We start from the raw sequence: 57,671 nt of genomic DNA, 5'->3' as shown, positions 1-57,671 counted from the left end.
CGAGGTCGCCGAGTTTCGAACCACGGGAACCGGTGAAGCTGAAGAACGGCACCGGCACTGGAATCGGGATGTTGATGCCGACCTGGCCGACGTCGATTTCACTCTGGAATTTGCGCGCTGCCGCACCGCTCTGGGTGAACAGGCCCGTGCCGTTGCCGAACGGGTTGGCGTTGACCAGCGCGATGGCCTGGTCGAGGGTGTCGACTTCCAGCACTACCAGCACCGGGCCGAAGATTTCCTGGGTGTAGATCTGCATATCGGTGGTCACGCCCGAGAACAGGGTCGGGCCGACGAAGTTGCCCTGCTCATAACCCGGCACCTTGATGTCGCGACCATCGAGTTCAAGCTTGGCGCCTTCCTTGATGCCGCTTTCGATCAGATCGAGAATCCGCGCCTTGGCTTTCTTCGAGATCACCGGGCCGACATCGGTGCCTGGCTCACTGCCGGCGTTGACCTTGAGTTTCTGCGCCAGCGCTTTCAGATCCGGCAGCCACTGCTTCGCCGCACCAACCAGCACCACCACCGAGGTGGCCATGCAACGTTGACCGGCCGCACCGAAACCGGCGCCGACCAGGGCGTTCAGCGCTTGCTCGCGATTGGCGTCCGGCAGCACCACGGCGTGGTTCTTCGCGCCCATCATCGACTGCACGCGTTTGCCGTGCTTGCCGGCCAGGTCGTAAACGTGGGTACCGACCGCCGTCGAACCGACGAACGACACCGCTTTGATGTCCTTGTGGGTGCACAGGCCATCCACCACGTCCTTTCCACCGTGCACCACGTTGAGCACGCCGGCCGGAACGCCGGCCTCGATCGCCAGTTCCACCAGGAGCATGGTCGACAGCGGATCCTGTTCCGACGGTTTGAGTACGAAGGTGTTGCCGCAGGCAATGGCCATCGGGAACATCCACAGCGGAATCATCGCCGGGAAATTGAACGGGGTGATGCCGGCGCACACGCCGATCGGCTGACGCAGGGTGTAGGTATCGACGCCACCGGCCACGTTTTCGGCGAATTCACCCATTTGCAGGGTACCGATGGAGCAGGCGTGCTCGACCACTTCCAGGCCACGGAAAATGTCGCCCTCGGCGTCGGCAATGGTCTTGCCCTGCTCGGCGCTGAGCACCACGGCGATGCGTTTGGAGTGCTCGCGGATCAGTGCCTGCAGCTTGAGCATGATGCGCATGCGCGCGCCGATCGGGGTCAGTTTCCAGGTCTGGAATGCGCGGTGCGCGGCACTGATGGCAGCATCGACTTCAGCGGCGGTGGCGAACGGAACCTTGGCCAGCACTTGCTGGGTCGCCGGGTTGACGATGTCGTGCCATTCGGTGGTCTGCGATTCGACCCACTCGCCATCGATCAGCAGCTTGACCTTCTGGACCGTGGTTTCGTTGGGCGTAAGCGATGCGTTCATGCTGGTCTCCGAAACTTGTTTTTATCGTAGGAGCCAAGGCGAAAGGGTTCGCCTTGAGATGAGGCGTGTGTCACGAATTGGTTGTCGGACTGTTTTTGGAGTATAGATGTGCAAACTTCTAATAAGAACGCACATATAAGCCCGTCCATCATGCAAAAAAACATCACCTCCCTGGGGTCGCTTAACTGGGACGACCTGAAGTTTTTCCTCGAAGTCGCCCGCACCCGCAAGGCCAGCACCGCGGCCAAACGCCTGGCGGTGGACTACACCACCGTGTCGCGGCGCATCAGTTCGCTGGAAGCGGCGTTGGGTACATTGCTGTTCGAAAAATCGCGCACCAGCGGTTTTGTCCTGACCACTGAAGGCCAGCGTTTGCTGGGCTATGCCGAGTCGATTGAAAGCACGTTGCACATGGCTTGCGAGCAAGTCTCGGGGTCCGGCGTGGCACTGTCCGGGCATGTACGCATGGGCTGCACCGAAGGTTTCGGCAGTTTTTTCATCACCCCGCAGCTGAGCCACTTCGTCGACGCCTACCCGGCGATTTCGGTGGACATCCTGCCGCTGCCGCACTTCATCAGCCTGTCCAAGCGCGAGGCCGATATCGTCATCGCTTTGGAACGCCCGGAGCACGGCCCGTACGTGTGCTGCAAACTCTGCGACTACCGCTTGCAGCTGTACGCAACCCAGGACTACCTCGATCAACACCCACCGATCCGCCGCCCGGCCGATTTGGGCAAGCATCAATTCATCAGTTATGTGGATGACCTGGCGTTCAGCTCGGAGCTGCTGTACCTGGCGAACGTGCTGCCCGGCGCCAGCGCAAACCTGCGCAGCACCAGCGTCATCGCGCAGTTCGTCGCGGCGCAGCAGGGGCGTTCACTGGCGATTCTGCCGTGCTTCCTCGCCGCGCAGGATCCGCGCCTGCTGCCGGTGCTGCCCGAGGAAATCGACATCACCCGGCAGTTCTGGATGTACTGCCGGGAGGACTTGCGGAAGTTGAAGCGAATCACCCTGTTGTGGGATTACATCCGTGAGGTGACCGAGCGTAATCAGGGTCTGCTGATGGGGCAGACCCGCGAGATGCGGTTTGCCGATTAATCGGCGCTGACCACAATCGACACCCGGCGATTCTCGGTGCGTCCGGCGGCAGTGTTGTTCGACGCCACCGGTTCGCTGCTGCCCAGTCCGCGCAGCTGGATGTTCTCTTCCTTCATGCCGACGGTGGTCAGCACTTTGGCCACACTCTTGGCACGGCGCAGTGACAATTGCTGGTTGTAGGCCTCTTTGCCCGAGGCGTCGGTATGACCGTCGACGCGCACTCGCTCAATGCCGATACCCACCAGCGCCTTGCCGATACGTTCGACGATCTCGGTGCTCTGCGCGTTCAGGCTTTCGATATCGCTGCCAAACAGCACTTTGCCCGACAGGCCGAATGCCCAACCCTCATCGGTCGGCTCGAAGCCCTGTTGTTTGAGTACAGCGATCTGCGCCGGGGTCAGGCCTATTTGCGGTGCGGTCTGGCACCCGGTCAGCGCCAGTACGGCGATCATCAGCAAGGCGGAAAACAGTCGAGCGGGAAATGTGAACACGGAATCAGCTCCTGGTTTGAAGATTGACGACCGGACTCTCCGTCCCGGCAGTGGATTGAGCGCCACGCGACAGGCGCTTGGCCTGATACATCGCCGCGTCGGCAGCATTGAGCAAGGCACCTGGCGTGGCACCATGATCGGGGAAAACGGCAATGCCGATACTGAGCGACGTCACCACACTGGTGTCACCCGGCAGCGCGATGGGCATGTCCATGCTGGCGAGAATCTTGTCGGCAATGCGTTCGGCGTCTTCGATCTTGTGCAATGGCGCGAGCAGCACGGCGAATTCATCGCCCCCCAGCCGCGCCACCAGATCCTCTTCACGCAGTTGTGCGCGCACCCGATTGGCCACCGCCACCAGCACGGCATCGCCAGCGGCGTGGCCGAAGTTATCGTTGATGCCTTTGAAGCGGTCGCTGTCGAGAAACAGCACCGCCGCCCGCTCGTTGTGCTTGCCGGCATTGCGCAAGGCGCGAATCAACCGGCCTTCGAAAAACGCCCGGTTCGGCAGGCCGGTGAGGCTGTCGTGGCTGGCCTGGTGGGCGAGGGTTTCGTTCTCGCTTTGCAGGTGGGTTTGCCAGGATTCGAGTTCATCGAGCAGGGCATTGAAGTCGTTGCCGAGGTTGTCGAGCTCGGCGATCTGCGCCGGCGGTACCCGTCGATCCAGCGCACGCTCGCTGCGGGCAGCGTGGGCCACCGCCGCGAGGCTGCGAAGAGGACCGGTAATGCTGCGTAGTTGTCGGCGCGCCAGATACAGCGCGACCCAGGCACTGATCGCAGTACAGAGGATGATTCCCGCCAGACCGCTGAGCAAAAAGCGCATGAGGCTGCCGCCGTGACCAATCAGCAGAATGCGCCCGATTTCACGATCCTGATGCAGGATCGGCAGGCTGATGGGCTTTTCCAGAATAGTGCGGGCGGCCTGCATTTCCAGTTCGGAGAACAAGCCGTTCTCGGGCCGCTGCCAGCGTGCCAGCAACTGGCCCTGCGCATCGAAAACCTGAGCATCCGCCACTTCCTCGGTGGACGCGATCAACGCCAGCGCTTCGGTAGCGGCAGCCTTGTCGTTGAACACTACCGCCGCTTCCACGGTGTAGCTGATCGAGCGCGCAATCAGGTGCAGGTTGTGATCGGCGTAGACCCGCAGCGCGAGAACGCCCAACAGGGTCAGCGACACACTGGCCATGGTCACGGCCACCAGCGCGACAATCAAATGTCCACGGCCGATGACCGAGCCCAGTGTCGGACGGGTTCTGGAACGGAACAGCTTCATGGCGCCGCCGATTTGCGACGCGACAGCTGCAGTACGCTCGGGTGGATGCGTACGCCGCTGCGGGCTACGGAGTCGAGATTGACCTCGAAGGACACCTGCTCATCGCCGACGCGCAGGCAGAACAGGCTGCCAACCGTGCACTGATCACCACCTTCGCTGATGCTCAGCACCGGATGACCGATCAATGACGTGAACAGCCGACTGCGTTCATCTGCGGTGAGTTTGCCGATATACACCGCATCGCATTCGCTGACGATGGCCGGGTTGTCGGCCAGCAGTCGACGCACGGTGACCGGCCGGCCAGTGGCTTGTGTGGTGCCTTTGAGCAGATCGTCGGTGTACTCGGTAGGGCCGACGATACACAGGCGCAACTGCGCTGGCTCGACCGGCCAACGGGCGTAGCTGAGGATGCCAAGCACGACTTGCGTCACTGACTGGGCGCGTTGTTCGGCCATGCTTGCGGGCGTCTGTGGCTGCGCAACAGCAACGCCCGTCAGCAAACAGAGCAGACCGACAAGCAATGCGTGCTTGCAGCGAACCACGCGCTCTGTCGCCCAGACTGCCACCTTCATGCAGGGATTCTCTTGGATCGTACCGAAATGATGCCGCAACGATAGCACAGCGGAGTAACACCAGCGAGACAGCGCCTTCTGACCCGCTGGTCAGTAACCGCCGCCAATCGCCAGATCTTTCATTCCCGAGCCTCGCCACCCTCCTCCAGTTCCAGCATCAATCCGCTCAGGCGTTTGACCTTGCGTTGCACGGCCTCTTCGAACACGCCTGCGCGAGGTTCGATCAGGGTGAACCAGTTTTTCGCGCGAGTGATCCCGGTGTAGATCAGTTCCTTGGTCAGCACCGGATTCAGGGCATCCGGCAGGATCAGTGCGGTGTGCGCGAACTCCGAACCCTGGGATTTGTGCACGGTCATGGCATACACCGTTTCAACGTCGTTAAGCCGACTCGGCAGCACGAAGCGCACGCCGCCCTGGCCGTCGTTACGCGGAAAGGCCACGCGCAATACCGGTTTACCGGCGTCCGGCCCTTCACGCTCGGGCAGCTTGAGCGCAATGCCGATGTCGCCGTTCATCAGGCCCAGGCCATAGTCGTTGCGGGTCATCAACACCGGACGGCCTTCGTACCATTGCTGGTCATGTTCGATCAGGCGCGCTTTGAGCAAGGCTTCGGTAATCCGCAGATTCAGCCCTTCGACACCCCAAGGGCCCTTGCGCACGGCGCACAACAACTGGAACGCGTCGAATGCCTGCAGTACGTCCCGTGCCCAGTTGATCCAGTCTGGATGCTCCAGCGGTCTGCCCGCCGGAGGGCGTTGATTGCGCAGCACGCTCAGATAGTGGCGGTAGCCCTGTGGCCCGTCGCCATGGCCTTCGAGCAACAGCCGCTCCAGCTTGTGATCATGTTCGCCCCTGAGCGGCAGGGAAAACACATCGTCGTAGTGTCCGGCCGCCAGCAACTGGCGCGCCTCATCCGGCAACTGCTGATTGACCCGCCGCGCCAGTTGACCGATGCCGCTGCCTTCACCGAAACGCCGGGAGTGGCGCAGCATCACCAGTTGCTGCGCCAGGGGATGCGAACCGTCGTTGTCTTCGTGCAAACCGCTGTTCTGCAATGACTCACCACTGACCGACTCCAGCCATTGCCGGGTCTGCGAGTTGTACCAGCCAGCCTCGGCATCGCGGCACAGATCGCCGAGCACCGCACCCGCCTCCACGGAGGCGAGCTGATCCTTGTCGCCAAGCAACACCAGACGCGCATGCGCCGGCAAGGCATCGAGCAGATTGGCCATCATTTCCAGGTCGATCATCGACGCTTCGTCGACCACCAGCACATCCAGCGGCAAGCGGTTGCCGGCATGATGACGAAAGTGTCGGGTACCGGGACGACTGCCGAGCAGACGGTGCACGGTGGTCACGTCGCAGGGGATTTTCTCGCGAACGGCTTCGGCGACCTTCAGCGACTGCACCTGCTGGCTGATGGACTCGGTCAAGCGCGCAGCGGCTTTACCGGTGGGTGCTGCCAGGCGAATCCGCAGCGGCTGACCGGCCTCCACGGCGGGTGCCTGGAGCAACGCCAACAGGCGCACCACCGTGGTGGTCTTGCCGGTACCCGGGCCACCCGTGATGATGCTGAAGGCTCCACGGGTCGCAAGGGCGCAGGCGAGTTTCTGCCAGTCGACCACCGCATCCGGCCTGACGGGGCCGAACAACTCATCAAGTCGCTGGGGCAGGTCATCGGGCGGCGTTTCACCTTGAGCCAGGCGTGTGCGCAACGCCCGGTCAATACGGCGCTCATAGGCCCAGTAGCGCCGCAGATACAGACGCTTGCCGGACAACACCAAAGGTCGCTGCTGCGCGGCCTCGCTGGTGTCCGCCGCCAGCGCAACCAGAGAACTGCTCGCCAACGCCTTGCACCAATGGCGGCCGTCCAGTGTTTCGAGCAACTGTGAAGGCAGCAGCAATACGCCACTCTGCACATCGCCTTCGGGTGGCAGCGACAGCGCGAAATCCGGGGCCTTGAGGGTTTCGAACAGATCCAGACACACATGCCCGTGCCCCAACTGATGGCTGGTCAGCGCGGCGGCGAGCAACACCAGCGGATCAGACTCGGGCGCGAGCTCGTGCAGAAAGGCCACGAAGGCCTTGTCCAGCGACCGCAGCCAGCCTCGCTCGACCCAGCGATCCAGCAACAGCAGTAGATCTGCAGCACTCGTCAGCGGCGCCAGGCTCGACGCGTGGTCGATACCCGATGACAGATCGGCGAATGTACGATTCATAGCAGGACTCCCTGTTCCCATGCGGGCTCGGCCTTGGGTTCCGGCTTGCCCTGGAACAGACGATCCAGCCGCTCGATCAGTTCACGCGGCGGGCGCGCGAAATACACGCCGCGACTGTCAGCCCGGGTTCCCCGCAGGAACACATACAACGCACCGCCGACATGTCGGTCGTAATCGTAGTCGGGCAGCCGCGCCTTCAATTGCCGATGCAATGCCAACAGGTACAGCACGTATTGCAGGTCGTAACGGTTGTCGAGGATCGACCGTTCCATGGCTTGCTCGGTATAGGCCGCATCGTCGACGCCCAGCCAGTTGGATTTGTAGTCAGCGACGTAATAGCGCCCCTCGTGTTCGAAAGTCAGGTCGATGAAGCCCTTGAACATGCCGTTGAGTTGTACCGGCTCGGCGGCCACCCGGGCCACACCGTTGTGGGTGTACTGGCGCACCCACTCATCGAGCTTGAGAACATCGACCTTGTGGCTGGCGAACCAGAACTCCATCTCGACGCGGTACTGTTTCAGTTGCTCAAGCACGACCGGAGGCTGTCCGCTACCAGTCGGCAACGGGGACTTGAGCAGGTGATGCAGCCAGTCACTCAGAGTGGTGATCCAGCCTTCCCAGCCGCGCAGGTTGCAGCGTCGGCCAATCGCATCCTTGATCGACTCGTAGGGAACGGCAAAACCTTCATCGCCAGCCCACTCCAGCAAACCGTGAAGAAAGGTGCCCGGGTTGGGTCCACGGGGGAACCGATGGATATCGGCGCCGCCGGCCACGATATCTCGCGGCGCATCTGGATCGAGACGCTCATCATCAAACAGTTTTTGCGCTTGCGGACTGTCTGGCGCCTCATCACTGCCGACACTCAACACATCACTGATGCGCAAGGCACTGTAGGAGGCAATCCACCAGTTCTCGCTGGCCTTGCGCTTCGGTACCAATGTGGTACTGAGGACCGCTTCATTGCGCTCGGGACGATAAGTTTCCTGCCTGGCCTGCGGCATTTCACCCAGGTTTATTGCCGGACAGTCTTGCTGCAGATCCAGCAACCAACGGCTCAAGCCGGTTGATTCATCCAGCCTTGCACCGCCACCCAGCAGATAGCCAAGCGCCGAAAGATGAAGCACCGAACTGTTGTTATTACCGCGTTTGAGGTCCGTTACACCCAGCCAGCATGCATGTTGTGCGCGAGTCAGGGCGACGTAGAGCAGTCGCAGATCTTCGGCCAGACGCTCATCGTCTGCCAGGGCGATCAACTCGGCAGTCGGTTTCAGCGTCACCTGAGCCTTGCCCGAGGCATCGTGGTAATGCAACGGCAAGCGACTGCCATCCACCGGTTTTGCCGAGCAGATGAAGGGCAGGAAAACCAATGGATACTCAAGCCCTTTCGATTTGTGGATGGTCACTACCTTGACCAGTTGCTCGTCGCTCTCCAAACGTAATATCTGCTCTTCACCGGCCTGACCTGACAACGCCAGAAGTTCGGCCAGATGACGAATCAGCGCTTGCTCGCCATCGAGCTCCGCTGCGGCCTGCTGCATCAGCTCCGACAGGTGCAAGAGATTGGTCAGCACCCGCTCGCCATCACTGCGTGCAATCAGGGTCTGCGGCAAGTGAAAGTCGTGCAGCAGACGCCGCAACATCGGCAACACGCCTTGCTTGCGCCACAGCTCGCGATAACCACGGAACTGCATGACCCGGGCTTCCCAGACCAACTCGTCCTGATTCAGTCGCTCCAGTTCAGCCAGAGGCAGATTGAGCGTGATGCAGGCCAGCGCGGCCTTCAGTGAACGCTCGACATCCGGCTCGGCGCAGGCCTTGAGCCAGGACAGCAGATCGTGCGCCTCCTGGGCGGCGAAGACCGAGTCCTTGTCAGACAGATAAACGCTGCGCACCCCACGGGCAGCAAGCTCTGCGCGTACCGCCTGAGCCTCTTTGCCGTCGCGCACCAGAATCGCGATATCGGAAGGCCGCAAGCCCCGGAAGACCTTACCTTCCTGAACGAATCCCGCGGCACCGGTTTGCCCGCCATTGAGCAACGCCGTGATCTCACTGGCACAGGCCGCCGCCAACTGCTGGCGATAGACCGCGCCGGACAGGGGCTGAACGGTGGACAACTGCCAGACATTCAGCGCTGCGACATCTAGCCCGGCGATCTGCAATCGCTCTTTGCGTCCCTGAGACTCAACCGGCTGAAAGGGAACCGGGTTTTCCCCGGTTTTTTCCCGAAACAAAAACGCGCCGCGTCCCAGATCACGGGATTCGGCGCGTTCGAATACATGGTTGACCGCACTCACCATGCCATGGCTGGAACGGAAATTGGTACCCAGCGTATGCAGGCGGCCGGTGGTGGCCTGACGCGCACGCAGGTAGGTGTAGATATCGGCGCCACGGAACGCGTAAATCGCCTGTTTGGGGTCGCCGATCAGGAACAGACCGGTGTCCGGACTGTTGTCTTCAATGCGGTAGATGCTCTCGAAGATCCGATATTGCACCGGGTCGGTGTCCTGAAACTCATCGATCAGGGCAACCGGAAACTGTTCGCGGATTACCGCTGCCAAGCGCTCGCCGCTGTCGGATTGCAGCGCAGCATCGAGGCGCAACAGCATATCGTCGAAGCCCATTTCTGCGCGACGACGCTTCTCTTCCTCAAAGCGTGCACCCACCCATCTCGCCGCATGCTGCAATACAGCAGCATCGGGGGTCGGCAATGCGTCGAGGCTCGCCTTGAGCCCCGGCATCGCGTCCAGAGCAGGATGACTCGGTGCCTGGCCCTTCCAGGCTTCGGCCATCCCGTCCGGGGTCAATCGGGTGAAGCCGGTGCCGATATCCAGTTGCTCCATGGCCTCGTCTTCAGCCCAGGCCTTGAGCTTTTCGAACCAGGGCTCAAAGTAGCGCGCCTGCATCTTGCGCCCGTCGACGGCTTTGCTCGCCACGCCCTCGTGACAGATCACCAGCAGTTCATCTGCCCACTGCCGCCAAGGCATCTTCAGCTCGAGCAACGCGGCACGCCGTTCTTGCAGACACTCTTCGATCAACTGCGCAGGTGCCTTGCCTTCGTCGCTGTCGCGCTCACTGCCAAACAGACCTCGCACTCGCGGCAACAGCGCTGCCGGCCCGCCCCAGTTTCCGCGAACCCAATTCAGCGCGTCGCCCTGCATCGGGTAACAGAACAGTCGCCAATAATCGCGCAGCACTTCGCCAAGCAGATCGCTGTGATCGGTTTCCAGGGACTGGGTAAACAGGCTGCCGCTGTCGAACGCATGTTCGCGCAGCATGCGCTGGCACCAACTGTGAATGGTCGAGACGGCCGCTTCATCCATCCATTGTGCGGCGATGTCCAGGCGATTGGCGCAGCCGGGCCATTGTGACGGATCAAACTGTTCACGCAGTTCGGCGATCAGTCCGTCCGGTGCCGGGGTTTCTTCGCGAAAAAAGCGCGCCGCCTCAGCCAGTCGCGTACGGATTCGTTCACGCAACTCTTTGGTGGCGGCATCGGTGAATGTCACCACAAGAATCTGCGGTGGCAATAGTTCTCGCCCGAAGCCGTTCGACTCGCCGCCGTGCCCAAGGATGAGACGCAGATAGAGAGCAGAAATGGTGAAGGTCTTGCCGGTGCCGGCACTGGCTTCGATGAGTTGACTGCCGTGCAGCGGGAATGCCAGGGCCAGCGGTGTCCTGGTGCTCATGTGCGTGCTCCATCGCTGTTCAAGGAACGCCACGGCGCTTCATACAAGGGGCGATACAACGCGTCGCACCAACCGGAAAAAGTTTCGTCCGCCATCAACGCATCAAAGTCAGCGAATTGTCGGGAGAGCGCAGGGCTCTCGCGGCGTTCACCTTCGCTGTTCTGGCCGTCACCTTCGTAGGCTTTACGGGCAGCAGCCTCGGCCTTGAGCGGGTCAGTCTGAGTAAGCCAGGCGAAGGCCGTTTTTACCGCAATCGGCAATGGCTGGCGCATGCCGGCCTGCCAGGCTAGCAGCAGATCACCAAGGAAACGAACCGCTCTATCCTGCTCCATAGGATCAAGCAGAAGGGTATCGTCACTCGCCACTAACGCGGTGGTCAGCAAGAGTCCGCTGGCGCAGGCTACCAAGTGATTGACCCAAGGCTTGGTCAAGCGATGCCATTTTCGACTTTTGATCGAGCCGATGCTGTTGGGGATGGTCGTGACTGATAATACTCCACCGTCAGCGCGTTGATGCAAACCGGCGAGCCAACCATCAACACGCACGCCCTGTAACTCAAGATTGATCGGTATCGCACTGGTCAATGGCGTCGGCCACAAAGCCAGTAGTTGTTGGTAACGCTGCAGCAAATCCGGCAACGGCTCGATCAACTCCCTCTGGAGACATTCCCCGAAACCGGACATGGGCAGCAATCCACTGTTCTGCAAACGCCGCGCCTGATCTTCGAGCGCTCGATCAATATTGTCCGGCTGCCGGAGTGCGGCATCGAGCAGACTGTCGCTGAGCATGTAGCGCTGCAGTGCGTCCAGCACAAAAGGTTCTTCGTCAGCCAGGGGCGCCTCGGCGGCCTCGAAATACACTTTGAGTCGCTGAGTGAAAAAGTGCCGGACCGGGTTACGCAAGAAATCCTGTAGAAGGGGCAGACTCAGTGGCTCTTCCTGAACATGAGGCGCGAGTAGCTCGGCCTCATGCAGCGGCTCATGGCTCTGGTGCAAAACCTGCCACTCGCGGGCATAGCTGAATAGCTGATCGCCTTCATGGAAATAGCGCGAGCTGAACGGTTGCAGCGGATGCTCCTCGGTCATGGCACTCAACAGATCCTGATGCTCGTCGATGAGCCGCCAGCCACTGGCGAGGTGGTCACGCAACTGGCCGATCAATACCGAAGCTGGCCGCTCACTGTTGTCACGGATGCTGCGCCCGACCCAACTGATGTACAGCTGACAGCGCGCAGACAGCAGCGCTTCAAGCAACAGATAACGATCATCCTCGCGCCGGGAGCGGTCCCCGGGCCGGTAGTCGCTGCCCATGAGGTCGAAGTCCAGTGGCGGTTGCGCCCGAGGGTAATCGCCATCGTTCATCCCCAGCAAACAGACAAGCTTGAAAGGGATCGCACGCATGGGCATCAGCGTGCAAAAGTTTACTGCGCCGGCAAGAAAACGCTGGGACAGGCGCCCCTGATCCAGTCCCGCGAGCCAGGCTTCTCGAACCACCGTCAACGGCAATTCTTCTACCAATCCCACAGATTCACAGGTCTGCAGCCAGGTCTCGCGCAGCTCCTCAAGTTGCGTGAGCAGATAATCGTCGTGCTCGTTGCTGGCCTTGAAGAACAGCTGCATCAGCACTTGCAGTCGCTGTCCCCACACCTTGGGTTGAGCAGCCTGAGTGAGCTCGTGATGGGCCAGCTCCAAGGCATCCAGCAGCGCAACCAATGGCCCGATCAACGCGGCATCCAGACCACCGATTTCATCGTAGGGTTCTATACCTGCGCAGGCATTGGAACTGCCGACCGCGTACCCGAGCAACATTCGACGCAGGCCGAAATGCCAGCTGTTTTGCTCCAGCTCATCCGGCAAGCCCAGTCCGGCACGCTGCTCGGCGTTCATTCCCCAGCGCACTCCCGCCCCTTCGATCCAGCGATGCAGAGTCGGCAAGTCGCGCTCCTGCACGCCAAAACGAGCACGTAATGCGGGAACATCGAGCAGGTCGAGGATCTCACTGACCGGAAAACGACTATCCGGCAACTTGAGCAGATGTTCGACCGCAATCAGCAATGGGTCGCGGCCGCGCTGGCCCTGGTCGGCCAGGGTAAATGGAATGAAGCGTGAATCATGCCGATCCAGTTGGCCAAACACCGCCCGGATATGCGGCGCATAGCTGTCGATGTCGGGCACCATCACGATTACATCCCGTGGACGCAGATCCGGATTGGCACTGAAGCGTGCGAGTAACTGGTCGTGGAGAATCTCCACTTCGCGTTGTGCACTGTGGGCTATGTGAAAACGGATCGACTCATCCTGCGTCAGGTCGACGGCGGGCCAGCGCTCACGCGTTTCATTGAGTGGCCGCAACTCGAGGATATCGTCCTGAAGTTGGTTGAGCAGGCTTTGCGGCTGCGCTTCGCTGAACAGGTCGATGCGTCCGTCACGGAATGCCGCACGATAGCTGTTGGGGTCATCATAACTGTCGAGCAGATTAATATAGTCGCGACCTTGTTTACCCCAGGCGGCGAGCAGCGGATGAGCGTGTTGGTGCAGCGCTTCAGGATCGAGCGCGACCGGCATGCCGGTCTTGCGACTCTGACGCTTGTATTGATGGCGCAGCAGATCCTTGTCGGCGACGATATCGGCCCAGTGATGTCGACAAGGGTTGTGCACACACAACAGCACCTGGCTGAAACGTGCAAGCCCGGCCAATGCTTCAAGCACCTGGGCCGGCAATGATGAGATGCCAAACACAATCACTCTCGAGGGTAGCCCTGCAGGTGCATGCTCAAGAGAGTTTATGCGCTCGATAAACCGCTGGTGAACGCCGGCCCGGCTCTGAGCCATACCCTGCTCACCGACATCCACCAGCAGCGCACGCCACAATTCAGCCTGCCAGCAACTGACCGGGGGCAATGGCTTTACCTCACCTCTGACATTGCGTAGCTGGTGCCGACCTACGGCCCAATCCTCAAGCCAGTCGGCTCGATACACTTGATACTGGTCAAATAGGTCTGCCAGGCGTTCGGACAACTGGTAGCGTTTACGCAAATCGGTGTCATGGGTGAGGAAGCGTTGTAGCGGCTCGAAATGGGGGCGCTCAATAACTTGCGGCAACAGACGCATCAGCCGCCAGGTCAATGGGGCTTTGTCGAGCAGAGACTTTGCCGGAATTTCTTCGCGGCCCAGCACCATACGGTAGAGCTGCCACATGAAACTGCCGGGGAGCTGCACATCGATCGCAGCGGCTATCCCGCAACCACCGAGGTCGTCCCCTTCAGGGTCTTCCGCCAAGGCCAGCTTGAGCCATTGGGCGATACCGTTGCTCTGCACCAGAGCGATTTCGTTCTCCAAGGGCGCCAATGGATAGCGCCGCATAATGCTGACCACCAGGCTGCGCAGTTCGTCCAGACTATTGCTCTGAACCACCATGAATGCAGCATTGAGGGACGAGGCGTCCGGCATAAAAGCTTCCTTGGAAAAGTACAAAAGCCAGGGCAGAACCTTAGCACTGTCGGCAGGTTGTGACAGCCAGAAGGGTCTACCGCGTGCTGTAAGAACTTTCCTGCAGGCAAAACAAAACCCCAACTGCTTTCGCAATTGGGGTTTCGGAATTTAATCTTGACGATGACCTACTCTCACATGGGGAAACCCCACACTACCATCGGCGATGCATCGTTTCACTTCTGAGTTCGGGATGGGATCAGGTGGTTCCAACGCTCTATGGTCGTCAAGAAATTCGGGTACTGACTCGTGACCGGTTGGCCTCGCTTCAGCAAATCGGGTATGTGATACAGGTGTTTGTGAGCATCGCGAACTTTCGGTTCATTGCGTCTTCACACACCGCAATCTGGTCTCTTTCGAGCATTCAGATTGCTTGGGTGTTATATGGTCAAGCCTCACGGGCAATTAGTATTGGTTAGCTCAACGCCTCACAGCGCTTACACACCCAACCTATCAACGTCGTAGTCTTCGACGGCCCTTCAGGGAACTCAAGGTTCCAGTGAGATCTCATCTTGAGGCAAGTTTCCCGCTTAGATGCTTTCAGCGGTTATCTTTCCCGAACATAGCTACCCGGCAATGCCACTGGCGTGACAACCGGAACACCAGAGGTTCGTCCACTCCGGTCCTCTCGTACTAGGAGCAGCCCCTCTCAAATCTCAAACGTCCACGGCAGATAGGGACCGAACTGTCTCACGACGTTCTAAACCCAGCTCGCGTACCACTTTAAATGGCGAACAGCCATACCCTTGGGACCGGCTTCAGCCCCAGGATGTGATGAGCCGACATCGAGGTGCCAAACACCGCCGTCGATATGAACTCTTGGGCGGTATCAGCCTGTTATCCCCGGAGTACCTTTTATCCGTTGAGCGATGGCCCTTCCATACAGAACCACCGGATCACTAAGACCTACTTTCGTACCTGCTCGACGTGTCTGTCTCGCAGTCAAGCGCGCTTTTGCCTTTATACTCTACGACCGATTTCCGACCGGTCTGAGCGCACCTTCGTACTCCTCCGTTACTCTTTAGGAGGAGACCGCCCCAGTCAAACTACCCACCATACACTGTCCTCGATCCGGATAACGGACCTGAGTTAGAACCTCAAAGTTGCCAGGGTGGTATTTCAAGGATGGCTCCACGCGAACTGGCGTCCACGCTTCAAAGCCTCCCACCTATCCTACACAAGCAAATTCAAAGTCCAGTGCAAAGCTATAGTAAAGGTTCACGGGGTCTTTCCGTCTAGCCGCGGATACACTGCATCTTCACAGCGATTTCAATTTCACTGAGTCTCGGGTGGAGACAGCGCCGCCATCGTTACGCCATTCGTGCAGGTCGGAACTTACCCGACAAGGAATTTCGCTACCTTAGGACCGTTATAGTTACGGCCGCCGTTTACCGGGGCTTCGATCAAGAGCTTCGCGTTAGCTAACCCCATCAATTAACCTTCCGGCACCGGGCAGGCGTCACACCCTATACGTCCACTTTCGTGTTTGCAGAGTGCTGTGTTTTTAATAAACAGTCGCAGCGGCCTGGTATCTTCGACCGGCATGAGCTTACGGAGCAAGTCCTTCACCCTCACCGGCGCACCTTCTCCCGAAGTTACGGTGCCATTTTGCCTAGTTCCTTCACCCGAGTTCTCTCAAGCGCCTTGGTATTCTCTACCCAACCACCTGTGTCGGTTTGGGGTACGGTTCCTGGTTACCTGAAGCTTAGAAGCTTTTCTTGGAAGCATGGCATCAACCACTTCGTCACCCAAAGGGTAACTCGTCATCAGCTCTCGGCCTTAAGATCCCGGATTTACCTAAGATCTCAGCCTACCACCTTAAACTTGGACAACCAACGCCAAGCTGGCCTAGCCTTCTCCGTCCCTCCATCGCAATAACCAGAAGTACAGGAATATTAACCTGTTTTCCATCGACTACGCTTTTCAGCCTCGCCTTAGGGACCGACTAACCCTGCGTCGATTAACGTTGCGCAGGAAACCTTGGTCTTTCGGCGTGGGTGTTTTTCACACCCATTGTCGTTACTCATGTCAGCATTCGCACTTCTGATACCTCCAGCAAGCTTCTCAACTCACCTTCACAGGCTTACAGAACGCTCCTCTACCGCATCACTTGCGTGATACCCGTAGCTTCGGTGTATGGTTTGAGCCCCGTTACATCTTCCGCGCAGGCCGACTCGACTAGTGAGCTATTACGCTTTCTTTAAAGGGTGGCTGCTTCTAAGCCAACCTCCTAGCTGTCTAAGCCTTCCCACATCGTTTCCCACTTAACCATAACTTTGGGACCTTAGCTGACGGTCTGGGTTGTTTCCCTTTTCACGACGGACGTTAGCACCCGCCGTGTGTCTCCCATGCTCGGCACTTGTAGGTATTCGGAGTTTGCATCGGTTTGGTAAGTCGGGATGACCCCCTAGCCGAAACAGTGCTCTACCCCCTACAGTGATACATGAGGCGCTACCTAAATAGCTTTCGAGGAGAACCAGCTATCTCCGAGCTTGATTAGCCTTTCACTCCGATCCACAGGTCATCCGCTAACTTTTCAACGGTAGTCGGTTCGGTCCTCCAGTCAGTGTTACCTAACCTTCAACCTGCCCATGGATAGATCGCCCGGTTTCGGGTCTATTCCCAGCGACTAGACGCCCTATTAAGACTCGCTTTCGCTACGCCTCCCCTATTCGGTTAAGCTCGCCACTGAAAATAAGTCGCTGACCCATTATACAAAAGGTACGCAGTCACCCAACAAAGTGGGCTCCCACTGCTTGTACGCATACGGTTTCAGGATCTATTTCACTCCCCTCTCCGGGGTTCTTTTCGCCTTTCCCTCACGGTACTAGTTCACTATCGGTCAGTCAGTAGTATTTAGCCTTGGAGGATGGTCCCCCCATATTCAGACAAAGTTTCTCGTGCTCCGTCCTACTCGATTTCATGACCAAGAGATTTTCGCGTACAGGGCTATCACCCACTATGGCCGCACTTTCCAGAGCGTTCCGCTAATCTCAAAGCCACTTAAGGGCTAGTCCCCGTTCGCTCGCCACTACTAAGGGAATCTCGGTTGATTTCTTTTCCTCAGGGTACTTAGATGTTTCAGTTCCCCTGGTTCGCCTCTTGCACCTATGTATTCAGTACAAGATAACCATCTTATGATGGCTGGGTTCCCCCATTCAGACATCTCCGGATCAAAGTCTGTTTGCCGACTCCCCGAAGCTTTTCGCAGGCTACCACGTCTTTCATCGCCTCTGACTGCCAAGGCATCCACCGTATGCGCTTCTTCACTTGACCATATAACCCCAAGCAATCTGGTTATACTGTGAAGACGACATTCGCCGAAAATTCGCAAAACTCTTAAGAGTCACTCACAAATTTTACCTTAGCCTGATCCGTTACCAGTGAAAGTAACGTTCAGTCTATCTTTCTATCACATACCCAAATTTTTAAAGAACGATCTAATCAAAGACTAGAAATCAATATTCACACCGGAATATTCATTTCTAAACTCTAACAAGCAGAAGCAGTTAATGGTGGAGCCAAGCGGGATCGAACCGCTGACCTCCTGCGTGCAAGGCAGGCGCTCTCCCAGCTGAGCTATGGCCCCATACAAAATTGGTGGGTCTGGGCAGATTCGAACTGCCGACCTCACCCTTATCAGGGGTGCGCTCTAACCAACTGAGCTACAGACCCAATTTCGAGCGCGTAACTGATTAGCTAAGAGCTATCAGCTTGGAGCTTAAAGCTGCTTCTATCGTCTTCTTCAATGAATCAAGCAATTCGTGTGGGAACTTATGGAGCAGCTGATGTCGTCGATTAAGGAGGTGATCCAGCCGCAGGTTCCCCTACGGCTACCTTGTTACGACTTCACCCCAGTCATGAATCACACCGTGGTAACCGTCCTCCCGAAGGTTAGACTAGCTACTTCTGGTGCAACCCACTCCCATGGTGTGACGGGCGGTGTGTACAAGGCCCGGGAACGTATTCACCGCGACATTCTGATTCGCGATTACTAGCGATTCCGACTTCACGCAGTCGAGTTGCAGACTGCGATCCGGACTACGATCGGTTTTGTGGGATTAGCTCCACCTCGCGGCTTGGCAACCCTCTGTACCGACCATTGTAGCACGTGTGTAGCCCAGGCCGTAAGGGCCATGATGACTTGACGTCATCCCCACCTTCCTCCGGTTTGTCACCGGCAGTCTCCTTAGAGTGCCCACCATAACGTGCTGGTAACTAAGGACAAGGGTTGCGCTCGTTACGGGACTTAACCCAACATCTCACGACACGAGCTGACGACAGCCATGCAGCACCTGTCTCAATGTTCCCGAAGGCACCAATCCATCTCTGGAAAGTTCATTGGATGTCAAGGCCTGGTAAGGTTCTTCGCGTTGCTTCGAATTAAACCACATGCTCCACCGCTTGTGCGGGCCCCCGTCAATTCATTTGAGTTTTAACCTTGCGGCCGTACTCCCCAGGCGGTCAACTTAATGCGTTAGCTGCGCCACTAAGAGCTCAAGGCTCCCAACGGCTAGTTGACATCGTTTACGGCGTGGACTACCAGGGTATCTAATCCTGTTTGCTCCCCACGCTTTCGCACCTCAGTGTCAGTATCAGTCCAGGTGGTCGCCTTCGCCACTGGTGTTCCTTCCTATATCTACGCATTTCACCGCTACACAGGAAATTCCACCACCCTCTACCATACTCTAGCTTGCCAGTTTTGGATGCAGTTCCCAGGTTGAGCCCGGGGATTTCACATCCAACTTAACAAACCACCTACGCGCGCTTTACGCCCAGTAATTCCGATTAACGCTTGCACCCTCTGTATTACCGCGGCTGCTGGCACAGAGTTAGCCGGTGCTTATTCTGTCGGTAACGTCAAAATTGCAGAGTATTAATCTACAACCCTTCCTCCCAACTTAAAGTGCTTTACAATCCGAAGACCTTCTTCACACACGCGGCATGGCTGGATCAGGCTTTCGCCCATTGTCCAATATTCCCCACTGCTGCCTCCCGTAGGAGTCTGGACCGTGTCTCAGTTCCAGTGTGACTGATCATCCTCTCAGACCAGTTACGGATCGTCGCCTTGGTGAGCCATTACCTCACCAACTAGCTAATCCGACCTAGGCTCATCTGATAGCGCAAGGCCCGAAGGTCCCCTGCTTTCTCCCGTAGGACGTATGCGGTATTAGCGTTCCTTTCGAAACGTTGTCCCCCACTACCAGGCAGATTCCTAGGCATTACTCACCCGTCCGCCGCTGAATCCAGGAGCAAGCTCCTTTCATCCGCTCGACTTGCATGTGTTAGGCCTGCCGCCAGCGTTCAATCTGAGCCATGATCAAACTCTTCAGTTCAAACATCTTTGGGTTTTTAAGAAACCCTAAACTTGGCTCAGCAATCGTTGGTTACATCTTTGATTTCTCGCGGAGTAACTTGTGATGCTGATAATCTTGTTGACTATCAGTCTGACTCCACAAGCACCCACACGAATTGCTTGATTCAGTTGTTAAAGAGCGGTTGGTTAAGATCTTTCATCTCAACCGAGGCGCGCATTCTACAGCAGCCTCATTTGCTGTCAAGTGATTATTTTCAGAAGTTTTCGAAGATTTCTTCAACAACTTCAACCACTTGCGCTTCCGATCTCTCGTTAGCGGGAGGCGAATTCTACAGCGTTACACGCTGCTGTCAACACCTCTTTTTCTCCGCTTTCGACCGAGAAGATCGAACCGTTAAAAGAGCCAAACATCACCGCTCTTTCAACTCCTTCCAGGCTTCGATGAACTGAAGCAACCCGCTGTCGAAAACTGCGCAACTCATTGAATCTCAAGGAGTTTTCCGTTTCGACTGCGCCGGAAGTGGGGCGAATTATAGACTTCCAGAATCTGCCGTCAACCGCTTTTTTTCACATTTCTGTCATATCGGTCAAAAAACCCCGAAAACACGAAGGCCGACCTCTAGAGGTCGGCCTTCGTCATGCCTTCTACTTACAAGCTAGGGAACGCGAATTGCGAAGCTTCATGGCTCGCACGTTGCGGCCAGCGCTGAGTGATGGCCTTGCGACGCGTGTAAAAGCGCACACCATCCGGGCCATAGGCATGCAAGTCGCCGAACAGCGAACGCTTCCAGCCGCCGAAGCTATGGTAGGCAACCGGTACCGGCAGCGGTACGTTGACGCCGACCATGCCGACTTCGATCTCGTCGCAGAACAGACGCGCCGCTTCACCGTCACGGGTAAAGATGCAGGTGCCGTTGCCGTATTCGTGATCGTTGATCAGCTTCATCGCTTCTTCCAGGCTGTTGACCCGGACCACGCACAACACCGGCCCGAAGATCTCTTCCTTATAGATGCGCATCTCAGGGGTGACGTTGTCGAACAGGCAGCCGCCGAGGAAGAAGCCCTCTTCATGACCCGAAATGCTCAAGCCACGACCATCGACCACCAGGGTTGCGCCCGCTGCCACGCCGTCATCGACATAACCGCTGACCTTGTCCCGCGCTTGACCGGTTACCAGTGGCCCCATGTCCAGGCCACACGAAGTGCCGGCACCGATTTTCAGTGCCTTGATCTGCGGGACCAGTTTCGCCACCAGCGCATCCGCCACCTGATCACCGACACACACCGCGACCGAAATCGCCATGCAGCGCTCACCGCAAGAACCATACGCTGCGCCCATCAGCGCGCTGACCGCGTTGTCCAGATCCGCATCCGGCATCAGTACCGCATGGTTCTTCGCCCCGCCCAGTGCCTGAACGCGTTTGCCGCGCTTGGTGCCTTCGGCGTAGATGTACTCAGCAATCGGCGTCGAGCCGACGAAGCTCAATGCTTTGACTTCCGGCGCTTCGATCAGCGCGTCCACTGCAGTCTTGTCGCCATGCACCACGCTCAGCACGCCTTTCGGCAGACCGGCCTCGATCAGCAATTGAGCGATCAGCAGCGTCGAGCTTGGGTCACGCTCGGACGGCTTGAGAATGAAGCAGTTACCACAGACGATCGCCAGTGGGTACATCCACAGTGGGACCATCGCCGGGAAGTTGAATGGCGTGATGCCAGCAACCACGCCCAGTGGCTGGAAGTCCGACCAGGCGTCGATGTTAGGGCCGACGTTGCGGCTGTACTCGCCCTTGAGAATTTCCGGGGCGGCGCAGGCGAACTCGACGTTCTCGATACCGCGCTTCAGTTCACCGGCAGCGTCTTCGAGGGTCTTGCCGTGTTCTTCGCTGATCAATTGCGAGATGCGCGCTTCGTTCTGCTCCAGCAGTTGCTTGAAACGGAACATCACTTGAGCACGTTTGGCCGGAGGGGTGTTGCGCCATGCCGGGAATGCAGCCTTGGCAGCGTCGATCGCGTGTTGAATGGTTTCGCGGGTGGCCAGCGGCAGCTTGTGGATCGCCTGACCGGTGGACGGGTTGAATACATCAACCGCGCGACCGTTCTCGGTCACCAGTTCGCCATTGATCAAATGCGGGATAACGCTCATCGAAAACTCCTGAATTCTTGTGTACAGACGCCCGCATGGGGCGCCTGTTATTCGCAGGTATATATAGAGGGAAAAATCAGTCGAGCTTGTTCAGCACTTCGCCAACCGCGTCGAACAGACGATCGAGGTCTTGCGGCTTGCTGTTGAAGGTTGGGCCGAACTGCAGGGTGTCGCCGCCGAAGCGCACGTAGAACCCGGCTTTCCACAGGGCCATGCCGGCTTCGAATGGACGCACGATGGCATCGCCGTCACGGGCTGCGATCTGGATCGCACCGGCCAGGCCGTAGTTACGGATGTCGATGACGTTTTTCGAACCTTTCAGGCCATGCAGCGCGTTTTCGAAATGCGGCGCGACTGCGGCCACGCTCTGCACCAGGTTTTCCTTTTGCAGCAGGTCGAGTGCCGCCAGGCCAGCGGCGCACGCCACCGGGTGGGCCGAGTAGGTGTAGCCGTGGGGGAATTCCACCGCGTATTCCGGAGTCGGCTGATTCATGAAGGTCTGGTAGATCTCGGAGCTGGCAATCACTGCGCCCATCGGGATCGCGCCGTTGGTGACTTGCTTGGCGATGCACATCAGATCCGGGGTCACGCCAAAGCTCTCGGCGCCGAACATCGAACCGGTGCGGCCGAAGCCGGTAATCACTTCGTCGAATACCAGCAGGATGTTGTGCTGATCACAGATCTCGCGCAGACGCTTCAGGTAACCCTGAGGCGGAACCAGCACACCAGCGGAACCGGCCATCGGCTCAACGAAAACCGCCGCGATGTTCGACGCGTCGTGCAGTTCGATCAACTTCAGCAGTTCATCGGCGAGGGCGATACCGCCCTGCTCCGGCATGCCACGGGAGAATGCGTTGCTGGCCAGCAGCGTGTGCGGCAGGTGATCGACGTCCATCATCGCCTGGCCGAACAGCTTGCGGTTGCCGTTGACGCCGCCGAGGCTGGTGCCGGCGATGTTCACGCCGTGATAGCCACGGGCACGGCCGATCATTTTGGTCTTGGTCGACTGACCTTTCAGGCGCCAGTAGGCACGGACCATTTTCACCGCGGTGTCGGCGCATTCGGAGCCGGAGTCGGTGAAGAACACATGGTTCAGGTTGCCCGGGGTCAGGTCAGTGATTTTCTCGGCCAACTGGAACGACAACGGGTGGCCGTACTGGAAGCCTGGCGAGTAATCGAGGGTGCCCAGTTGCTTGGAAACCGCTTCCTGGATTTCCTTGCGGGTGTGCCCGGCGCCGCAGGTCCACAGACCGGACAGCGAATCGTAGATCTTGCGGCCCTTGTCATCGAACAGCCAGCTGCCTTCGGCACCAACGATCAGACGCGGATCGCGCTGGAAGTTGCGGTTGGCGGTGTACGGCATCCAGTGCGCGTCCAGCTTCAGTTGGCTGGCCAGTGGCGACGGCGCGTTTTCAGGCATGTTCATCGGGCAAAACCTCGCAGGGCATAAGCATCAGGGAGATAAAAAGCGTTGTTGCAGCTAAATTGCCACGCAGATAAAGTCGGTGAAATCCAACTTTTCTAACCTTCAGTTAGAAGCCTGCTAAACAATGAGAACAACAGCATGAGCAGTCGCCGCCCCGATCCGCTGGCCCAGGTCAGTGATTTTGATATACGTCTGCTGCGAATTTTTCGTAGCGTGGTGGAATGCGGCGGCTTCTCGGCGGCGGAAACCGTGCTCGGCATCGGACGCTCGGCGATCAGCCAGCAGATGAGCGATCTCGAACAGCGCCTTGGCCTGCGTTTGTGCCAGCGCGGTCGCGCCGGGTTTTCGCTGACTGAAGAGGGCCGCGAGGTTTACCAATCGGCGCTGCAACTATTAAGTGCGCTGGAAAGTTTCCGCACCGAGGTCAACGGCCTGCACCAGCACCTGCGCGGCGAACTGATCATCGGCCTGACCGACAACCTCGTCACCCTGCCCCACATGCGCATCACCCATGCCCTCGCCCAGCTGAAGGAGCGCGGGCCGGACGTGCAGATCCAGATCCGCATGATCGCGCCCAATGAAGTCGAACAAGGCGTACTCGACGGTCGCCTGCATGTCGGCGTGGTGCCGCAGGCCAGCGCACTGTCGGGGCTGGAATATCAGCCGTTGTATAGCGAACGCTCGCTGCTTTATTGCGCGGTCGGCCACCCGCTGTTCTATGTCGATGACAAGCAACTGGATGACGAACGTCTTAATAGTCAGGATGCGATTGCGCCGACGTTTCGTTTGCCGGCGGAGATTCAGGCGCATTATCAGGCGCTCAATTGCACCGCCAGTGCGTCCGACCGCGAGGGCATGGCGTTTTTGATTCTGACCGGGCGTTATATCGGTTACCTGCCGGATCACTACGCCAGCCTGTGGGTGCAGCAAGGTCGCTTGCGTGCGCTGAAATCGACAACGCGGTTCTACGACCTGAGCCTCGCATCGGTCACGCGCAAAGGCCGGCGCCCTCATTTGGTGCTGGAGAGCTTTCTCGAAAGCCTCGCTGCGACGCGTTGAAAGCAAGATCAAAAGATCGCAGCCTTCGGCAGCTCCTACATTTGGCGATCGCAACCCCTGAAAGCTGAGCAATTGGACAGGTTTTTGCAGTGAAGGCTGAACTCGATCCCTGAACAAGAAGCCCTCAGCCATGCAGCCAGATTCTGAAACGTCCAGCGAACTGATGTATGGTCTCAATGACCGCCCGCAACCACCCGCCGCGATCCTCGCCGCCCTGCAACACGTGCTCGCCAGTTTCGTCGGCATCATCACCCCGCCGTTGGTAATCGGCTCGGCCCTCGGCCTGACCGCGCATCTGCCGTACCTGATCAGCATGGCGCTGATGGTGTCCGGGGTCGGCACCTTTATTCAGGCGCGGCGGCCATTCGGCATCGGCGCCGGGATGATCTGCTTGCAGGGCACCAGTTTTGCCTTTCTCGGCGCGGTGCTGTCGGCCGGGTTTCTGGTCAAGCAGCGTGGCGGCAGCCCGGAAGACATTCTGGCGATGATCTTCGGCGTGTGTTTTTTCGGTGCCGTGGTGCAGATCATTCTCAGCCGTTTCATCGGTCAGTTGCGCCGGGTCGTCACGCCACTGGTGACCGGGATTGTCATCACCCTGATCGGCGTCAGTCTGATCAAGGTCGGCATCACCGATCTGGGCGGTGGTTTCAATGCGCCGGACTTCGGCGCGCCGGGCAATCTGGCGCTGGGTGTGTTCGTGTTACTGACGATCATCCTGCTCAACCGCTCGAACACGCCGTGGGTGCGGCTGTCGGCAATCATCATCGGATTGCTGCTCGGCAGTCTGGCCGCGTGGTTCAGTGGCAAACTGGTTCCGCAGGCGTTGCCTGACTTGCCCTTGGTCAGTCTTCCCACACCGTTCAAGTTCGGTTTCAGCTTTGACTGGACGGCTTTCCTGCCGGTCGCACTGATTTATCTGATCAGCACCATCGAAACCGTCGGCGACCTCACGGCCAACTGCATGCTCGCCCGCCAGCCGATCAGCGGCCCCTCTTATATAAGCCGACTGCGCGGCGGCGTGCTCGGTGACGGCGTGAGTTGCATGATCGCCGCCACCTTCAGCGCTTTCCCAAACACCACGTTTGCGCAGAACAACGGCGTGATCCAGTTGACCGGCGTGGCCAGCCGGTACGTCGGGCTGTACATCGGCGCGATTCTGTTTTGTCTTGGCCTGTTCCCCATGATCGGCGCGGTGCTGCAGCAGATACCGAAACCGGTGCTCGGCGGCGCCACCCTGGTGATGTTCGGCAGCGTGGCGGCGGCTGGGGTGCGGATTCTCGCGCAGTCGCCGCTGGACCGGCGCAGCATGCTGATCATTGCCACCTCACTCGGCGTCGGCCTGGGTATTGCCGCGCAACCGAACCTGCTGCACCTGCTGCCGAAACTGGTGCAAAACCTGTTCGATTCGGCGATCACCAGCGGTGGCCTGACCGCGATCCTCCTGTGTCTGTTGCTGCCGGAGGCGAAAACCACCCGCGTCGAATCCGCCGCAGCGCTGAACAAGATCGAACAGGCGTAACGGTTTTATTGCATCAGGACTTGTCGGATGCCTGTGGGTGCGTTATCAACGCAACTGGTTGCACCCACAGACAAACCGGAAGTGCCTATGACCTTTGAAGTCCCTGCTCACGGCGGCAAACCCGCCAGCCGCATTCGTCAGAAGAACGAAGAGACCATTCTCAAAGCCGCCGAAGACGAGTTCGCCCGTCACGGTTTCAAAGGCACCAGCATGAACACCATCGCGCAGAATGCCGGGTTGCCCAAGGCGAACCTGCATTACTACTTCACCAACAAGTTGGGGTTGTACGTCGCGGTGCTGAGCAACATCATCGAACTGTGGGACAGCACCTTCAACACCCTGACGGCCGAGGACGATCCGGCCGAAGCGCTGACCCGCTACATTCGCGCCAAAATGGAATTCTCCCGCCGTCAGCCACAGGCCTCGCGGATCTTTGCGATGGAAGTGATCAGTGGCGGCGAATGCCTGACCGAGTATTTCAACCAGGATTACCGCGCCTGGTTCCAGGGCCGCGCGGCCGTGTTCCAGGCGTGGATCGATGCGGGCAAGATGGACCCGGTGGATCCGGTGCACCTGATCTTCCTGCTGTGGGGCAGCACCCAGCATTACGCCGACTTCGCCACGCAGATCTGTCGCGTCAGCGGTCGCAGCAAGCTGACCAAGCAGGACATGGAAGACGCCGGCAACAACCTGATCCGCATCATTCTCAAAGGCTGCGGCCTCACCCCGACTATTTAAGACGTTTATGCCTTTCACCCTCAGCGGTTTTTGCGAGTACCGCGAAGAGATTCGCAAGAGCCGCTTCATCACCTTCGCGGCGCCGATCGGCAGCCCCGCCGACGCGCAGGCGTTCTTCGAACAACACAGTGACTTGAATGCCTCGCATAACTGTTGGGCGTGGAAGCTCGGTGCGCAATACCGCAGCAACGACGATGGCGAACCCGGCGGTACCGCCGGACGACCGATTCTGGCGGCCATCGAGGCGCAGGATTGCGATCAGGTCGCAGTGCTGGTGATCCGCTGGTATGGCGGCATCCAACTGGGCACCGGCGGTTTGGCCCGGGCCTATGGCGGCGGCGCGAACAAGTGCCTGCAAGCGGCGGCGAAAGTCGAGTTGATCAGCCGTGTGCCACTCAGTTGCGCCTGCGGCTTTGCCGAATTGGCATTGGTGAAGCTGCGGGTGGCGGATCTGGGTGGGTTAATCGTCGAAGAAAACTTCACCGCCAATGGCGTGGAGTTGCAGTTGGCGCTGGGCGAGGCGCAGATCGGGTTGCTGCAAACGCAGTTGGCGGATTTGAGCCGTGGGCGGATTGTGCTGCAGCGTTAGAAGGGCAAAAGATCGCAGCGTGCCGCAGCTCCTACATTGGGAATGTGTTCTCCGTGTAGGAGCTGCCGAAGGCTGCGATCTTTTAGGGCATCGCCGGATTCCTTTATTCCAATAACTTGCCCACATCTGCTGTGCACCCGACTGTGGATAACCTGAGTACATTCCGCTGTAACCCTTCTGTCACGTGGCTTTGCGGGATTTGTTCACTTTTCGCGCAATTCACATGAAGAAAGTTTAATTGCGCGTAAAAACAATCAGTTAGAGCTGTTTATCGCCATTGGGAGATAGCACTCCCGCGCTTATGCCAAGGTTTTCTGATTGCGCACAAATACTGTGGAGCAACCTGTGGATAACCCGTTCATGACTCGCGCAGTCGCAGGTTCTGCATAGCTCCCGACAGTTTGCTCGTTTTTTAACCAAATATCTGCGAGCAAAACTGGAGCCTGATCAACACCTTTGCTCCCAATTGGTGCCGAAGAATTCACCGACTTTCCGCCGAGGCCCTACTCCAGCCGTTCGCACTCAAGGGATGCGAAGGTTCCTGACTCAGTGGCCAGGAAATTGCTTTATCCACAGGCACAACTCCAAGCCAGTCGAGCCTGTCATGCCAAGCCCAGATTCAACGCCGCGCCTGCAACTGCGCCAGATCAGCAAACGCTACCCCGGTTGCCTGGCCAATGACGCCATCGACCTGTGCATCGCGCCCGGGGAAATCCACGCGCTGCTCGGTGAGAACGGCGCGGGCAAAAGTACCTTGATGAAGATCATCTACGGCGTCACCCAGGCCGATGCGGGAGAGATGCTCTGGCAGGGGCAGCGCGTAAATATCCGCAACCCGGCGCAGGCCCGACAGTTGGGGATCGGCATGGTGTTCCAGCATTTCTCGCTGTTCGAAACCCTCAGCGTCGCGCAGAACATTGCTCTGGCAATGGGCGCCAAGGCTGGCACGCCGAAACAGCTTGAGCCGAAGATTCGCGAAGTGTCGCGCCGCTACGGCATGGCGCTGGAGCCGGAGCGACTTGTCCACAGCCTGTCGATTGGCGAACGGCAACGGGTGGAGATCATTCGTTGCCTGATGCAGGACATTCGCCTGCTGATCCTCGACGAGCCGACGTCGGTGCTGACGCCGCAAGAGGCCGACGAACTGTTCATCACCCTGCGCCGCCTCGCCGCCGAGGGCTGCAGCATTCTGTTTATCAGCCACAAGCTCGCTGAAGTGCGCGCCCTGTGCCATAGCGCCACGGTTCTACGCGGCGGGCGCGTCGCCGGGCATTGCGTGCCGGCCGAATGCTCGGATCAGCAGTTGGCGCAGATGATGGTCGGCGCAGCGGCGGCGTTGATCGGCGAGTACCCGAAGGTCAGCGGCGGCGCGGACTTTCTACGGGTCAACGGTTTGCGCTGGCACAACCCCGATCCCTTCGGCTGCTCGTTGAGCGACATCAACCTGCAAGTGCGCAGCGGCGAAATCGTCGGTATCGCCGGGGTCGCGGGCAACGGACAGGATGAGTTGCTGGCGCTGCTCAGCGGTGAACAAACCCTGCCCCGCGACAGCGCGACAACCATTTGTTTCGCCGGGCAAGCGGTCGCCGATTTGCGCCCGGATGCGCGGCGCCAACTCGGTCTGGCGTTCGTCCCGGCAGAACGCCTGGGCCACGGCGCGGTGCCGGAACTGAGCCTTGCCGACAACGCCTTGCTCACGGCCTTTCAACAGGGGCTGGTGCGCAACGGTTTGATCGAGCGCGGCAAAGTCGAAGCCCTCGCACAGCAGATCATTCAGCGTTTCGGGGTGAAAACCCCGGGCACGCAAGCTGCCGCACGCAGCCTGTCCGGCGGCAATCTGCAGAAATTCATTCTTGGCCGGGAAATCCTTCAGCAACCGAAACTGCTGATCGCCGCGCACCCGACCTGGGGCGTGGACGTCGGCGCAGCGGCGACCATTCACCGCGCACTGATTGCCCTGCGCGATGCCGGCGCGGCGATCCTGGTGATTTCCGAAGACCTCGACGAACTGTTCCAGATCAGCGACCGCCTCGGCGCCCTGTGCGCGGGGCGTCTGTCGCCGCTGCAGAACACCACCGACACCCTGCTGAGCGATGTCGGCGGCTGGATGGCCGGGCACATCAACCACGCGCATTCATCGGCCACGGCCTGACGGAGTTTTCCCAACATGCTGCTTTCCCTCGAACCCCGTGGCCAGCAATCGCGCCTGATGCTGTGGTGCTCGCCGCTGCTGGCGGCGCTGCTGACCCTCGGCTGCGGCTCGCTGCTGTTCATCGCCCTGGGGCATGACCCGCTGCAAACTTTGCACACGCTGTTGATCGCACCGGTCAGCGATCTGTATGGCGTCTCCGAACTGCTGGTCAAGGCGCTGCCGATTCTGCTCTGCGCACTCGGTCTGGCGGTGGCTTATCAAGCGCGGATCTGGAACATCGGCGCCGAAGGTCAATTGCTCCTCGGCGCACTCGCCGGCAGCGCCTTGGCGGTGAACATTATCGACCTGCAAAGCCGTTGGGCACTGGTGCTGATCCTGCTCACCGGCACTGTCGCCGGCGCCGCTTGGGCCGGGCTGACGGCATGGCTGCGCACACGCTTCAACGCCAATGAAATCCTCACCAGCATCATGCTCAATTACATCGCGCTGAACCTGTTGCTGTTCTGCGTGCACGGGCCGCTGAAGGATCCTGCCGGCTACAACTTTCCCGAGTCGGCGATGTTCGGCGACGCCAGTCGCCTGCCGCTGCTGATGGAGGATGGCCGGGTGCATGCCGGGGTGTATTTCGCCCTGCTCGCGCTGGTTGCGGTGTGGGTGTTGTTGCAGAAAAGCTTTGTCGGTTTCCAGATCAAGGTGCTCGGTCTGGATAAACGCGCGGCGGGGTTTGTCGGTTTTCGCGAGAAACGTCTGATCTGGCTCGCGCTGTTGATCAGCGGTGGTTTGGCCGGGCTGGCCGGGGTCTGCGAAGTCACCGGGCCGATCGGGCAATTGGTGCCGCAAGTCTCGCCGGGGTACGGCTATGCGGCGATCACCGTGGCGTTTCTCGGCCGGCTGAATCCGATTGGCATTCTGTTCTCGAGCCTGCTGATGGCGCTGCTGTACATCGGCGGCGAGAGCGCGCAGATGACCCTGAATCTGCCGCAAGCGATCACCCAACTATTCCAGGGAATGATGCTGTTTTTCCTGCTGGCCTGCGACGTGCTGATTCTCTATCGGCCACGCCTGAAACTGCTCTGGGCACGGCGCGCGTCGACCACCGCCATAACCGCCGGAGCGCTGTGATGGATATCGATCTGCTGAGCAATATTTTCTACGCCATGGTGCGCTGCGGCACGCCGCTGTTGTTGGTGGCGCTGGGTGAGTTGATCTGCGAGAAGAGCGGCGTGCTCAACCTCGGGCAGGAAGGGATGATGCTGTTTGGCGCGGTGATCGGTTTTATCGTCGCCCTCAACAGCGGCAACCTGTGGCTCGGCGTGTTGCTGGCGATGCTCGCGGGGATGCTCTTGTCATCGCTGTTTGCCCTGGTGGCGCTGGTGTTCAACGCCAATCAGGTGGCGACCGGTCTGGCGCTGACGATCTTCGGAGTGGGCCTGTCGACCTTTGTCGGCGCGGCGTGGGTCGGCAAGCCGCTGGCCGGATTCGAGCCGTTGGCGATTCCGTACTTGAGCGAAATTCCGCTGATCGGCCGGATGCTGTTTGCCCAGGATTTGCTGGTGTATCTGTCGTTCGCGCTGTTTGCGCTGGTGGCGTGGGTGATCATCAAGAGTCGTGTCGGCTTGATCATTCAGGCCGTTGGCGAGAACCCGGATGCGGCCAGTGCGATGGGCTTGCCGGTGCTGACCGTGCGCACACTGGCGGTACTGTTTGGCGGAGCGATGGCCGGGTTGGCGGGGGCGTATCTGTCGCTGGCGTACACGCCGATGTGGGCCGAAAACATGACCGCCGGGCGCGGCTGGATTGCGCTGGCGCTGGTGGTGTTTGCCAGTTGGCGGGTGTGGCGCTTGTTGCTCGGGGCGTACCTGTTCGGCCTCGCCAGCATCCTGCACCTGGTGGCGCAGGGGTTGGGTCTGGCGATTCCGTCGAGTCTGCTGGCGATGCTGCCGTATGTGGCGACGATTGTGGTGTTGGTGCTGTTGTCGCGGGATGCAGTGCGGACTCGGTTGTATGCGCCGGTTTCGCTAGGGCAGCCGTGGCAGGCCGGGCATTAATGGTTGTTTACAAGGGCCTCTTCGCGAGCAAGCCCGCTCCCACAGGTTCTGCGGCGATCACACAGTTCGCGAACGACACTAACCCTGTGGGAGCGGGCTTGCTCGCGAAGGCGTCCGAACGGGCAACACCTGAGCCACGCCCCACGCCAGTTCAAAAACCAGAAAAACCACCAGCAACGAGCTGGCGCCATGGGCCAAGGCATACCCCTGCCAAGCCGCAAACAGCAACCGCGCCACCGCGTCATAGCGCCCATAAAGCGCCTGTGGATCACGAATCCGCAGCACCGCCCACACGCACACCACCGAACCCAATAGATTCGCCATCAGCATATGCGCCGGCGCGAACGCCGGCAGTTCACCGGGCAAATCCAGCGCCTGACTCAGCGCCGTCAACGCCCCATGCAAAGCGGCAAAACTCCACGGCGTGGCAAACGCGGCCGTGACGATCAGGTCATACCAGGCGCTGCCGCGCACCACGTTTCGATACTGGCTCGAAGTCCACATCGTCCTTGCTCCAAAATTTGAGGAGCAACCATGGTAAAGCCTGGAGTATGCTCCAGGGTCAAGACCTCTTTTTGAGACCCCGCATGCGCATCGGTGAATTAGCCCAGGCCAGTGCCGTCAGCCGCGATACCTTGCGTTTCTACGAGCAGCGCGGGCTGATCGCGGCGCAACGCAGTGCCAACGGTTATCGCGACTACCCGCCGGAAATGCTGCAACTGGTGCTCTACATCAAAACCGCGCAGCGCCTGGGTTTTACCCTCGGCGAAATCGGCAACAGCGTCGCCGCGTTGTGGAACGCGCCCGACCCGGAAAACGCCGTGGCGCAACTGCTGCGCGACAAACTGCAATTGATCGAAACCCGCATGAGCGAACTCGATGTGTTGCGACGAGAGTTGCAACAACGGCTCGGTCAGGCGTGTCCATTGAATCCATGAACCGTAACTTTCAAGGAATCCCGTCATGTCCCAGGCAAAAAACGCACTGATCATCGGCGCCTCCCGTGGCTTGGGCCTCGGGCTGGTGAAAACCCTGCTGGCCGACGGCTGGCAGGTGACCGCCACCGTGCGCAATCCGCAAAAGGCAGAGGCGCTGCAAGCGCTGGGTAACGTGCGGATCGAGAAACTCGACATGGACGACCAGCAAGCAGTGATCGCCCTGAGCCAACAGCTCAAGGGCGAGACCTTCGACCTGCTGTTCGTCAACGCCGGGGTCAAAGGTCCGGAGGTGCAAACCCCGGGCGGCGCGACACTGGCCGAAGTTGGCCAGCTGTTTTTCACCAACGCCGTGGCGCCGATCAACCTCGCGCAGCGCTTCGTCGGACAGATCCGCGACGGCAGCGGCGTGCTGGCGTTCATGAGTTCCGGCCTGGGCAGCGTCACCGTACCGGACGCCCCGGAGCTGGCGCTGTACAAGGCGAGCAAGGCAGCGCTGAATTCGATGACCAACAGTTTCGTCACCCAGTTGGGCGGGCAGAAGCTTACCGTGCTGTCGTTGCATCCGGGCTGGGTGAAGACGGATATGGGCGGCGAAGGGGCTGACCTGGATGTGGAGACCAGCACTCGCGGGCTGATTGATCAGGTGAATGCGTATACCGGCAAGGGCGGGCATCACTTCATCAACTACAAGGGTGAAACCATTCCCTGGTAAGCACTGAAAACCACCTGTAGGAGCTGCCGCAGGCTGCGATCTTTTGATTGTAAAAAACAAGATCAAAAGATCGCAGCCTGCGGCAGCTCCTACAGGGGTGATGTGTTGGCGGTCGGGTTGGGCTTGCCCGATCCGGCGATTTGTTTGAAACTCCGCACCTCGTCCTTCGCGGCGACCCTGGATCAGCAGACAGGGCAACACTGAGCTGGCAACCCTGAACCCAACTTTCAGAGGAGCCGGCCACAATGCCTGCGACCCGTACCTGGTTAAAAAATCCCCTCGCCATTTTCACGGCCAACGCGCTCGATGCCCGTGGCGGTCTGGTGCTGCAAGACGGCGTGATCGTCGAAGTGCTCGCTGCCGGTCAGCAACCGTCCGCGCCATGCAATGAAGTGTTCGATGCCCGCGAGCATGTGATCCTGCCGGGCCTGATCAACACCCATCACCATTTCTATCAAACCCTGACTCGCGCCTGGGCGCCGGTGGTCAATCAGCCGTTGTTCCCGTGGCTGAAAACCCTGTACCCGGTGTGGGCGCGGCTGACCCCGGAAAAACTCGCCCTCGCGACGAAAGTGGCTTTGGCTGAATTGCTGCTGTCGGGTTGCACCACCGCCGCCGACCACCATTACCTGTTCCCGGACGGTCTGGAAAACGCCATCGACGTGCAAGTCGAAACCGTTCGCGAACTGGGCATGCGCGCCATGCTCACTCGCGGTTCGATGAGCCTCGGCGAGAAGGACGGCGGTCTGCCGCCGCAGCAGACGGTGCAGGAAGGTCAGGTGATTCTCGACGACAGTCAGCGCCTGATTCACGAGTACCACGAGCGCGGTGACGGCGCGCAAATCCAGATCGCCCTGGCACCGTGCTCGCCGTTCTCGGTGACCCCGGAAATCATGTCGGCCAGCGCCGAGCTGGCAAACAAACTCGACGTGCGCCTGCACACCCATCTGGCCGAAACCCTCGACGAAGAAGATTTCTGCCTGCAGCGCTTCGGCCTGCGCACCGTGGATTATCTGGACAGCGTCGGCTGGCTCGGCCCACGCACCTGGCTGGCTCACGGCATCCACTTCAACCCGGACGAAATCGCTCGCCTCGGCCAGGCCGGCACCGGTATCTGCCATTGCCCGAGTTCGAACATGCGTCTGGCCTCCGGCATCTGCCCTAGCATCGATCTGACCGATGCCGGTGCGCTGTTCGGTCTGGGCGTGGACGGCTCGGCCTCAAACGACGCGTCGAACATGATCCTCGAAGCGCGGCAGGCGCTGTACATCCAGCGTCTGCGTTACGGCGCCGAGAAGATCACCCCGGAGCGCGTGCTCGGCTGGGCGACCAAGGGCTCGGCGAGCCTGTTGGGCCGTACCGACATTGGTGAGCTGGCGGTGGGCAAGCAGGCGGATCTGGCGTTGTTCAAGCTGGATGAGCTGCGCTTCTCCGGTAGCCATGATCCGATTTCGGCGCTGCTGTTGTGCGGTGCCGATCGTGCGGATCGAGTGATGATTGGCGGCAAGTGGCGCGTCGTTGATGGCCAGGTTGAAGGGCTGGATCTGAAGGGCCTGATCGCTGATCACAGCCAGGCCGCTCGCCAGTTGATCGCCGGGACCTGATCCCAACACTAAACCCTGTGGGAGCGGGCTTGCTCGCGAAGGCGGTGTGTCATTCAGATTTAACCTGCCTGACACACCGCTTTCGCGAGCAAGCCCGCTCCCACATTTGGATTTGTGTATGTCCTTAAAGGCCCAGCAGGGAGAGCATGATGAACGTCGCAAACAGCACAAAGTGCGTCATGCCCTCGATCGCATTGGTCTCGCCGTCATTCAGGTTGATCGCACTGACGATCAGCGTGATGAAGATCATCACCGTCTGCACCGGGGTCATCGCCATCTGAAACGGCTGACCGGTGTAGAGCGCCATCGCTTCCATCACCGGCACGGTGAGGATCACCGTCGACAGTGACGCGCCCATCGCAATGTTCACCACCGATTGCATGCGGTTAGCCAACGCGGCACGCAACGCTGTCAGAATCTCCGGCGCCGCGGAAATCGCCGCCACCAGAATCGCCGTGATCACTGGCGGTGCGCCGGTGCCTTCCAGGCCCAGATCGAGGGTCTTGGACATCACTTCGGCCAGTGCTCCGATCACCACCACCCCGAACACCAGAATGCCGATCGACCAGGTCAGGCTCAGCGGTTTCGGCTCATCCTCCACCGGTGCTTTCTTGCGGCGCTTGTCCGGGTAGCTGTAGCTGAAAAAGTAGCTGTGCGGGCCGACCTGCATGCGCAGGAACAACGCGTAAAGCACCACCATCGCACCGATGGTGAACGCCGAGTAAATCTTCCAGTTGGCCGCCGGAATAAACTCCGGCACCACCATCGACACGCCCATCGCGGTGAGGATCATCACGCTGTAGCTGCGCGCCGAATCATCGTTGTACGACTGCTCGCCGTGCTTGAGCCCGCCCATCAACGCGGCGAGGCCGAGGATGCCGTTGATGTCGAGCATCACCGCCGAATAGATCGTGTCACGCACCAGTGTGGCGGACGCCTCGTTGCTCATCATGATCGCCAGGATCACTGCTTCCACCAGCACCGCCGCGAGGGTGAGGATCATCGTGCCGTAGGGGTCGCCGACTTTTTCCGCGAGCAGTTCGGCATGATGGGCGACGCGCATCGACGCGGCGACGATGAAGGCGATCAGCACCATGCCAGAAATCAGCGCGACGATCTGTCCGCTTTGCAGCATCCAGTGTTCCAGCGGATAGGCGATGCACGCGGCAATCACTGCCAGCAATAGAAAGCTTTCTTGCTTGAAGATCGTGAGCATGGCGGGCCTTTTTGCCGAGAGGTTCGAATGAGCTACTGACTGCGGCGCGGCGCTAACGTTTCGTTACACCTTAGCGCACCAGCCGATGGCAGCTGGTTTCAGCCATGCACTTTTATCGTTCCTGCCGGCCTCTTCGCGAGCAAGCCCGCTCCCACATTTGATCGCGTTGCCCTGTGGGAGCGAGCCTGCTCGCGAAGGCCATCACACGCTTTCAAACCAGTTTGTTGTCCTGTTGGTCAGCAATTTGCATTGCCCCTGTCCACACACAACAAAATGGAGCTCCAATTCATGCAAATACGTCCGCTGCACAAACTGCTGTGCGCCGCCATCGGTCTGGGGATCAGCCTGAGCGCCAGCGCTGCCGATCCGCTGAAGGTCGGTTTCGTCTACATCGGCCCGATCGGCGACCACGGCTGGACGTATCAGCATGAGCAGGGGCGCAAGGCGCTGGCGGAGAAATTCGGCGCGCAGATCACCACCAATTACGTCGAGAACGTGGCCGAGGGCGCCGACGCCGAGCGGGTGATCCGCAACATGGCCAAGGACAACTACGACCTGATCTTCACCACCTCCTTCGGCTACATGAACCCGACGCTGAAAGTCGCCAAACAATTTCCCAAGGTGACCTTCGAACACGCCACCGGCTACAAGCAGGACAAGAACCTCGGCACCTATCTGGCGCGCACCTACGAGGGTCGTTATGTCGGCGGTTTTCTCGCGGCGAAGATGACCAAGACCAGGAAAATCGGCTACGTCGCTTCGTTCCCGATTCCGGAAGTGATCCGCGACATCAACGCCATCCAGCTGGCGCTGAACAAGTACAACCCTGGCACCGAGATCAAGGTGGTGTGGGTCAACTCGTGGTTCGACCCGGGCAAGGAAGCCGATGCCGCCAACGCGCTGATCGATCAGGGTGTGGACGTGGTGTTCCAGCACACCGACAGCCCGGCGCCGATCCAGGCCGCCGAACGGCGTGGCGTGTACGCCGTGGGTTACGCCTCGGACATGGCGCACTTCGGCCCGAAAGCGGTGCTGACCTCGATCGTCAACGACTGGGCGCCGCACTACATTCAAGCCACGCAAAGCGTGATCGACCACAGCTGGAAATCCCAGGATTACTGGGGCGGGTTGAAGGAAGGCACGGTTGAACTGCCGATCAGCGACCTGGTACCGGCGCCGGTGAAAGCCGAGGCCGAGCAGATCATTGCCGACATCAAGAGCGGTACGCTGCAACCGTTCACCGGGCCGATCAAGGATCAGGCCGGGGTCGAGAAAATCCCGGCCGGAGTGAGCGCGAGCAATGCGGAGCTGGCGTCGATGAACTATTACGTGGAAGGGATGAAGGCCGAGATGCCGAAGTAATCCCGGCCCCACCACCCTTCCCCTGTGGGAGCGGGCTTGCTCGCGAAAGCGGTGTGTCAGGCACCGATAATGCTGAATGACACACCGCTATCGCGAGCAGGCTCACTCCTACAATGGTTCTTCAGTGTTCTCAAGGATTGTGTATGAACAGTCTTCCGATCATCGACATCTCACCGCTTTACACCAACGACCAAAACGCCTGGCCCGCCGTCGGCGCGAAGATCGACCAAGCCTGCCGCGAATGGGGCTTTTTCTACATCAAGGGCCACCCGATTACCGCGCAACGCATCGACTCGCTGCTCGACCACGCCCAGCGCTTTTTTGCGCTACCGGCAGAAGAAAAACTCCGGATCGATATCACCCAGACCCGCCACCATCGCGGCTACGGTGCGATCGCCACCGAACAGCTCGACCCGGACAAACCCAGCGACCTCAAAGAAACCTTCGACATGGGCTTGCACCTGCCGGCGAACCATCCCGAAGTGCTCGCGGAAAAACCCTTGCGCGGGCCCAATCGTCATCCGCCAATCGCCGGTTGGGAAGCGCTGATGGAGCAGCACTACCTCGACATGCAGGCGCTCGCGCAAACCCTGCTGCGCGCAATGACCATCGCGCTGGACATCGAACGCGACTTCTTCGACACCCGCTTCCATCAGCCGGTCAGTGTGCTGCGGATGATCCACTATCCGCCGCGCCACACTGCCAGCAGCGCCGAGCAGCAAGGCGCCGGAGCGCACACCGATTATGGCTGCATCACCCTGCTCTATCAGGACAGCGCTGGCGGCCTGCAGGTCAAGAACGTGCGAGGCGAATGGATCGACGCGCCGCCCATAGACGGCACCTTCGTGGTCAACCTCGGCGACATGATGGCGCGCTGGAGCAACGACCGTTATCGCTCGACGCCGCACCGGGTCATCAGTCCGCTGGGAGTGGATCGCTATTCGATGCCGTTCTTCGCCGAGCCGCATCCGGACACCCGTATCGAATGCCTGCCCGGTTGCCAGGACGCACAGCATCCGGCGAAATATCCGACCACCACCTGCGCCGAATTCCTGCTGTCGCGCTTCGCCGATACCTACGCCTATCGTCGCGAGCCGCAAGCAGTGTGATGGATCGCTTGGTCAGGTTTTGCCAATTGTTTCGGCGCGCATCTGTAGAATGGCCGCCATCTGCACCTGATGAGAAAAGAATATGTACGATTGGCTCAACGCCCTGCCCAAGGCCGAACTGCACCTGCACCTGGAAGGCTCGCTGGAGCCTGAGTTGCTGTTCGCCCTGGCCGAACGCAACAAGATCGCACTGCCGTGGAGCGATGTCGAAACCCTGCGCAAGGCTTACGCCTTCAACAACCTGCAGGAATTTCTCGACCTGTATTACCAGGGCGCCGACGTGCTGCGCACCTCGCAGGACTTCTACGACCTGACCTGGGCCTACCTGCTGCGCTGCAAAGCGCAGAACGTGATTCACACCGAACCGTTCTTCGACCCGCAGACCCACACCGACCGTGGCATCCCGTTCGAAGTGGTGCTCAACGGCATCGCCGCGGCACTCAAGGATGGCGAGCAGCAACTGGGCATCACCAGCGGTTTGATCCTGAGCTTCCTGCGCCACCTGAGCGAAGACGAAGCACAGAAAACCCTTGATCAAGCGCTGCCGTTCCGTGATGCGTTTGTCGCCGTCGGCCTCGACAGCTCCGAGATGGGTCACCCGCCAAGCAAGTTCCAGCGTGTGTTCGACCGCGCCCGCCACGAAGGCTTCCTGACCGTCGCCCATGCCGGTGAAGAAGGCCCGCCGGAGTACATCTGGGAGGCTATCGACCTGCTGAAAATCCAGCGCATTGACCATGGCGTACGCGCCATCGAAGACGAGCGCCTGATGCAGCGGATCATCGACGAGCAGATCCCGCTGACCGTGTGCCCACTGTCGAACACCAAGCTCTGCGTGTTCGATCATATGTCGCAGCACAACATCCTCGACATGCTCGAGCGTGGGGTTAAGGTCACCGTCAACTCGGATGACCCGGCGTACTTCGGCGGCTACGTCACCGAGAACTTCCATGCGCTGCATGAGCACTTGGGCATGACCCAGGATCAGGCCAAGCGCCTGGCGCAGAACAGCCTGGATGCGCGCCTGGTAAAACCATAAGCACTACGCAAATCCCCTGTGGGAGCGGGCTTGCTCGCGAAAGCGGTGTGTCAGTCGACATATTGGTTGAATGACACACCGCTTTCGCGAGCAAGCCCGCTCCCACATTGAGTCCGTGCTTAGATGGTAGTTTCGGTCTCTGTCAGCTCTTCCAATGTCCTGCCCCGCGTCTCCATCCCGAACAGCCACACCACCCCCGCCGCAATCGCAAAGCACAGCGCCCCCAGCGCAAACACCCCACCCTGCCCGGTAACCGGGAACACCAACCCGGTCACAAACGGCCCGAGCAACGAGCCGACGCGGCCAATCGCCGAGGCAAAACCCGAGCCGGTGGCGCGCGCCGAGGTCGGGTACAACTCCGGCGTGTAGGTGTAGAGCACTGCCCACATGCCGAACAGGAAAAACTGCATCAGTAGCCCGGAGCTGATCAACAGCGCAACGTTGCCGCCGAACACCGCGCTCTGTCCGTAGAGAAACGCCATCACCCCGCCGCCGAGCAAGGTCACGCTGCACACCGGTTTGCGCCCCCAGCGTTCCACCAGCCACGCCGCCATCAGAAACCCGGGAATCCCGCCCAGCGATATCAGCACGGTGTAATACACCGACTGGGTCACGGCGAAACCCGACTGTTGCAACAACGCACTGAGCCACGATGTCAGCCCGTAAAACCCGAGCAAGGCGAAAAACCAAAGGCTCCAGATCATCGTCGTGCGCTGGCGGTATTGTGGCGACCAGATCTGCTTGAGCGCCGAGAAGAAGTTGCCCGGCGGCGTCACTGTCCTTGGCAGGCGCACAGGCTCCGGCAGCGTCGCGACACCGAGCGACGTACGCACGCGCGCCTCGATGGCGCCGAGAACCTTATCCGCGGCTTCGTGGCGTCCGGCCTGCTCCAGCCAGCGTGGTGATTCGGGGATAAAGAACCGGATCGCCAGCACGAATACCGCCGGCACCGCCAACACCAGAAAGATGTCGCGCCAGCCAATCAACGGCAGCAAGAAGTACGACAGCACCCCGGCAGCAACGAAACCCAGCGGCCAGAAACCGTCCATCAATGCAATGTAGCGTCCGCGCCGTTGCGCCGGGATCAGCTCCGAAAGCATCGACTGCGCAATCGGAAACTCCATGCCCATGCCGATTCCGAGCAGGATGCGGAACAGCGTCAGGCTCTCGACCGTTTGCGCGGTCGAACACAGGTAACTGGCCACGCCCCACAGCACGATGCTCCACTGGAACACCGGCTTGCGCCCGAAGCGGTCGGCGAGCAGGCCCGACAGCGACGCCCCCAGCACCATGCCGAAAAAACTCGAACTGGCGAGCAGGCCCGCTTGCGCACTGCTCAAGCCAAAGTCGGTTTTGATCGAGCCGAGCAGGAACGTCATCATGGCCAGGTCCATGGAATCGAAAAAGAACGCCAGGGCGATGATGATGAAAATGACCCGGTGATAACCGCTGAGCGGTAGCCGTTCCAGACGTTCTGCCGCGCTGAAGTTTCGCGTATCCATGTCCCATCCCCCCTCCACAATGTGTGCGGATCGAGTGTGCGGGATTACGCCTCAGCGCTTTTTCTGGATACGACCTGTTCGCAGTCACAGGCGACGCCAGCGTCGAAGTGTCGGCCGGCGAACGCTCTATTACGCCAATTCCAGCTCGGTTTCCTTGGCGAAACGGTGGATCTCACGTTGCCCGGCCGGGGTCACCTGCAACGCGCGGGAATCCTTGGGCAGCGCCAGCCAGCCGGACTGCATGAACAGTTGCAGCACCGCCGCGCCGAGTGAGCCGCCCAGGTGCGGGCGCCGTTCGCTCCAGTCGGGACACGCGCACGCCACCTGGGCCTTGCGATGGGCGAGGGCCTGAATGAACACCCCGCGGTTGGCCAGTTGCGTCGAGCCTTTGAGCGTCACCACGACCCGCTGCTCGATCTGTTCGAGCCAGCCGGCATCGAGCAGACGCTGATACAGATCGGCGGCCAGTGTGCCCCCCAAATGGTCATCGCAAAAGCGCGCACGCAGCAGCGAAGACGGCGCGGTCTGGGGATTGGCGCTCGGCGTCGAGCGTTTGAATACGTGAGGAATGTCCCGCGGTGCACTGGCGATCGTGGCGCTGGCCAGAGCTTCGATGGCCGCCGCGATTTCCGGGGCAGCCAGGCGGAAAAAGCGCTTGCGTCCACGGACCTCGACCTTCAACAGGCCCCCGCCGGACAAACGCCCCAGATGCGCACTGGCCGAGGATGGCGACAACCCTGCCAGCAGCGCCAGCTCTTCGGTCTGGCGGGCCGAGCCATCCATCAACGCCCACATCATCGCACTGCGCTTGGGGTCGGCCAGCAGCGTGGCGATCTGGCTGATGCAAGGTGCATGTTCCATGTATTCACTCCCTGTTGAATCGTATCGTCTACTGCTCGAAGACATCTTGACCACTAATGTGTCGTCGGCCAAGACGGGTAAAACGCCATGAACCGGAGCACGCCAGGCCAGTGCTGCTGCCCCCGTCAATGGCGTGTCCGCGGCGTTTGTACAGCGCTCGCCCGGCCCTGCAAAAACCGGCCGGATTCTGTCCTGGCCGGTTATCGGTGCAGGTTTGAGGCGATGGCTAGTATAAGCGGGATGCACGCCGCTTCCTGCGCCGTGGCTGACACGAATGGTGATAGTTCCTGAGAGAAATTTCGCTAATTGCCTGCGACTAATGATCAACTTTCGGGAAATGGGGAAATTGACTACTCAATTCGGCGCATCGGCTGGCGAGCATTTCCCTCAAAAGGTTCACCGGCTTACTCAATTGTGCGCGATGGGCGCACAACAGATTCAGCGGAGCACGCTCGCAGAGCAATTCCGGCAGCAACACTTTGAGGCGTCCGGCGAGGACATCCGCGCCGACATCGAGCCACGACTTGTAGGCGATTCCTGCCCCCGCCACCGCCCACAACCGCACGACGTCGGCGTCATCGCTGAAGCGATCGCCACTGACCGTCAGGCCTACTTCACGTTTGCCGTCATGAAAACTCCAATGGTCGTGCACGCGACTGCCGAGCATGTACAGCAGGCAATTGTGCTGCGCCAGTTGTTCGAGCTGACGCGGCTCACCGTGGCGCGCCAGGTACGCTGGAGATGCGCAAAGCACGCGGCGATTGTCCGGGGCGATGGGTAAGGCGACCAGACTCGAGTCCTCCGGTTCGCCATAACGCAAGGCGATGTCCACCGGCTGGCGGAACAGGTCGGCGATGCGGTCACCGAGCAGCAGGCGCACGGTCAGTTTCGGATGCTCGCGCTGAAACTCGTCGAGCCATGGCAACAACAGATTGCGGCCGAAATCCGAAGGCGCCGACAACTGCAGGATGCCGCTGACCTGATCCTGCGCGCTGGAGAGAAAACGCCGGCCTTCGTCCAGCGAACTCAACGCGGCCCGGGCATATTCGAGAAAGCCTTCGCCCTCGGCAGTCAGGCGCAGGCTGCGGGTCGAGCGCGCCAGCAGACGCACACCCAGTTGCTGTTCGATACGTTTGAGCGCGGCGCTGGCCACAGCGGCAGACATGTCCATCACCCGCGCCGCCGCAGACAGGCTGCCCAGATCCGCGGCGCGAACGAACAACTGCAAATCGTCGAAACGCAGCATTCTCAGCCTCGATTATCAAAAAAATATTGAAAGAGACTGCTCTTTTAGCCGGTTTTATCGCGCTGAGAAATAGCCAATGATCTGCTCAAGCGAATTTATCCCGCGACTGGAGCCAAACATGTCCCAAGCATTCACCGCCATCGCCACCCTGATCGCCAAACCCGGCCAGCAGGACACCCTCGAAAACGCCCTGCGCGCACTGGTTGAACCGAGCCGCGCCGAGGAGGGTTGCAGCCAGTACGACCTGCACCGCGACCTGGCCGATCCGCTGACTTTTTATGTGATCGAACATTGGGCCAGCGAGGAAATCCTCCAGGCGCACAACGCCAGCGCGCATTTCCAGAACTTCCAGGCCGCCGCCGGCCACTGCATCGAACACTTCCAATTGAAACGTCTGGGCGCCATCGCCTGAGCCCTTCTTCTATTACCGTTACGGAGCAAGTCATGAAAGCCATCGCCTATTACGCCTCCCTGCCGATCAGCGACGAAAAATCCCTGCAAGACATCGAACTGCCGGAGCCGGTCGCCGGGCCGCGCGACCTGCTGGTGGAAGTCAAAGCCATCTCGGTCAACCCGGTCGACACCAAGGTGCGGCAGAACGTGGCGCCGGAAAACGGCGCAGCAAAAGTGCTGGGCTGGGACGTCGCCGGTGTGGTCAAGGCCGTCGGCAGTGAAGTGACACTGTTCAAGGCCGGCGACAAAGTGTTTTACGCCGGCTCCATCGCCCGTGCCGGTGGCAACAGCGAGCTGCACGTGGTCGATGAGCGCATTGTTGGCCACATGCCGAAATCCCTCGGCTTCGCCGAAGCTGCTGCGCTGCCGCTGACCGCGATCACCGCGTGGGAGCTGCTGTTCGAACGCCTGCAGATCCGTGAGGGCAAGACCGATGAAGGTCAAAGCCTGCTGATCGTCGGCGCCGCTGGCGGCGTCGGTTCGATCCTCACCCAACTGGCCCGCCAGTTGACCGGGCTCAAGGTCATCGGCACCGCGTCCCGCGCACAGACTCGCGACTGGGTGACGGAGCTGGGCGCCGACCTGGTGATCGACCACAGCCAGCCGCTGAGCGAAGAACTGAAACGCGCCGGCATCGATCACGTGACCCACGTCGCCAGCCTGACCCAGACCGAGCAGCACCTCGATCAACTGGTCGAGGCGCTGGCACCGCAAGGCAAACTGGCGTTGATCGACGATCCGAAGTCGCTGGACGTGAGCAAGCTCAAGCGCAAGAGCCTGTCGCTGCACTGGGAGTTCATGTACACCCGCTCGCTGTTCGAAACACCGGACATGATCGAACAACACAAACTGCTCAACCGCGTGGCCGATCTGATTGATGCGGGAACGTTGAAGACTACGGTGGGCGAGCATTTCGGCACGATCAACGCGGCGAACCTGCGTCGCGCGCACGAGTTGCTGGAAAGTGGCAAAGCCAAGGGGAAAATTGTTTTAGAAAGTTTCTAAGAATCCGAAGACCGCAATCAGCGCCAGACCATTCAAGGGCTGGCGCTGATTTTTGCCGTCAGTCAGATGCTTCTCCGTTGTCACAAATGCGATCGTATTCAGGTCTACAATCGAGGCCTCTGCGATACATCTTTTACGCAAGGGAGGTCAGCAATGAAGATCCTGATAAAAGAAGTGGCAAAGTCCCAATGGCAGGTTCGTCTGGATCAGCACGCCGTGACATTTCGCAGTGAAGCCGAGGCCCTCGCCTTCACCCGCACCCTTGAAGCGCGCCTGCATGCGCCCCATCAGATTCCCGACTCCGGACAGCAACGCGCTGCTGGCTGACGTATCAGGCTTCGGCCTGTGCTTGCGCCAACGCCCGGGCATTCTGCAAATGCCGGGTGTACATCGCGACACTCACCACCAGTAATCCACACAGGCTGATGACCATGGCCATCGGTATGGCACTGCCGTCGTGCAGAACGCCCACCAGCGAGGCCGCGCCGGAAGCCACGCTGAACTGCAGGCAACCCATCAGTGCCGAGGCACTGCCGGCGCGCGCGCCCTGACCGTTCATCGCACACGCCGCTGCGTTTGGCAGGATGCAGCCGAGGCTGGCAATACACACGAACAACGGAATCAACAGCGGCCACAAGGCTTCGGTGTGCATCGAGCTGACTGCGAGCAAAGAGACACCGGCCAACAGATACACCCACACCGCCCGCGACAGCAGGAAGGCCGGACCACGCTTGGCCAATAGCCGCGCGTTGACCTGGGCCACCAGAATGAAACCCGCTGCGTTGGTGCCGAACAGCCAGCCGAAATGCTCGGCCGGTACGCCGTAGAGTTTGATGAAGACGAACGGCGAACCGGCGATGTAGGAAAACATCCCGGCAACCGCGATGCCGCCGGTCAGCGCGTGGCCGAGAAACACACGGTCGCCGAACAACCGGCCGTATTGGCGCAACGCACCGGACAACGGCTGGCGCGGCACGTAGTCCGGCAGACTTTCCGGCAGACCCAGCGCCACGGCGAGGCCGGCCAGTGCGCTGAAGCCGGTCAGCACGAGGAAGATCGACTGCCAACCCGTGGTGTTGACCAGCAGACCGCCGAGCAGCGGCGCGAGGATCGGCGCCAGGCCCATCACCAGCATCAACTGCGAAAAGACTTTCGCCGAACCGACCGCATCGCACTTGTCGCTGACCACCGCTCGTGAAATTACCATCCCCGCGCAGCCGCCCAGCGCCTGAACGAAACGCGCACCGATCAGCCATTCCAGATTCGGTGCGTAGGCACAGGCCAGCGAGGCCAGGGTGAACAGCCCGACACCGACCAGCAGTGGCAGGCGCCGCCCAAAACGGTCGGCCACCGGGCCGTATAGCAATTGACCGATCGACAGGCCGGCGAAATAGGCCGCCAAGGTCAGTTGCACATGCTTTTCATCAGTGCCAAAGGCCAGCGCCATCGACGGAAACGCCGGTAAATAAAAGTCGATCGCCAGCGGACCGAAGGCGCTCAAGGCACCGAGAATCAGAATGGTACGGAAGTTCATCAGGCATCCAGGTTGGATAGAAGTCGGCAGCCCGACAGTCTAGCCGCGCTGAGACACCTTGAACATTCCGATAGCTCGCTAACTATTAGAAAGTCAGACGAACTGCACAGCAAAGATCAAAAGATCGCAGCCTTCGGCAGCTCCTACAGGAGTCGCACCAATACCCTGTAGGAGCTGCCGCAGGCTGCGATCTTTTGGCTTTTGGTCACCCGGCCAATTTCACCGGGTAACCCTCTTCGCTGATGACCTCGATCACCTGCTCCGCGCTGAGCGAACTCTCGACGCCGACTTCTTTGGCCGCCAGATCGACCCGCACGCTGGCCGCCGGATCTTTCGCCTGCACGGCGTGGGTGATGGCTTTGACGCAGTGACCGCAGGACATGCCTTGAACATTGAACACTTGCATGGATTGACTCCCTTGAGTGAGGTTGCCGGCAGTGTCGAGCTTGCCACCATGGCAAGGTCAAGTTCTGGAAAAAAATGCCGGGCTGGCAATCGGCGCTGCGCTCAGCCAAGCTGCGCACACCAATGACTCAAACTCAGGAGATTCAGCCATGCGCTGGTCAGCTTTCAGCCTGTTTGGCTTGCTCAGCCTCTTTGCCGCCCTGCCCCAGGCCAACGCGACCGGTGAGGATTACGCCGTTCTGATCATCTCGCGCGAGCGTCTGGAAGTGCCGACTCCCTGCGAGATTGGCGTGTACGTTAATGATCAACTCGCTGGGCGCCTGCTGCAGGAACAGACCACTTCCTTCAACCTGCCCCACGGGACGATTTCCATTCGTCTGAAACAGTTGCCTGGCCAGGTGCCGGGTTGCCAGGCAGGCATGCTCGCACCTCCCGCGCAGGAGATCTCGCTCAAGGCCGGCGATGTGGTGAAGTACCGGATCGCGGCAAATGCCAAAGGCTTGTACCTGCGACCTGCCGCCCTCGAATACTAAGCGAAACTCCAAATGTGGGAGCGGGCTTGCTCGCGAATGCGGTGTGCCTTTCAGCGATGATGTTGACTGACACAGCGCTTTCGCGAGCAAGCCCGCTCCCACATTGGTTTTGTGCTGAGTCAAATATTGGCGCTTGACCTTGCCCGCATGGCAAGGTTGATCCTTGTAGGCATCTTCTACAGGGAGTAAGACCGATGTCCGATTCCATCACCTTCGATCTGCCGATTGCCGGCATGACCTGCGCCAGTTGCGCCGGGCGTGTCGAGCGGGCGTTGCGCAAAGTCAGCGGCGCCAGTGGCGTCAGCGTCAATCTCGCCACCGAACAGGCTCGCGTCCAGGCACCGGGTGGCAGCTTGCCGGCGTTGATGGAGGCGGTGCAGCGCGCCGGTTACAGCGTGCCGCAGCAGACCATGGAATTGAGCATCGACGGCATGACCTGCGCCTCGTGCGTCGGTCGCGTCGAACGCGCCCTGAACAAAGTCCCCGGGGTGAAGAGCGTCAGCGTCAACCTCGCCAACGAACGCGCACACCTCGAATTGCTCGGTCAGGTCGACCCGCAATCGCTGCTCGACGCGGTGAGCAAGGCCGGCTACTCGGCCAGCGTCTGGCAAGCCGAACACCCCACTACCGATAACCAGCAACAGCGCCTGCAACATGAACGCTGGGCACTGATCTGCGCCATCGCCCTGGCCTTGCCGCTGGTGCTGCCGATGTTGCTACAACCGTTCGGCATCCACTGGATGCTCCCGGCCTGGGCGCAATTCGCCCTCGCCACCCCGGTGCAATTCATTTTCGGTGCGCGGTTTTACGTGGCCGCGTGGAAAGCCGTGCGCGCCGGGGCCGGTAACATGGACTTGCTGGTCGCCCTCGGCACCAGCGCCGGTTATGGCTTGAGCCTGTACGAGTGGGCCTCCGCCGCCGGGCGCATGCCCCATCTGTATTTCGAAGCCTCGGCGGTGGTGATCGCCCTGGTGCTCCTCGGCAAATACCTGGAAAGCCGCGCCAAACGCCAGACCGCCAGCGCCATCCGCGCCCTCGAAGCCTTGCGTCCGGAACGGGCGATTCAGGTCATTGACGGTCGCGAGCAAGACGTGGCGATCAGCGCTCTGCGCCTGAATGATCAGGTGCTGGTCAAACCCGGCGAACGTTTCCCGGTCGACGGCGAAGTGCTCGAAGGTCAGAGCCACGCGGACGAAGCGTTGATCAGCGGCGAAAGCCTGCCAGTGCCGAAACAGCCGGGCGATAAGGTCACCGGCGGTGCGATCAACGGTGAAGGTCGACTGCTGGTGCGCACCACCGCCCTCGGTGCGGAAAGTGTGCTGGCGCGGATCATCCGTCTGGTCGAGGACGCTCAGGCGGCGAAAGCGCCGATCCAGAAACTGGTGGATAAAGTCAGCCAGGTGTTCGTGCCCACCGTGCTGCTGATCGCTTTGGCGACACTGATCGGCTGGTGGCTGTACGGCGCGCCCATGGAAACCGCATTGATCAACGCGGTCGCTGTGCTGGTGATTGCCTGCCCGTGCGCCCTCGGCCTCGCCACGCCGACGGCGATCATGGCCGGCACGGGTGTGGCTGCGCGTCACGGCATTCTGATCAAGGACGCCGAAGCGCTGGAACGTGCCCATGAAGTCGACAACGTGGTCTTCGACAAGACCGGCACGCTGACTTCCGGCACCCCGCGCATCGCCCATTTCAGTGCGCTGGATGGTGATGAAAATACCCTGCTGACACTGGCTGGTGCCCTGCAACGCGGCAGTGAACACCCGCTGGCCAAAGCCGTGCTGGACGCTGCCACCGAGCGCGGCTTGCAGGTGCCGGATGTCAGCGACAGCCAATCCCTGACCGGGCGCGGCATCGCCGGCACGCTTGCCGGTCGGCGCCTGGCGCTGGGCAATCGGCGCTTGCTGGAAGAAAGCGGCTTGAGCGCCGGCCACCTCGCCGAGTCCGCCAAGGCCTGGGAAAACCAAGGCCGGACCTTGTCGTGGTTGATCGAGCAAAGCCCAGAAGCGCGGGTGCTTGGGTTGTTCGCCTTCGGTGACACGCTCAAGCCCGGGGCACTGCAAGCGGTACAGCAATTGGCCGCCCGAGGGATCCACAGTCATCTGCTGACTGGCGACAACCGTGGCAGCGCGCGCGTGGTGGCCGAGGCGCTGGGCATTGAAAATGTTCACGCCGAAGTGCTCCCCGCCGACAAAGCCGCGACCGTCGCCGAACTGAAGAAAACCGGGGTGGTGGCGATGGTCGGCGACGGCATCAATGACGCCCCGGCACTGGCGGCGGCCGACATTGGCATCGCCATGGGTGGCGGCACCGACGTAGCGATGCACGCCGCCGGCATCACCTTGATGCGCGGCGATCCACGGCTGGTGCCGGCGGCGCTGGAGATCAGCCGCAAGACCTACGCGAAGATCCGCCAGAACCTGTTCTGGGCCTTCGTCTACAACCTGATCGGCATTCCGCTGGCGGCGTTCGGCTTCCTCAACCCGGTGCTGGCCGGCGCGGCGATGGCATTGTCGAGCGTCAGCGTGGTGAGCAATGCGCTACTGTTGAAAACCTGGAAACCGAAGGATCTGGAGGAGCACCGATGAACATCGGCCAAGCGGCCCGGCACAGTGGCCTGAGCGCAAAGATGATCCGCTATTACGAGTCGATCGGCCTGCTCAAGGCTGCCCATCGCACCGACAGCGGCTACCGGGTCTACAGCGATGATGACCTGCACACGCTGGCGTTCATCAAGCGCTCGCGGGATCTGGGATTTTCTCTGGAGGAAGTCGGCAAGCTGCTGACCCTGTGGCAGGACCGGCAACGCGCCAGCGCTGATGTGAAGGCCCTGGCGCGTCAGCACATCGACGAGCTGAACCAGAAGATCCGCGAGCTCGGCGAGTTGCGCGACACCCTGCAGGATCTGGTCGAGCACTGTAATGGCGACCACCGCCCCGACTGCCCTATCCTCAAGGAACTGGCGTCGGGCTGCTGCGCGCAACCCGCCCGCGCCTGAGCGCCAGCAGCTTTACGGTCAACAGCGTACCGAGCGGGATGCCATGGAACAGCATGACCACGGCACCCGGCGTCCACCAGCCGTAAAACGGCGCGGCAACCAGCATGCCGACGCCGAACCCGGTCATTTGCAGCAAGGTCAGGAAACTGAAAATCGGCAGGCGCAAATGCTCCGGTTCACGCTGCAGACGCGACATCAGGCTGACTTCGGAGAAACCGTCCCCCAGGCCCGCCGGCAGCGAAAACAGCAGCAGACCGTAAAGGCTGTGCTGCTGGAACATCAGGATAAAACCGCAGGACATCAACGCCACGCCGAAGAAATACCGTCGCTCCAAATCACGGTTATCCGTGCCTTTGAGGCGACTGGCAATCCGTGCGCCGAGCAGTTTGCCGCTGGCCCATACCGCCAGCATCAGACCCAGCGTGGTGCTGGCCGAATCAGGGGTCAGCAGTTTGGAGATGATCGGGAATCCGACGTTGTGCGCGGCACTGCCCAAGGTGTCGGCCATGGTCACGGCAAGCATCGCGGCGATCACCGGAGCGCTGCGCAGGCCTTGTTTCAGAGCTGACCATTCGCCGCGTTCGCTGGTTGATTGCTCGCTGACTTCTGCAACGGCGAAGCGCAACGGCGCAATCAACAGCGCCGCCAGCACATAGGTCAGTGCGTTGAGCGCAAACACCGTTGCGAAACCAAATGCCGCCACCAGCAAGCCGGAGACCAGACTGCCGCCGACCATCGCTGCGGATGACGCCGAGGTGATCCAGGCATTGGTTTTCAGTAGCTGCGCCGGGTCGATCAGCCTCGGCAACTGGCTGTTGAGGCCGATGGCGAACATCGAATTGCCAAAACCCAGGCCGAAAGCGATCACCGGCAACAGCAACGCCTGCTGGCTCAGCGGCAGGATCAACAGCAGGCCAAGCAGCGCCGCGCGCAGCAGATCGAAGGCGATCAGCGGCACCCGGCCACTCCAGCGCCGATAGAAGCGCGTACCGATCAGACTGGCAAAAATCCCCCCGCCAACCCGGCTGGCGAGAAAGATCCCGACGCTCATGGCGCTGTTGCTCAGCAGGTAGACATAGGTCGCCAGCGCGACCATGTTGAGGAAGGCGCCGAAGTCGGAGATCAGCCGGGCGGTGATGATGAGGCGGGCGTTCACATTCAATCCTTGAGTGTGCGAGGGGCGACAAGATTCCCACATAAAGTCCATAGACACCACCGAACCCTGTGGGAGCTGGCTTGCCAGCGAAGAGGCCGGTACATCCGATAAAATTTTTCAGCTGAACCTCCGCTATCGCTGGCAAGCCAGCTCCCACAAGGAACGGTGGTATATGAACATACGGGCACAAAAAACCCGGCCGAAGCCGGGTTTTTGTTCAAGCGCTTACTGCATCCACGGTGGCGGCGGTGGTTCGTCGGACTTGCCTTTGGGCGCATCGTCGGCGGCACGGATCGCCTGCTTGCGCTCTTCGTCGAGACGCGCCGCTTCGATCTCGCGCAACACACCGCCAACGTCGGCCAGATCTTCCGGATCATCGAACTCACCGGTCAGCACGCTGTTGGGGTGCAAGGTGCCGGCTTCGTACAACGCCCACATTTCCTTCGCGTAGCGGGTCTGCTTCAGCTCCGGGGCAAAGCGCCCGAAGTACGACGCCATGTTGCCCACATCGCGCTCGAGCATGCTGAACGCGTGGTTGTTACCAGCGGCATCCACCGCCTGCGGCAGGTCGATGATCACCGGGCCGGTCGGGGTCAGCAGCACGTTGAACTCCGACAGGTCACCGTGCACCAGACCGGTACACAACATCAGCACGATCTGCGAGATCAGGAATGCGTGATACTCGCGGGCCTGATCCGGCTCCAGCACCACGTCGTTCAGACGCGGCGCGGCATCGCCATACTCGTCGGCCACCAGTTCCATCAGCAGCACGCCATCCAGAAAGTCGTATGGCTTGGGCACTCGCACACCGGCACCGGCCAGACGGAACAGCGCCGCGACTTCGGCGTTCTGCCAGGCGTCTTCGGTCTCTTTGCGACCGAATTTCGAGCCCTTGGCCATCGCCCGGGCCTGCCGGCTGTTACGCACCTTGCGACCTTCCTGATACTCGGCTGCCTGGCGGAAACTGCGTTTGTTCGCCTCCTTGTAGACCTTCGCGCAACGTAACTGGTTACCGCAGCGCACCACATAAACAGCTGCTTCTTTACCACTCATGAGTGGGCGCAGCACTTCGTCGACCAGACCGTCTTCGATCAGGGGTTCAATGCGTTTTGGAGTCTTCATCAGCTTTTATTGTGGGTCCTTTATTACCAAACACGCGAATGTCACTCGTTATACGGCAATCCTCGCGCTACGGGGAGGGGGTGCCGACCTGTGAACCCTATGGATGCACACACTGTGCCGAAATAATCGAGCTTTGCCGATCATAGCTGAGCCGGTTTGAAATGTTGGTAATCGGCGTCGAGGGCATTTGCGACAGAATCTGACATTGGCATGCATTTCCCCTGTGGGAGCGGGCTTGCTCGCGAAAGCGGTCTGTCAGACACAATGACGGCGCCTGACACGACCCCTTCGCGAGCAAGCCCGCTCCCACAGGGGGATTGCGCTCAACGTTCGATAATTGCGGTGACACCTTGGCCGCCAGCAGCACAGATCGAGACCAGCCCCCTGCCCTTGCCTGCCGCATCCAGCAATTTCGCCAGGTTCGCGACAATTCGCCCACCGGTCGCGGCAAACGGATGCCCCGCTGCCAGCGAGCTGCCTTTCACATTCAACCGACTGCGGTCGATCGACCCCAGCGGTGCGTCCAGCCCCAGGCGCGTCTTGCAATATTCGGGGTCTTCCCAGGCCTTGAGCGTACACAGCACCTGCGCGGCGAACGCTTCGTGAATTTCGTAGTAATCGAAGTCTTGCAGGGTCAACCCATTACGCGCCAGCAAGCGCGGCACTGCATACACCGGCGCCATCAACAGACCTTCGGCGCCGTTGACGAAATCCACCGCCGCCGCTTCGCCATCGCGCAGATACGCGAGGATCGGCAAACCACGTTCTTTCGCCCATTCCTCGCTGCCCAGCAGCACCACTGAGGCGCCGTCGGTGAGTGGCGTGGAGTTGCCTGCCGTCAGCGTGCCCTTGGCGCTTTTTTCGAAAGCGGGTTTGAGCGTGGCGAGTTTTTCCAGGGTCAGGTCCGGGCGTAGGTTGTTGTCGCGGGTCAGGCCGAGAAACGGCGTCATCAGATCGTTGTGCCAGCCTTCGCTGTAGGACGCGGCGAGTTTGTGATGGCTTTCGAGGGCCAGTTGATCCTGTTCTTCACGGGGAATGTTCCAGGTCTGCGCCATCAGTTCGCAGTGCTGGCCCATCGACAGGCCGGTGCGTGGCTCGCCATTACGCGGAAACTCCGGGATCAGGTGCCGTGGTCGCAGTTGCAGAAAGGTTTTCAGCTTGTCGCCGGTGGTCTTGGCGCGGTTGGCCTGCAGGAGGATTTTGCGCAGGCCTTCGCTGACGCTGATCGGCGCGTCCGAGGTGGTGTCGACGCCACCGGCAATGCCGCAATCGATCTGGCCGAGGGCGATTTTGTTGGCCACCAGCAGCGCAGCTTCCAGCCCGGTGCCGCAGGCTTGCTGGATGTCATAGGCCGGAGTGGCCGGTGACAGCCGCGAGCCGAGCACGCATTCGCGGGTCAGATTCATATCCCGTGACAATTTAAGCACCGCGCCCGCCACCACTTCGCCAATCCGCAGGCCGTGCAGGTTATAGCGTTCGATCAGGCCTTCCAGGGCAGCAGTGAGCATCACCTGATTGCTGGCAGTGGCGTACGGCCCGTTGGAACGGGCGAAAGGGATACGGTTACCACCGATGATGGCGACGCGGCGCAGCTGACTCATGAAAAGCTCCTTTTCCAAATGGTCGAATTCACCTGAATCCTTGTAGGAGTGACCTGTGGCGAGGGGATTCATCCCCGATGGGTCGCACAGCGGCCCCACACATTGCAATCGCGATACATTGCGACTGCTTCGCAGCCGATCGGGGATGAATCCCCTCGCCACAGGTCACGGCTACCGGGTTCAACGTTGTTTCTGAATTTGTGTTTGGCCACACAACCATCAGCGGCCAACTACTCTGCTGTTCTAGCGTAGGCCTTATTGTGTGGATCGAACGATTGATTGCCGTTGGTAGTCCACACTTTGAACCCCAACATTTGGAGAGCGTTCCATGTCTGACCGCTATATCGACTTCGCCAACTCATCCATCGGCCACCGTCTGGTCGGGGCTTTGGGCCTGCCGTCGCCGGTGCGGCTGGAACGCTGGCAGGCCGGACGCCTGCGGCCGGTGGACGGTGCGCTGCTGATCGGCGGTGGGCCGCTGGCCGAGCGGGTCAATGCGTTTGCCAACCGCCTGACCGATGCGATCTACAGCTACGGCACCGAACCATCGCTGGCCACCGCGTGGATTCCCGGGCACGGGCCGAAACTCAAGGCCGTGGTGTTCGACGCCAGCGATCTGCAGCACACCGACCAGCTCAAACAGCTGCGCGAGTTCTTCCAGCCACTGATGAAAAATTTCGACAGCAGCGCACATCTGGTGATTCTCGGTCGCGCCCCGGAAACCCTGCGCGAGCCCTTTGCGTCCAGTGCACAGCGGGCGCTCGAAGGTTTTTCACGCTCGCTGGCCAAGGAGCTGCGCAGCGGCGGCACGCTGCAACTGATCTATGTCGGTGAGGGTGCCGAAGATCAACTGGAAGGCCCGCTGCGGTTTTTCCTCTCGCCGAAAAGTGCCTTTGTCTCCGGGCAGGTGATTCGCCTGAGCCCATGCGCCACGCCGGTCACCGATTGGACCCGGCCATTGGCCGGACGCAAGGCGCTGGTCACCGGCGCGGCACGCGGGATCGGCGCATCAATCGCCGAAACCCTCGCCCGCGACGGTGCCGAGGTGATTCTGCTCGACGTCCCCCCGGCCAAGACTGATCTGGAAGCCCTCGCCGCACGTCTTGGCGGCCGGGCGATCACCCTTGATATCTGCGCCGAAGATGCCGCCGCGCAACTGATCGAACAACTGCCGGACGGCCTCGACATTCTGGTGCACAACGCCGGGATCACTCGCGACAAGACCCTGGCCAACATGACCCCGGAATTCTGGGACGCGGTGCTCGCGGTCAACCTCAACGCCCCGCAAGTGCTGACCAAGGCCCTGCTCGACAGCGGCACCCTGCACGACAATGCGCGGGTGATTCTGCTGGCCTCGATCAGCGGCATCGCCGGCAATCGCGGACAGACCAACTACGCCGCGAGCAAGGCCGGCCTCATCGGTCTGGCGCAGGCCTGGGCGCCAACGCTGCACGAACGCGGCATCAGCATCAACGCCGTGGCCCCGGGCTTCATCGAAACCCAGATGACCGCGCACATTCCGTTCGCCTTGCGCGAAGCCGGGCGGCGCATGAGTTCGCTGGGCCAGGGCGGTTTGCCGCAGGACGTCGCCGAAGCCGTCGCGTGGCTGGCACAACCGGGCACCGGCGCGTTCACCGGGCAGGCGCTGCGGGTCTGTGGACAAAGTGTTCTGGGGGCCTAGGCATGAGCATCGAATGGCACACGCTGGATCGCGAACCGAGTCTGCCCGGCCTGTATGCGCGGGCCGCTACACGACGCAAGATCACCGGCACCACCCTGCCCGACAGCGGTTTGCGCTGTTGGATCGACATCGACGGCAAGCGGCTGGCGGACTATCGCAAGGTCTGTGGATTTACCGATGACGGACTGCTGCCGCCGACTTATCCACACATCCTCGCGTTCGCCCTGCAGATGCAATTGCTCACGGCGAAGGAGTTTCCATTCCCGCTGCTGGGGCTGATTCACCTGAGCAACCGCATTCGCGTGTTGCGGCCGATGGGCGGGATCAGTCGCGCGCAAGTCAGTGTACGGGTGCACAATCTGCAACCGCATCCCAAAGGCGCGACCTTCGATGTGCTGACCACTCTCGATGATCAACTCGGGCCGCTGTGGGAAGCGGAAAGCCAGATGCTCTGTCGCGGCGTGAAACTCGACGGCGAACCCGTCGAGCAACGTTGGGAACCCACGCAGATCCTGACGCAGGTTGCGCAGTGGAAAGCACCGGCCGATATCGGTCGGCAATACGCCAAAGTCTCGGGCGACTACAACCCGATTCACCTGAGCGCCGCCAGTGCCAAGCTCTTCGGCTTCCCCACAGCCATCGCTCACGGTTTGTGGAACAAGGCCCGTACGCTCGCAGCGCTGAGTGATCACCTGCCCAAGGCCAACCTTGAGGTCAGCGTGTTTTTTCACAAACCGGTGCGTTTACCCAGTGAGGTGACTTTGCTGGCGAGTGCAGCAGGCTCCAGCGGTGAACTGTGTTTGATCGGTGCAGGCGACCTGGAGCACATGGTCGGTCAGTGGCAGCCGATTGCCTGATCGCTGAAGAGGGGGCTTTGTCTCCCTCTTCAAGGCCGGCCAAGCCTGTAAATTGTGTATATATCACTTAAGTTTTCACCCGCACGAGCCCTCTTCCGGCAACGCACCAAGCCTTGATTCTCAAGGCTTTTTTTTGCCCGTTTATACCTTGGGTATTAGTCCTTAGGTCCTGTACACCGCTATGTATATAAAGGCGTTAATACCAACTTGAGAATGGCGAGGATCCAGTCGAGCGATTGATATGAGCACAACGGACGGAGGCATTGCCGGCGCTAGAACCGGCGGGCCATCGAATACAACGAACGTTGTGACAGGTGCAAGGAACTCAATCATGAAAACTCAATTTGCGTGGTCCAAATCAGCAATCGCTTTGGCATTGATCTTCTCCCTCGGCCTCGCTGGTTGCAGCAGTGGCGGTGGCGGGCATCACAGCAGTTCCGGCAGTTCGTCTCCAGCCAGTGGTACGGCAGGAACGTCCGGGTCTTCGGGCAGCTCCGGTACAGATGGCACGAGCGGTACTGGCGGCACGGGCGGTACTTCCGGAACCGGCGGCACCGGTGGAACTGGCGGCACGACAGTGATTACCGGTCCGGTCGGGCCGACCGGACCTACAGGGCCAACTGGCCCGACAGGCCCCACCGGCCCCACCGGCCCCACGGGTCCAACTGGCCCGACTACCCCAACTACCCCGACCACCACTCCGGTAGTGACCAACTCGCTAGTGCAGGATGTCGGCAAAACCGTCGCCGGCGTCGGCGATGGCGTCGGCCAGATCGGCGACTCCCTGGGCACGGTTCCTGTCGTCGGTGGCGTCGTACAAAGCGCAGCCAACACCGCCGGCAACGTAGTCAGCACATTGGGTAATGGCTTGACCAACGGCATCGGCAAGCTGGGAACAGTCGACAATGGCCTCGGTGTGACCGCTTCCTCGGTTGGCGGCGTGGTCACCGATGTCGGCAACGGCGTCTCTGATCTGAGCGGGAAACTGGCCACGGCGACCAGCAGCGTTCCGGTGGTGGGTGGCGTGGTCACCAAAGTCGCACCGGTACTCAACGGCGTTGGCGAAAAAGTCACCATGCTCGGTGACACCCTCAGCACGGCAACAACGACCGGCCCACTCGGTTCAGTGACCAAGAGTGTCGGCAACGGACTGGTGCCGGTGATCGCCATGGTTGAAAGCACCACCGACAAAATCGGTGACACGACCGGGCTGGGCACACCGCTTAACGGTGTCCTGCAACAAGTCGGCGGCGCCGTAAACGGGCTGGGTACACAGGTCACCGGCACTGGCAATGGCAATCCCGTGACCAACACCCTCGGCGGCGCACTGAGCAACGTCGGCACCACGGTCAGCACGGCTGGCGGCCTGGTCAGCAGCGGCACAAGCACCGGTGGAGGCACGGGTGGCGGTCTTGGCGGGGGACTTGGCGGAGGCCTCGGCGGTACCGGCCTGCTGCAAACCGTTGGCGGTGCAGTGGTCAACGTCGGCACAGGCTTGAACGCAGGCAACA

At 60.3% G+C, this 57,671-nt stretch carries 42 protein-coding genes, 2 tRNA genes and 3 rRNA genes (2 of these 47 running past the window's edge); 23 read left to right on the top strand and 24 right to left on the bottom strand.

The window, feature by feature from the left end; all coding sequences use genetic code 11:
- Positions 1-1,411 carry the 5' portion of a CoA-acylating methylmalonate-semialdehyde dehydrogenase gene (locus V9L13_RS24310; RefSeq protein WP_338800737.1) on the bottom strand. 116 nt of this gene lie to the left of the window's left edge, so 1,411 of the gene's 1,527 nt are visible here — the first part of the coding sequence; it begins with the start codon at positions 1,409-1,411; the stop codon falls past the left edge of the window.
- Positions 1,412-1,561: 150 nt separating this feature from the next.
- Between V9L13_RS24310 and V9L13_RS24305 the strand changes: the two genes are divergently transcribed.
- Entirely contained in the window at positions 1,562-2,509 is a 948-nt protein-coding gene (locus V9L13_RS24305; protein WP_007962101.1) for a LysR family transcriptional regulator, read from the top strand.
- Here the strand turns inward: V9L13_RS24305 and V9L13_RS24300 are convergent.
- The 13 genes from V9L13_RS24300 to V9L13_RS24240 all read right to left on the bottom strand — a co-directional run bounded on the left by V9L13_RS24300 (position 2,506) and on the right by V9L13_RS24240 (position 23,124).
- Positions 2,506-2,961, bottom strand: coding sequence for an OmpA family protein (locus tag V9L13_RS24300; protein ID WP_338802900.1), 456 nt, complete (start codon positions 2,959-2,961; stop codon positions 2,506-2,508). The two genes, V9L13_RS24305 and V9L13_RS24300, sit on opposite strands and share 4 nt — an antisense overlap.
- A gap of 43 nt (positions 2,962-3,004) precedes the next feature.
- Entirely contained in the window at positions 3,005-4,273 is a 1,269-nt protein-coding gene (locus V9L13_RS24295; protein ID WP_338800736.1) for a diguanylate cyclase, read from the bottom strand.
- Positions 4,270-4,845: a YfiR family protein gene (locus V9L13_RS24290; RefSeq protein ID WP_338800735.1), complete on the bottom strand. Its 576-nt coding sequence runs from the start codon at positions 4,843-4,845 to the stop codon at positions 4,270-4,272. The genes V9L13_RS24295 and V9L13_RS24290 overlap by 4 nt, the downstream gene beginning before the upstream one ends.
- Positions 4,846-4,964: 119 nt before the next feature.
- A complete protein-coding gene (gene recD / locus V9L13_RS24285; RefSeq protein ID WP_338800734.1) occupies positions 4,965-7,064 on the bottom strand; it encodes an exodeoxyribonuclease V subunit alpha in 2,100 nt (699 codons plus the stop codon).
- Entirely contained in the window at positions 7,061-10,750 is a 3,690-nt protein-coding gene (gene recB, locus V9L13_RS24280) for an exodeoxyribonuclease V subunit beta (RefSeq protein ID WP_338800733.1), read from the bottom strand. The genes recD and recB overlap by 4 nt, the downstream gene beginning before the upstream one ends.
- A complete protein-coding gene (gene recC / locus V9L13_RS24275) occupies positions 10,747-14,199 on the bottom strand; it encodes an exodeoxyribonuclease V subunit gamma (RefSeq protein ID WP_338800732.1) in 3,453 nt (1,150 codons plus the stop codon). Before recC ends, recB begins: the two co-directional genes overlap by 4 nt.
- A gap of 154 nt (positions 14,200-14,353) precedes the next feature.
- Positions 14,354-14,469: ribosomal RNA gene (rrf, locus tag V9L13_RS24270) — 5S ribosomal RNA — on the bottom strand.
- Between the two features lie 153 nt (positions 14,470-14,622).
- A 23S ribosomal RNA gene (locus V9L13_RS24265) occupies positions 14,623-17,514 on the bottom strand.
- A gap of 237 nt (positions 17,515-17,751) precedes the next feature.
- Positions 17,752-17,827, bottom strand: a tRNA-Ala gene (locus V9L13_RS24260).
- Between the two features lie 9 nt (positions 17,828-17,836).
- Positions 17,837-17,913 (bottom strand) — tRNA-Ile (locus tag V9L13_RS24255).
- A gap of 124 nt (positions 17,914-18,037) precedes the next feature.
- Positions 18,038-19,574: ribosomal RNA gene (locus V9L13_RS24250) — 16S ribosomal RNA — on the bottom strand.
- The 16S, 23S and 5S rRNA genes sit together here with 2 tRNA genes alongside, the layout of an rRNA operon.
- 630 nt (positions 19,575-20,204) lie before the next feature.
- Entirely contained in the window at positions 20,205-21,698 is a 1,494-nt protein-coding gene (locus V9L13_RS24245) for a CoA-acylating methylmalonate-semialdehyde dehydrogenase (RefSeq protein WP_338800731.1), read from the bottom strand.
- A 76-nt stretch (positions 21,699-21,774) separates the two neighbouring features.
- On the bottom strand, positions 21,775-23,124 hold the full coding sequence (locus V9L13_RS24240; RefSeq protein WP_338800730.1) for an aspartate aminotransferase family protein: 1,350 nt from the start codon (positions 23,122-23,124) through the stop codon (positions 21,775-21,777).
- A gap of 138 nt (positions 23,125-23,262) precedes the next feature.
- On the opposite strand from V9L13_RS24240, the gene V9L13_RS24235 reads away from it, so the two are divergent.
- The 7 genes from V9L13_RS24235 to V9L13_RS24205 all read left to right on the top strand — a co-directional run bounded on the left by V9L13_RS24235 (position 23,263) and on the right by V9L13_RS24205 (position 31,229).
- Positions 23,263-24,183, top strand: coding sequence for a LysR family transcriptional regulator (locus tag V9L13_RS24235; RefSeq protein ID WP_007968115.1), 921 nt, complete (start codon positions 23,263-23,265; stop codon positions 24,181-24,183).
- A gap of 130 nt (positions 24,184-24,313) precedes the next feature.
- The gene (locus tag V9L13_RS24230; protein ID WP_338800729.1) at positions 24,314-25,702 is read left to right on the top strand and encodes a nucleobase:cation symporter-2 family protein; all 1,389 of its coding nucleotides are present in this window, start codon (positions 24,314-24,316) and stop codon (positions 25,700-25,702) included.
- Positions 25,703-25,789: 87 nt separating this feature from the next.
- Entirely contained in the window at positions 25,790-26,440 is a 651-nt protein-coding gene (locus tag V9L13_RS24225; protein ID WP_103484553.1) for a TetR/AcrR family transcriptional regulator, read from the top strand.
- Positions 26,441-26,447: 7 nt separating this feature from the next.
- Positions 26,448-27,029 carry a YigZ family protein gene (locus V9L13_RS24220; RefSeq protein WP_338800728.1) on the top strand — a complete coding sequence of 194 codons (582 nt, stop codon included), beginning with the start codon at positions 26,448-26,450 and terminating at the stop codon, positions 27,027-27,029.
- A 604-nt stretch (positions 27,030-27,633) separates the two neighbouring features.
- On the top strand, positions 27,634-29,181 hold the full coding sequence (locus V9L13_RS24215) for an ABC transporter ATP-binding protein (protein WP_338800727.1): 1,548 nt from the start codon (positions 27,634-27,636) through the stop codon (positions 29,179-29,181).
- A gap of 15 nt (positions 29,182-29,196) precedes the next feature.
- Positions 29,197-30,303, top strand: a complete 1,107-nt coding sequence (locus V9L13_RS24210) for an ABC transporter permease (protein WP_338800726.1) — start codon at positions 29,197-29,199, stop codon at positions 30,301-30,303.
- Complete coding sequence (locus V9L13_RS24205) at positions 30,303-31,229, top strand: ABC transporter permease (RefSeq protein WP_003221385.1); 927 nt, start codon at positions 30,303-30,305, stop codon at positions 31,227-31,229. The genes V9L13_RS24210 and V9L13_RS24205 overlap by 1 nt, the downstream gene beginning before the upstream one ends.
- Before the next feature lie 78 nt (positions 31,230-31,307).
- On the opposite strand, the gene V9L13_RS24200 is transcribed toward V9L13_RS24205, so the two are convergent.
- Positions 31,308-31,733 (bottom strand): hypothetical protein, encoded by a 426-nt coding sequence (locus tag V9L13_RS24200; RefSeq protein WP_338800725.1) that lies wholly within the window; start codon positions 31,731-31,733, stop codon positions 31,308-31,310.
- A gap of 83 nt (positions 31,734-31,816) precedes the next feature.
- On the opposite strand from V9L13_RS24200, the gene V9L13_RS24195 reads away from it, so the two are divergent.
- The 3 genes from V9L13_RS24195 to V9L13_RS24185 all read left to right on the top strand — a co-directional run bounded on the left by V9L13_RS24195 (position 31,817) and on the right by V9L13_RS24185 (position 34,483).
- Complete coding sequence (locus tag V9L13_RS24195) at positions 31,817-32,167, top strand: MerR family transcriptional regulator (RefSeq protein WP_103484559.1); 351 nt, start codon at positions 31,817-31,819, stop codon at positions 32,165-32,167.
- Between the two features lie 25 nt (positions 32,168-32,192).
- The gene (locus V9L13_RS24190) at positions 32,193-32,879 is read left to right on the top strand and encodes an SDR family oxidoreductase (RefSeq protein WP_338800724.1); all 687 of its coding nucleotides are present in this window, start codon (positions 32,193-32,195) and stop codon (positions 32,877-32,879) included.
- 245 nt (positions 32,880-33,124) lie between these two features.
- Positions 33,125-34,483, top strand: coding sequence for an 8-oxoguanine deaminase (locus tag V9L13_RS24185; RefSeq protein WP_003221377.1), 1,359 nt, complete (start codon positions 33,125-33,127; stop codon positions 34,481-34,483).
- A 124-nt stretch (positions 34,484-34,607) separates the two neighbouring features.
- Here V9L13_RS24185 and V9L13_RS24180 read toward each other — a convergent pair whose 3' ends face one another.
- Positions 34,608-35,699 (bottom strand): calcium:proton antiporter, encoded by a 1,092-nt coding sequence (locus V9L13_RS24180; protein WP_338800723.1) that lies wholly within the window; start codon positions 35,697-35,699, stop codon positions 34,608-34,610.
- A gap of 288 nt (positions 35,700-35,987) precedes the next feature.
- Between V9L13_RS24180 and V9L13_RS24175 the strand changes: the two genes are divergently transcribed.
- The 3 genes from V9L13_RS24175 to V9L13_RS24165 all read left to right on the top strand — a co-directional run bounded on the left by V9L13_RS24175 (position 35,988) and on the right by V9L13_RS24165 (position 39,206).
- Positions 35,988-37,061 carry a BMP family ABC transporter substrate-binding protein gene (locus tag V9L13_RS24175; RefSeq protein WP_338800722.1) on the top strand — a complete coding sequence of 358 codons (1,074 nt, stop codon included), beginning with the start codon at positions 35,988-35,990 and terminating at the stop codon, positions 37,059-37,061.
- Positions 37,062-37,204: 143 nt separating this feature from the next.
- Positions 37,205-38,170, top strand: a complete 966-nt coding sequence (locus V9L13_RS24170) for a 2-oxoglutarate and iron-dependent oxygenase domain-containing protein (RefSeq protein WP_338800721.1) — start codon at positions 37,205-37,207, stop codon at positions 38,168-38,170.
- Positions 38,171-38,252: 82 nt separating this feature from the next.
- Positions 38,253-39,206, top strand: coding sequence for an adenosine deaminase (locus V9L13_RS24165; protein WP_003221371.1), 954 nt, complete (start codon positions 38,253-38,255; stop codon positions 39,204-39,206).
- Positions 39,207-39,325: 119 nt separating this feature from the next.
- On the opposite strand, the gene V9L13_RS24160 is transcribed toward V9L13_RS24165, so the two are convergent.
- The 3 genes from V9L13_RS24160 to V9L13_RS24150 form a co-directional block, all read right to left on the bottom strand.
- Positions 39,326-40,708 carry an MFS transporter gene (locus V9L13_RS24160; protein ID WP_338800720.1) on the bottom strand — a complete coding sequence of 461 codons (1,383 nt, stop codon included), beginning with the start codon at positions 40,706-40,708 and terminating at the stop codon, positions 39,326-39,328.
- Positions 40,709-40,837: 129 nt separating this feature from the next.
- Entirely contained in the window at positions 40,838-41,569 is a 732-nt protein-coding gene (locus V9L13_RS24155) for a helix-turn-helix transcriptional regulator (RefSeq protein ID WP_003221367.1), read from the bottom strand.
- A 316-nt stretch (positions 41,570-41,885) separates the two neighbouring features.
- On the bottom strand, positions 41,886-42,815 hold the full coding sequence (locus V9L13_RS24150) for a LysR family transcriptional regulator (RefSeq protein WP_007962958.1): 930 nt from the start codon (positions 42,813-42,815) through the stop codon (positions 41,886-41,888).
- Positions 42,816-42,933: 118 nt separating this feature from the next.
- Here V9L13_RS24150 and V9L13_RS24145 point away from each other — a divergent pair, with 118 nt between their 5' ends.
- The 3 genes from V9L13_RS24145 (at position 42,934) to V9L13_RS24135 (ending at position 44,600) form a co-directional block, all read left to right on the top strand.
- Positions 42,934-43,227: a putative quinol monooxygenase gene (locus V9L13_RS24145; RefSeq protein ID WP_003221365.1), complete on the top strand. Its 294-nt coding sequence runs from the start codon at positions 42,934-42,936 to the stop codon at positions 43,225-43,227.
- Between the two features lie 32 nt (positions 43,228-43,259).
- On the top strand, positions 43,260-44,273 hold the full coding sequence (locus tag V9L13_RS24140) for a zinc-binding alcohol dehydrogenase family protein (RefSeq protein ID WP_338800719.1): 1,014 nt from the start codon (positions 43,260-43,262) through the stop codon (positions 44,271-44,273).
- 153 nt (positions 44,274-44,426) lie between these two features.
- A complete protein-coding gene (locus V9L13_RS24135; RefSeq protein WP_003221361.1) occupies positions 44,427-44,600 on the top strand; it encodes a hypothetical protein in 174 nt (57 codons plus the stop codon).
- 4 nt (positions 44,601-44,604) lie between these two features.
- Here V9L13_RS24135 and V9L13_RS24130 read toward each other — a convergent pair whose 3' ends face one another.
- Both V9L13_RS24130 and V9L13_RS24125 read right to left on the bottom strand, forming a co-directional pair.
- Positions 44,605-45,807 (bottom strand): multidrug effflux MFS transporter, encoded by a 1,203-nt coding sequence (locus tag V9L13_RS24130; RefSeq protein ID WP_003221359.1) that lies wholly within the window; start codon positions 45,805-45,807, stop codon positions 44,605-44,607.
- A gap of 205 nt (positions 45,808-46,012) precedes the next feature.
- Positions 46,013-46,213: a cation transporter gene (locus V9L13_RS24125; RefSeq protein ID WP_103484570.1), complete on the bottom strand. Its 201-nt coding sequence runs from the start codon at positions 46,211-46,213 to the stop codon at positions 46,013-46,015.
- A 148-nt stretch (positions 46,214-46,361) separates the two neighbouring features.
- Here V9L13_RS24125 and V9L13_RS24120 point away from each other — a divergent pair, with 148 nt between their 5' ends.
- From V9L13_RS24120 to cueR, 3 genes are all read left to right on the top strand, one after another.
- On the top strand, positions 46,362-46,745 hold the full coding sequence (locus tag V9L13_RS24120) for a hypothetical protein (RefSeq protein ID WP_103484571.1): 384 nt from the start codon (positions 46,362-46,364) through the stop codon (positions 46,743-46,745).
- A 194-nt stretch (positions 46,746-46,939) separates the two neighbouring features.
- A complete protein-coding gene (locus V9L13_RS24115) occupies positions 46,940-49,333 on the top strand; it encodes a heavy metal translocating P-type ATPase (RefSeq protein WP_338800718.1) in 2,394 nt (797 codons plus the stop codon).
- Complete coding sequence (gene cueR / locus V9L13_RS24110) at positions 49,330-49,743, top strand: Cu(I)-responsive transcriptional regulator (protein WP_007962968.1); 414 nt, start codon at positions 49,330-49,332, stop codon at positions 49,741-49,743. Before V9L13_RS24115 ends, cueR begins: the two co-directional genes overlap by 4 nt.
- On the opposite strand, the gene V9L13_RS24105 is transcribed toward cueR, so the two are convergent.
- From V9L13_RS24105 to V9L13_RS24095, 3 genes are all read right to left on the bottom strand, one after another.
- Positions 49,697-50,941 (bottom strand): MFS transporter, encoded by a 1,245-nt coding sequence (locus tag V9L13_RS24105; RefSeq protein ID WP_338800717.1) that lies wholly within the window; start codon positions 50,939-50,941, stop codon positions 49,697-49,699. The two genes, cueR and V9L13_RS24105, sit on opposite strands and share 47 nt — an antisense overlap.
- Before the next feature lie 183 nt (positions 50,942-51,124).
- Positions 51,125-52,021: a PA4780 family RIO1-like protein kinase gene (locus tag V9L13_RS24100; protein WP_108591239.1), complete on the bottom strand. Its 897-nt coding sequence runs from the start codon at positions 52,019-52,021 to the stop codon at positions 51,125-51,127.
- A 323-nt stretch (positions 52,022-52,344) separates the two neighbouring features.
- Positions 52,345-53,622, bottom strand: a complete 1,278-nt coding sequence (locus V9L13_RS24095; protein WP_045122277.1) for an acetyl-CoA C-acetyltransferase — start codon at positions 53,620-53,622, stop codon at positions 52,345-52,347.
- Between the two features lie 328 nt (positions 53,623-53,950).
- Between V9L13_RS24095 and V9L13_RS24090 the strand changes: the two genes are divergently transcribed.
- The 3 genes from V9L13_RS24090 to V9L13_RS24080 form a co-directional block, all read left to right on the top strand.
- On the top strand, positions 53,951-55,303 hold the full coding sequence (locus tag V9L13_RS24090; RefSeq protein ID WP_338800716.1) for a 3-oxoacyl-ACP reductase: 1,353 nt from the start codon (positions 53,951-53,953) through the stop codon (positions 55,301-55,303).
- 2 nt (positions 55,304-55,305) lie between these two features.
- Positions 55,306-56,160, top strand: a complete 855-nt coding sequence (locus V9L13_RS24085) for a MaoC family dehydratase (protein ID WP_338800715.1) — start codon at positions 55,306-55,308, stop codon at positions 56,158-56,160.
- Positions 56,161-56,491: 331 nt separating this feature from the next.
- Positions 56,492-57,671 carry the 5' portion of a collagen-like triple helix repeat-containing protein gene (locus V9L13_RS24080; protein ID WP_338800714.1) on the top strand. The gene runs 458 nt beyond the window's last position, so 1,180 of the gene's 1,638 nt are visible here — the first part of the coding sequence; it begins with the start codon at positions 56,492-56,494; its stop codon lies beyond the right edge, outside the window.

It is taken from the genome of Pseudomonas sp. RSB 5.4 (genome assembly GCF_037126175.1).
Lineage (GTDB): Bacteria > Pseudomonadota > Gammaproteobacteria > Pseudomonadales > Pseudomonadaceae > Aquipseudomonas > Aquipseudomonas fluorescens_H.
The sequence above is the reverse complement of the archived record's forward strand: the minus strand, read 5'-3'. Positions and strand labels throughout refer to the sequence as shown.

What these genes read in the sequence shown, in the direction of transcription:
- V9L13_RS24155 (WP_003221367.1), bottom strand. Translation starts at nt 41,569, where the DNA reads ATGGAACATGCACCTTGCATCAGCCAGATCGCCACGCTGCTGGCCGAC.
- V9L13_RS24130 (WP_003221359.1), bottom strand. Translation starts at nt 45,807, where the DNA reads ATGAACTTCCGTACCATTCTGATTCTCGGTGCCTTGAGCGCCTTCGGT.
- V9L13_RS24235 (WP_007968115.1), top strand. Translation starts at nt 23,263, where the DNA reads ATGAGCAGTCGCCGCCCCGATCCGCTGGCCCAGGTCAGTGATTTTGAT.
- recC (WP_338800732.1), bottom strand. Translation starts at nt 14,199, where the DNA reads ATGCCGGACGCCTCGTCCCTCAATGCTGCATTCATGGTGGTTCAGAGC.
- V9L13_RS24305 (WP_007962101.1), top strand. Translation starts at nt 1,562, where the DNA reads ATGCAAAAAAACATCACCTCCCTGGGGTCGCTTAACTGGGACGACCTG.
- V9L13_RS24105 (WP_338800717.1), bottom strand. Translation starts at nt 50,941, where the DNA reads ATGTGGGAATCTTGTCGCCCCTCGCACACTCAAGGATTGAATGTGAAC.
- V9L13_RS24205 (WP_003221385.1), top strand. Translation starts at nt 30,303, where the DNA reads ATGGATATCGATCTGCTGAGCAATATTTTCTACGCCATGGTGCGCTGC.
- V9L13_RS24185 (WP_003221377.1), top strand. Translation starts at nt 33,125, where the DNA reads ATGCCTGCGACCCGTACCTGGTTAAAAAATCCCCTCGCCATTTTCACG.
- V9L13_RS24115 (WP_338800718.1), top strand. Translation starts at nt 46,940, where the DNA reads ATGTCCGATTCCATCACCTTCGATCTGCCGATTGCCGGCATGACCTGC.
- cueR (WP_007962968.1), top strand. Translation starts at nt 49,330, where the DNA reads ATGAACATCGGCCAAGCGGCCCGGCACAGTGGCCTGAGCGCAAAGATG.
- V9L13_RS24190 (WP_338800724.1), top strand. Translation starts at nt 32,193, where the DNA reads ATGTCCCAGGCAAAAAACGCACTGATCATCGGCGCCTCCCGTGGCTTG.
- V9L13_RS24100 (WP_108591239.1), bottom strand. Translation starts at nt 52,021, where the DNA reads ATGAAGACTCCAAAACGCATTGAACCCCTGATCGAAGACGGTCTGGTC.
- V9L13_RS24220 (WP_338800728.1), top strand. Translation starts at nt 26,448, where the DNA reads ATGCCTTTCACCCTCAGCGGTTTTTGCGAGTACCGCGAAGAGATTCGC.
- V9L13_RS24085 (WP_338800715.1), top strand. Translation starts at nt 55,306, where the DNA reads ATGAGCATCGAATGGCACACGCTGGATCGCGAACCGAGTCTGCCCGGC.
- V9L13_RS24245 (WP_338800731.1), bottom strand. Translation starts at nt 21,698, where the DNA reads ATGAGCGTTATCCCGCATTTGATCAATGGCGAACTGGTGACCGAGAAC.
- V9L13_RS24300 (WP_338802900.1), bottom strand. Translation starts at nt 2,961, where the DNA reads ATGATCGCCGTACTGGCGCTGACCGGGTGCCAGACCGCACCGCAAATA.
- V9L13_RS24120 (WP_103484571.1), top strand. Translation starts at nt 46,362, where the DNA reads ATGCGCTGGTCAGCTTTCAGCCTGTTTGGCTTGCTCAGCCTCTTTGCC.
- V9L13_RS24210 (WP_338800726.1), top strand. Translation starts at nt 29,197, where the DNA reads ATGCTGCTTTCCCTCGAACCCCGTGGCCAGCAATCGCGCCTGATGCTG.
- recB (WP_338800733.1), bottom strand. Translation starts at nt 10,750, where the DNA reads ATGAGCACCAGGACACCGCTGGCCCTGGCATTCCCGCTGCACGGCAGT.
- recD (WP_338800734.1), bottom strand. Translation starts at nt 7,064, where the DNA reads ATGAATCGTACATTCGCCGATCTGTCATCGGGTATCGACCACGCGTCG.
- V9L13_RS24200 (WP_338800725.1), bottom strand. Translation starts at nt 31,733, where the DNA reads ATGTGGACTTCGAGCCAGTATCGAAACGTGGTGCGCGGCAGCGCCTGG.
- V9L13_RS24215 (WP_338800727.1), top strand. Translation starts at nt 27,634, where the DNA reads ATGCCAAGCCCAGATTCAACGCCGCGCCTGCAACTGCGCCAGATCAGC.
- V9L13_RS24165 (WP_003221371.1), top strand. Translation starts at nt 38,253, where the DNA reads ATGTACGATTGGCTCAACGCCCTGCCCAAGGCCGAACTGCACCTGCAC.
- V9L13_RS24160 (WP_338800720.1), bottom strand. Translation starts at nt 40,708, where the DNA reads ATGGATACGCGAAACTTCAGCGCGGCAGAACGTCTGGAACGGCTACCG.
- V9L13_RS24175 (WP_338800722.1), top strand. Translation starts at nt 35,988, where the DNA reads ATGCAAATACGTCCGCTGCACAAACTGCTGTGCGCCGCCATCGGTCTG.
- V9L13_RS24135 (WP_003221361.1), top strand. Translation starts at nt 44,427, where the DNA reads ATGAAGATCCTGATAAAAGAAGTGGCAAAGTCCCAATGGCAGGTTCGT.
- V9L13_RS24230 (WP_338800729.1), top strand. Translation starts at nt 24,314, where the DNA reads ATGCAGCCAGATTCTGAAACGTCCAGCGAACTGATGTATGGTCTCAAT.
- V9L13_RS24145 (WP_003221365.1), top strand. Translation starts at nt 42,934, where the DNA reads ATGTCCCAAGCATTCACCGCCATCGCCACCCTGATCGCCAAACCCGGC.
- V9L13_RS24095 (WP_045122277.1), bottom strand. Translation starts at nt 53,622, where the DNA reads ATGAGTCAGCTGCGCCGCGTCGCCATCATCGGTGGTAACCGTATCCCT.
- V9L13_RS24090 (WP_338800716.1), top strand. Translation starts at nt 53,951, where the DNA reads ATGTCTGACCGCTATATCGACTTCGCCAACTCATCCATCGGCCACCGT.
- V9L13_RS24125 (WP_103484570.1), bottom strand. Translation starts at nt 46,213, where the DNA reads ATGCAAGTGTTCAATGTTCAAGGCATGTCCTGCGGTCACTGCGTCAAA.
- V9L13_RS24295 (WP_338800736.1), bottom strand. Translation starts at nt 4,273, where the DNA reads ATGAAGCTGTTCCGTTCCAGAACCCGTCCGACACTGGGCTCGGTCATC.
- V9L13_RS24140 (WP_338800719.1), top strand. Translation starts at nt 43,260, where the DNA reads ATGAAAGCCATCGCCTATTACGCCTCCCTGCCGATCAGCGACGAAAAA.
- V9L13_RS24150 (WP_007962958.1), bottom strand. Translation starts at nt 42,815, where the DNA reads ATGCTGCGTTTCGACGATTTGCAGTTGTTCGTTCGCGCCGCGGATCTG.
- V9L13_RS24290 (WP_338800735.1), bottom strand. Translation starts at nt 4,845, where the DNA reads ATGAAGGTGGCAGTCTGGGCGACAGAGCGCGTGGTTCGCTGCAAGCAC.
- V9L13_RS24195 (WP_103484559.1), top strand. Translation starts at nt 31,817, where the DNA reads ATGCGCATCGGTGAATTAGCCCAGGCCAGTGCCGTCAGCCGCGATACC.
- V9L13_RS24170 (WP_338800721.1), top strand. Translation starts at nt 37,205, where the DNA reads ATGAACAGTCTTCCGATCATCGACATCTCACCGCTTTACACCAACGAC.
- V9L13_RS24240 (WP_338800730.1), bottom strand. Translation starts at nt 23,124, where the DNA reads ATGAACATGCCTGAAAACGCGCCGTCGCCACTGGCCAGCCAACTGAAG.
- V9L13_RS24225 (WP_103484553.1), top strand. Translation starts at nt 25,790, where the DNA reads ATGACCTTTGAAGTCCCTGCTCACGGCGGCAAACCCGCCAGCCGCATT.
- V9L13_RS24180 (WP_338800723.1), bottom strand. Translation starts at nt 35,699, where the DNA reads ATGCTCACGATCTTCAAGCAAGAAAGCTTTCTATTGCTGGCAGTGATT.